The 57,671-nt window shown below is 44.2% G+C and carries 43 protein-coding genes and 8 pseudogenes (1 of these 51 running past the window's edge); 18 read left to right on the top strand and 33 right to left on the bottom strand.

Annotated features, from left to right (window positions below; all coding sequences use genetic code 11):
• The 3 genes and pseudogenes from Xmir_RS15000 to Xmir_RS14990 all read right to left on the bottom strand — a co-directional run.
• Positions 1–1,766 carry the 5' portion of a type VI secretion system Vgr family protein gene (locus Xmir_RS15000; RefSeq protein ID WP_099115019.1) on the bottom strand. The gene continues 235 nt to the left of window position 1, outside the view, so only the first 1,766 of its 2,001 coding nucleotides appear in the window; the start codon lies at positions 1,764–1,766; its stop codon lies off the left edge, out of view.
• A 44-nt stretch (positions 1,767–1,810) separates the two neighbouring features.
• Positions 1,811–3,568, bottom strand: a pseudogene (locus Xmir_RS14995) (type VI secretion system baseplate subunit TssF).
• A gap of 100 nt (positions 3,569–3,668) precedes the next feature.
• Positions 3,669–3,956, bottom strand: a complete 288-nt coding sequence (locus Xmir_RS14990) for a hypothetical protein (protein ID WP_099115018.1) — start codon at positions 3,954–3,956, stop codon at positions 3,669–3,671.
• Positions 3,957–4,630: 674 nt separating this feature from the next.
• Between Xmir_RS14990 and Xmir_RS14985 the strand changes: the two genes are divergently transcribed.
• The gene (locus Xmir_RS14985; protein WP_099115017.1) at positions 4,631–5,500 is read left to right on the top strand and encodes an integrase domain-containing protein; all 870 of its coding nucleotides are present in this window, start codon (positions 4,631–4,633) and stop codon (positions 5,498–5,500) included.
• A gap of 253 nt (positions 5,501–5,753) precedes the next feature.
• Entirely contained in the window at positions 5,754–6,020 is a 267-nt protein-coding gene (locus Xmir_RS14980; RefSeq protein WP_099115016.1) for a helix-turn-helix domain-containing protein, read from the top strand.
• A 633-nt stretch (positions 6,021–6,653) separates the two neighbouring features.
• On the opposite strand, the pseudogene Xmir_RS14975 reads toward Xmir_RS14980, so the two are convergent.
• The 8 genes and pseudogenes from Xmir_RS14975 to Xmir_RS14940 form a co-directional block, all read right to left on the bottom strand.
• A pseudogene (locus Xmir_RS14975) lies at positions 6,654–7,682 on the bottom strand (tyrosine-type recombinase/integrase).
• A 79-nt stretch (positions 7,683–7,761) separates the two neighbouring features.
• The gene (locus tag Xmir_RS14970; protein ID WP_099115015.1) at positions 7,762–8,775 is read right to left on the bottom strand and encodes a TraI domain-containing protein; all 1,014 of its coding nucleotides are present in this window, start codon (positions 8,773–8,775) and stop codon (positions 7,762–7,764) included.
• 163 nt (positions 8,776–8,938) lie between these two features.
• Positions 8,939–9,622: an N-6 DNA methylase gene (locus tag Xmir_RS14965; protein WP_099115014.1), complete on the bottom strand. Its 684-nt coding sequence runs from the start codon at positions 9,620–9,622 to the stop codon at positions 8,939–8,941.
• Positions 9,623–9,724: 102 nt separating this feature from the next.
• On the bottom strand, positions 9,725–10,648 hold the full coding sequence (locus Xmir_RS14960; protein WP_099115013.1) for a DUF1281 domain-containing protein: 924 nt from the start codon (positions 10,646–10,648) through the stop codon (positions 9,725–9,727).
• A gap of 89 nt (positions 10,649–10,737) precedes the next feature.
• The gene (locus Xmir_RS14955) at positions 10,738–11,034 is read right to left on the bottom strand and encodes a TA system toxin CbtA family protein (RefSeq protein WP_099115012.1); all 297 of its coding nucleotides are present in this window, start codon (positions 11,032–11,034) and stop codon (positions 10,738–10,740) included.
• Positions 11,035–11,043: 9 nt separating this feature from the next.
• A complete protein-coding gene (locus Xmir_RS14950; protein ID WP_099115011.1) occupies positions 11,044–11,592 on the bottom strand; it encodes a hypothetical protein in 549 nt (182 codons plus the stop codon).
• Between the two features lie 119 nt (positions 11,593–11,711).
• A complete protein-coding gene (locus Xmir_RS14945) occupies positions 11,712–12,173 on the bottom strand; it encodes an antirestriction protein (protein WP_099115010.1) in 462 nt (153 codons plus the stop codon).
• Positions 12,163–12,600, bottom strand: coding sequence for an antirestriction protein (locus tag Xmir_RS14940; protein ID WP_099115009.1), 438 nt, complete (start codon positions 12,598–12,600; stop codon positions 12,163–12,165). Before Xmir_RS14940 ends, Xmir_RS14945 begins: the two co-directional genes overlap by 11 nt.
• A gap of 1,424 nt (positions 12,601–14,024) precedes the next feature.
• On the opposite strand from Xmir_RS14940, the gene Xmir_RS14935 reads away from it, so the two are divergent.
• The gene (locus Xmir_RS14935) at positions 14,025–15,863 is read left to right on the top strand and encodes a hypothetical protein (RefSeq protein WP_167385996.1); all 1,839 of its coding nucleotides are present in this window, start codon (positions 14,025–14,027) and stop codon (positions 15,861–15,863) included.
• 117 nt (positions 15,864–15,980) lie between these two features.
• A pseudogene (locus Xmir_RS29335) lies at positions 15,981–16,232 on the top strand (IS6 family transposase); the annotation flags it as partial.
• Positions 16,233–16,331: 99 nt separating this feature from the next.
• Here Xmir_RS29335 and Xmir_RS14925 read toward each other — a convergent pair.
• Both Xmir_RS14925 and Xmir_RS14920 read right to left on the bottom strand, forming a co-directional pair.
• Entirely contained in the window at positions 16,332–18,461 is a 2,130-nt protein-coding gene (locus Xmir_RS14925; protein WP_099115007.1) for a phage tailspike protein, read from the bottom strand.
• An 888-nt stretch (positions 18,462–19,349) separates the two neighbouring features.
• Positions 19,350–20,255 (bottom strand): SAM hydrolase/SAM-dependent halogenase family protein, encoded by a 906-nt coding sequence (locus Xmir_RS14920; protein WP_422646020.1) that lies wholly within the window; start codon positions 20,253–20,255, stop codon positions 19,350–19,352.
• Between the two features lie 396 nt (positions 20,256–20,651).
• Between Xmir_RS14920 and Xmir_RS29330 the strand changes: the two are divergent.
• Positions 20,652–20,914: pseudogene (locus Xmir_RS29330) on the top strand (DDE-type integrase/transposase/recombinase); the annotation flags it as partial.
• Positions 20,915–21,269: 355 nt separating this feature from the next.
• Positions 21,270–22,508 (top strand): annotated as a pseudogene (locus Xmir_RS14910) (IS110 family RNA-guided transposase).
• 250 nt (positions 22,509–22,758) lie between these two features.
• On the opposite strand, the gene Xmir_RS14905 reads toward Xmir_RS14910, so the two are convergent.
• From Xmir_RS14905 to Xmir_RS14890, 4 genes are all read right to left on the bottom strand, one after another.
• Entirely contained in the window at positions 22,759–23,460 is a 702-nt protein-coding gene (locus Xmir_RS14905; RefSeq protein ID WP_099115004.1) for a hypothetical protein, read from the bottom strand.
• 8 nt (positions 23,461–23,468) lie between these two features.
• Positions 23,469–24,545 carry a hypothetical protein gene (locus Xmir_RS14900; RefSeq protein WP_099115003.1) on the bottom strand — a complete coding sequence of 359 codons (1,077 nt, stop codon included), beginning with the start codon at positions 24,543–24,545 and terminating at the stop codon, positions 23,469–23,471.
• Positions 24,542–25,609 (bottom strand): PD-(D/E)XK nuclease domain-containing protein, encoded by a 1,068-nt coding sequence (locus tag Xmir_RS14895; RefSeq protein WP_099115002.1) that lies wholly within the window; start codon positions 25,607–25,609, stop codon positions 24,542–24,544. Before Xmir_RS14895 ends, Xmir_RS14900 begins: the two co-directional genes overlap by 4 nt.
• A 234-nt stretch (positions 25,610–25,843) precedes the next feature.
• Entirely contained in the window at positions 25,844–26,311 is a 468-nt protein-coding gene (locus Xmir_RS14890; protein WP_099115001.1) for a tyrosine-type recombinase/integrase, read from the bottom strand.
• 505 nt (positions 26,312–26,816) lie between these two features.
• On the opposite strand from Xmir_RS14890, the gene Xmir_RS14885 reads away from it, so the two are divergent.
• Genes Xmir_RS14885 through Xmir_RS14875 form a run of 3 tightly spaced genes read left to right on the top strand, consistent with a single transcriptional unit; the run spans position 26,817 to position 30,527 of the window.
• A complete protein-coding gene (locus Xmir_RS14885; RefSeq protein WP_099115000.1) occupies positions 26,817–28,214 on the top strand; it encodes a 3'-5' exonuclease in 1,398 nt (465 codons plus the stop codon).
• Entirely contained in the window at positions 28,215–28,883 is a 669-nt protein-coding gene (locus Xmir_RS14880; protein WP_099114999.1) for a DarT ssDNA thymidine ADP-ribosyltransferase family protein, read from the top strand.
• Positions 28,884–28,892: 9 nt separating this feature from the next.
• Positions 28,893–30,527 carry an ADP-ribosylglycohydrolase family protein gene (locus tag Xmir_RS14875; protein WP_099114998.1) on the top strand — a complete coding sequence of 545 codons (1,635 nt, stop codon included), beginning with the start codon at positions 28,893–28,895 and terminating at the stop codon, positions 30,525–30,527.
• Between the two features lie 244 nt (positions 30,528–30,771).
• Here the strand turns inward: Xmir_RS14875 and Xmir_RS14870 are convergent, their stop codons facing one another.
• Both Xmir_RS14870 and Xmir_RS27495 read right to left on the bottom strand, forming a co-directional pair.
• A complete protein-coding gene (locus Xmir_RS14870; RefSeq protein WP_099114997.1) occupies positions 30,772–31,689 on the bottom strand; it encodes an integrase domain-containing protein in 918 nt (305 codons plus the stop codon).
• Positions 31,690–32,147: 458 nt separating this feature from the next.
• Positions 32,148–32,339 carry a hypothetical protein gene (locus tag Xmir_RS27495; protein ID WP_145956908.1) on the bottom strand — a complete coding sequence of 64 codons (192 nt, stop codon included), beginning with the start codon at positions 32,337–32,339 and terminating at the stop codon, positions 32,148–32,150.
• A gap of 264 nt (positions 32,340–32,603) precedes the next feature.
• Here Xmir_RS27495 and Xmir_RS14865 point away from each other — a divergent pair, with 264 nt between their 5' ends.
• Positions 32,604–33,218, top strand: coding sequence for an FMN-binding negative transcriptional regulator (locus tag Xmir_RS14865; RefSeq protein WP_099114996.1), 615 nt, complete (start codon positions 32,604–32,606; stop codon positions 33,216–33,218).
• A gap of 32 nt (positions 33,219–33,250) precedes the next feature.
• On the opposite strand, the gene Xmir_RS14860 is transcribed toward Xmir_RS14865, so the two are convergent.
• From Xmir_RS14860 to Xmir_RS14810, 11 genes and pseudogenes are all read right to left on the bottom strand, one after another.
• Positions 33,251–34,444: an MFS transporter gene (locus Xmir_RS14860; RefSeq protein WP_145956907.1), complete on the bottom strand. Its 1,194-nt coding sequence runs from the start codon at positions 34,442–34,444 to the stop codon at positions 33,251–33,253.
• Between the two features lie 60 nt (positions 34,445–34,504).
• A complete protein-coding gene (locus Xmir_RS14855) occupies positions 34,505–35,980 on the bottom strand; it encodes an aldehyde dehydrogenase family protein (RefSeq protein WP_099114994.1) in 1,476 nt (491 codons plus the stop codon).
• 12 nt (positions 35,981–35,992) lie between these two features.
• Positions 35,993–37,276 (bottom strand): aspartate aminotransferase family protein, encoded by a 1,284-nt coding sequence (locus Xmir_RS14850; RefSeq protein ID WP_099114993.1) that lies wholly within the window; start codon positions 37,274–37,276, stop codon positions 35,993–35,995.
• A 3-nt stretch (positions 37,277–37,279) separates the two neighbouring features.
• Entirely contained in the window at positions 37,280–38,332 is a 1,053-nt protein-coding gene (locus Xmir_RS14845; protein WP_167385995.1) for a thiaminase II/PqqC family protein, read from the bottom strand.
• Positions 38,333–38,345: 13 nt separating this feature from the next.
• Positions 38,346–39,332, bottom strand: a complete 987-nt coding sequence (locus tag Xmir_RS14840; protein WP_099114991.1) for a thiaminase II/PqqC family protein — start codon at positions 39,330–39,332, stop codon at positions 38,346–38,348.
• A 77-nt stretch (positions 39,333–39,409) separates the two neighbouring features.
• Positions 39,410–39,541: a hypothetical protein gene (locus Xmir_RS31145; RefSeq protein WP_279627214.1), complete on the bottom strand. Its 132-nt coding sequence runs from the start codon at positions 39,539–39,541 to the stop codon at positions 39,410–39,412.
• A 1,574-nt stretch (positions 39,542–41,115) separates the two neighbouring features.
• Entirely contained in the window at positions 41,116–42,630 is a 1,515-nt protein-coding gene (locus Xmir_RS14830) for a conjugal transfer protein TraG N-terminal domain-containing protein (protein ID WP_099114990.1), read from the bottom strand.
• Positions 42,627–42,962, bottom strand: coding sequence for a hypothetical protein (locus tag Xmir_RS14825; protein WP_099114989.1), 336 nt, complete (start codon positions 42,960–42,962; stop codon positions 42,627–42,629). Before Xmir_RS14825 ends, Xmir_RS14830 begins: the two co-directional genes overlap by 4 nt.
• On the bottom strand, positions 42,962–44,407 hold the full coding sequence (locus tag Xmir_RS14820; RefSeq protein WP_099114988.1) for an integrating conjugative element protein: 1,446 nt from the start codon (positions 44,405–44,407) through the stop codon (positions 42,962–42,964). The genes Xmir_RS14825 and Xmir_RS14820 overlap by 1 nt, the downstream gene beginning before the upstream one ends.
• Before the next feature lie 13 nt (positions 44,408–44,420).
• Positions 44,421–45,388 (bottom strand): annotated as a pseudogene (locus Xmir_RS14815) (TIGR03756 family integrating conjugative element protein).
• A complete protein-coding gene (locus Xmir_RS14810) occupies positions 45,385–45,783 on the bottom strand; it encodes a TIGR03757 family integrating conjugative element protein (protein ID WP_099114987.1) in 399 nt (132 codons plus the stop codon). Before Xmir_RS14810 ends, Xmir_RS14815 begins: the two are co-directional and overlap by 4 nt.
• Positions 45,784–46,101: 318 nt before the next feature.
• Here Xmir_RS14810 and Xmir_RS14800 point away from each other — a divergent pair, with 318 nt between their 5' ends.
• The 7 genes from Xmir_RS14800 to Xmir_RS23930 all read left to right on the top strand — a co-directional run bounded on the left by Xmir_RS14800 (position 46,102) and on the right by Xmir_RS23930 (position 53,511).
• Positions 46,102–47,874: a type VI secretion system baseplate subunit TssF gene (locus tag Xmir_RS14800; protein ID WP_099114985.1), complete on the top strand. Its 1,773-nt coding sequence runs from the start codon at positions 46,102–46,104 to the stop codon at positions 47,872–47,874.
• 31 nt (positions 47,875–47,905) lie between these two features.
• Positions 47,906–49,717 carry a type VI secretion system tip protein TssI/VgrG gene (gene tssI / locus Xmir_RS29325; protein WP_244170943.1) on the top strand — a complete coding sequence of 604 codons (1,812 nt, stop codon included), beginning with the start codon at positions 47,906–47,908 and terminating at the stop codon, positions 49,715–49,717.
• Positions 49,718–49,728: 11 nt separating this feature from the next.
• A complete protein-coding gene (locus tag Xmir_RS14785) occupies positions 49,729–50,964 on the top strand; it encodes a DUF2169 family type VI secretion system accessory protein (RefSeq protein ID WP_099114984.1) in 1,236 nt (411 codons plus the stop codon).
• The gene (locus tag Xmir_RS14780; protein ID WP_099114983.1) at positions 50,957–51,319 is read left to right on the top strand and encodes a DUF4150 domain-containing protein; all 363 of its coding nucleotides are present in this window, start codon (positions 50,957–50,959) and stop codon (positions 51,317–51,319) included. The genes Xmir_RS14785 and Xmir_RS14780 overlap by 8 nt, the downstream gene beginning before the upstream one ends.
• A 4-nt stretch (positions 51,320–51,323) precedes the next feature.
• Positions 51,324–52,670: a polymorphic toxin type 15 domain-containing protein gene (locus tag Xmir_RS14775; protein WP_099114982.1), complete on the top strand. Its 1,347-nt coding sequence runs from the start codon at positions 51,324–51,326 to the stop codon at positions 52,668–52,670.
• The gene (locus Xmir_RS14770) at positions 52,670–53,305 is read left to right on the top strand and encodes a GAD-like domain-containing protein (RefSeq protein ID WP_099114981.1); all 636 of its coding nucleotides are present in this window, start codon (positions 52,670–52,672) and stop codon (positions 53,303–53,305) included. Before Xmir_RS14775 ends, Xmir_RS14770 begins: the two co-directional genes overlap by 1 nt.
• Before the next feature lie 74 nt (positions 53,306–53,379).
• Entirely contained in the window at positions 53,380–53,511 is a 132-nt protein-coding gene (locus tag Xmir_RS23930; RefSeq protein ID WP_145956906.1) for a GAD-like domain-containing protein, read from the top strand.
• 201 nt (positions 53,512–53,712) lie between these two features.
• Here the strand turns inward: Xmir_RS23930 and Xmir_RS29320 are convergent.
• Both Xmir_RS29320 and Xmir_RS29315 read right to left on the bottom strand, forming a co-directional pair.
• Positions 53,713–53,982, bottom strand: a pseudogene (locus Xmir_RS29320) (IS1 family transposase); the annotation flags it as partial.
• Positions 53,983–54,024: 42 nt separating this feature from the next.
• Positions 54,025–54,216, bottom strand: a pseudogene (locus tag Xmir_RS29315) (hypothetical protein); the annotation flags it as partial.
• A gap of 447 nt (positions 54,217–54,663) precedes the next feature.
• Between Xmir_RS29315 and Xmir_RS14760 the strand changes: the two are divergent.
• A complete protein-coding gene (locus tag Xmir_RS14760) occupies positions 54,664–55,401 on the top strand; it encodes a class I SAM-dependent DNA methyltransferase (RefSeq protein WP_099114979.1) in 738 nt (245 codons plus the stop codon).
• 205 nt (positions 55,402–55,606) lie between these two features.
• Here Xmir_RS14760 and Xmir_RS14755 read toward each other — a convergent pair whose 3' ends face one another.
• Positions 55,607–56,743 carry a PfkB family carbohydrate kinase gene (locus tag Xmir_RS14755; protein ID WP_099114978.1) on the bottom strand — a complete coding sequence of 379 codons (1,137 nt, stop codon included), beginning with the start codon at positions 56,741–56,743 and terminating at the stop codon, positions 55,607–55,609.
• Between the last annotated feature and the right edge of the window lie 928 nt (positions 56,744–57,671).

Genomic DNA, 57,671 nt, shown 5'->3' with positions numbered 1-57,671 from the left:
GCGGCTTCCAGTACGACCTTGCCGCCACTTTTCAGGTGGATTTCCTGCCCGCTGTCAATGACGGTCGCATCGCCGGTCTGGATATGCTGGCTGCCGGCAATCCGGTGTGACACGTCCCCTTCGGTGGTGATTTTGCGCGAACCGGCGACCTGATGATGGTCATCGGCGCGGATATCGTGGTAACGGTTGTTATCGATGCGTTGTTTCTGGTCATGCTTGATATGCCAGTACGCATCATTTTCGATATGCGCGGTCAGGTCTTTCTGGCCGTGGAGATAGATTTCTTCGCTGTCTTTGGCATCCTCAAAGCGCAGTTCGTTAAAGCCTTTGCCTTTGTGGGTCTTGGTTTTAAAGGTAGTGCGGGTTTTCTGCGCCGGTAAATCCAGTGGCGGGCGGTTCAGGCCGTTATAGACACAGCCGGTGACTATCGGACGGTCAATATCCCCATTGAGGTAAGAGATAATCACCTCCTGCCCGATACGCGGTATCGCCATAAAACCAAAGCCGTTACCGTTCCAGCCCTGAGCCACGCGCACCCAGCACGAGGCACCATCATCGGGTTGGTCATAGCGGTTCCAGTGGAAATGGACTTTAATCGCCCCGTCTTTATTAACGAAGATTTCTTCGCCTTCCGGCCCGACCACGATAGCGGTTTCATCGCCATCTGCCAGCGGTTTGTAGTGGAAAGGCGGACGATAATCATCCAGACCGGAAATAAAACTGAATTGGTTGGAGAGTGTGGTGCCTTCACCGGCATCATTTCCCAATGCTTGCGGGCAACGCCCGTGGTGGCTGATACTGACTACCTGCCAGCGAACATTAAGCAGTTTATGGGGATGATTTTTTATCTCGAAGATTTTACCTGGCATCAGTTTGATGCAGTTACTGCTACCGCTGCCGGTCTGTTTCTGGTTGTCCAGTGCTTCCTGCCGGTATTTTAAAAACGGTTTGGCGGCGGCATCTTTCTGGAAGCGCCCGTAACTTTCAAACACGGTGTAAGGGGTCTGGCTGCCGAAGTCACGAAAGCCTTCGCTGCTGTGCATATGGGAGAGATGATAGCGCGGGTTCTCCGGGTTGAAATCTTTGTGCAGGCTGCGCTGCGGACTCATGCCGACGCCTAACCGTACCAGATAAATCGTATCTACCCCGTAGGCGGTTTCCGGCTGAGGCTGGTATTGCAGCGGCAAGCCAGCGGTCATGCCCAGATGGCTGTCACTGAAAAACAGCGTTTCATCCTCAAACCAGAAACTGATACCTTCTTCCGCGGCTAACCGGCTGAAAAATGTATAATCGGATTCGCGTTTCTGGGTCACATATCCCCGGTCCTGATGCACATCGTAGAGCTTCGAATCGGCTTTCACCCGGTGTTTTTTCAGCAGGCTGTTTAAAATAGCCGGCACATTTTGCCGGTGATAAATCCGGCTGTCCTGATTGAGCGTCAAGCGCCAGCAGGCAGGCCGCACGGTGACGGAATAGATTGTCTTATTACCATCGGTGCCCACCCAGTCCGCATGGGAGATGATGCCGGTGATTTTGCGCTGCTCCGTTTCACCATAAAAAACCTGCAACACCGCTTCCTGCATCAGCAGCGAGGCTAAATCAATTTCCGCCTGTGGCTTAAAGGGGTTCGGATTGCCCGTTCTGACCAGTGTCATGTTCAGGGTAAAAAGTTCTGATAATCCCTCTTGCAGGGAAAATTCCCCCACAGCAAAAGTGTCTTCCGGCACACCGGCGATGTGGCAGACAAAGCGTAATCCACTTTTCATGTTAATGTTTTCCTTATGGTTGACGTCATGCGTTCCTTAATCGGTTACATTGCCGGGCGTAACCCATCGACATGCCAGAACTGCCATAGCACCTTGTGACTGTCCGGGGTGAAAATCTCCAGCATGACAAACGAAGATTGGGTGATAAAACAAGCCAGTGCCTGATTGATTAACCGGCAGAAGCGATACATTTCTCCCTGATTACGATAACAATCAGGGTTCAGCGTCAGTGAGAGTAAATGCCCGCGAATGGGGCGCCCCCGCCGCATCCGGTCAGTCAGACTCTCTTCCACCTGTACAATGCCGTCAATGTGTTGCTGGAACTGGCAGCTCAAGGGGCGATGCGTGTCAGCATACGGGTCAAACAACCGGAGAAACTGTTTCAGGCTGTCGGTGGCAAACAGTATCATCGGTGGGCTGGAAAGACAGGAGAGCAGCGGCCAGCCGTTATTTTCCTGTAACAATGGCGGATAATCGGTCACCACCGGAATAATATTCTGCACATCAAGATGGGACGGTGCACTTTCCGGCGTCACGGTAATTACGCCTTGTTCCAGCCTCAGTGCCTGCTCATGGTAGCCGATGAAAGAGCACGAGACAGCAATCTCCGGCAGATTGTTTGCCGGATTGCCGGCCAAATCAAAAAAGCACAGCCGATGTTGGATACTGCCCAGAAAATCAGATTCAGTCTGGAGCTGGTAGTAAAACGTGTCGGGCTGTGCATCGTCATCAAAAAAACGCCCGGCGGGAACAAACTGCTCAATCGGCAGCCAGTGATAAGGCGTGCCACGCTGCTCACTGTCTTCTGGCTGTACCACCACCTGAACCTCCTGCAGCCGGTACAAGCACACCGATCCGCCTAATGGCAGCGGATAGCGGTGATTACCGGCTTCCAACCGGACAGGCGGGATAGCCTGGTTTTCCAGATGTATCGCCGGCACACAACCCAACAAAAATGCCCCCTCGACATCCTCCAGTGGCAATTCACCCCCGAAACGCAAAATCAGCTCAAACGTACCATCGTCATTCAGCGGGACTTTTGCGCAACTGCTGCTGATATCCAGCGTGACAAAGTTATAAAGCGCCGGCAACGCATAATATTCCACCAACGGTTGCAGGCCGGAATAGGGACTTTTGGCGGTGGGCAGCAACGGTTCGTCAAGCAAGCCATGCCAGCCATCAGGAAAACTTTTCATTGTTCGCCGCTCACCCTGTGTGTTCAGACTGATATCACAGATATGTTGATCCAGTCACAGGCTGAGCTGGGCGGCGCGCTTCGTATCGGTGCCAAGGAAAAAAGATAAGGCTCCGCTTTGCCAGAAAGAAGACGCCGAACCGGTTTGGCATAGTGTCAGGATGATTTCACTGTGAGTGCCCGTTTTCCTGACTGCGCGCTCCTGTACAATCAACGGTTCAATATGCAAAGGGCGGCAGGTTTTAAAGTTGATCAACTGCCCGTTAAGGCTGGCAGACACCGATGTACTGATCGGGATCTCGGCAGTGCCCTGATGTTCATCATCCGTAGGCGTAAACTGTACTATCGTCGTCGGTGGAATAGGAGACAGGGCTAACGGCCAGATACGGGAGAGAATGCCGTGAACAATTTCGGGCAAATTATCCTCCAGCTTGTCCCGCAGATTGGCAATCAAAAACGCAAAGGCTTCGAAAACACGGGCAATATCAGGGTCATGAGAGGAAACCAGAAACTCAGCCAGATGCGGCGACTCTTTCGCGATGTGCTCAGCCAGCTCTCGCAGGTAAGCGCGCTCTTTTAGATAAAGCGATTCTTTGTTGTTTTTCATTGAATTTAACTTGTGTTTTATCAATTAGGCTTCGGTATCATGCTGAATCTCAGCGAGATAAAATGCATAGCTGAACAGAAAAGCACATTTATTCTACACATTAATCAATCAAATTAATTAACGAATTAAATCCAGTTTTTGGCTGGTGTTGGCAGAATATAGGGGGATTATCGGAATATGCACGGTAATTCAGGCAAAAATCAGGCTGGCAGGAATAGTTAATGGTTTGACTCCCGCCTGTCTGACCGTTAATATCTTTCTCTACAAAAATGATCCCTCGCCTGTCAGGATCACCTTCGGGTGGCGAATGAAAACTCCCGTAGCCTGCAAGGGAGAGCAAGCATTGCGGTACATCTGCCCACCTTTGGAAGCAGATATTGTCAGACATAAACCCCTTGTCTGGTAATGAAGGTTTCTTAAACTAAAAATACGCCCAAAAGGTGTTTTTATCTTGTCGCCGAAGGGTGTTGAACGTGGGTTCATACACTGACTTTTCAAATCAACATAAATCCTGTTTATCTTCAATGAACAACAGGATGGCTTTTGCGCATCCGTTCATACTTTTATCTATCCCTGTCTGAATTATTCAACAGACAATTTTTCTACCGCTAAACCATTAACGCATGACTACCGTTTGACACTGGATCTGGCGGCGTTTTGCTGTACCCGTTGGTATTTCAACGCTTGCATAGTCTTTGCTGATTGTTCGAAAACTCAAGGCGTCACTTTTTGCGGGTTACCGCTGAAAGTGACGCCGCAGCCAAAGCACAACACAACCTTGACAGATTCAGGCCTGCTTAACCACGCAGTAAATCTGACACTGCATTTTTAGATTGAAAAAGGAGAACTTGACGATATCGAGGCTGGCTTTTTTGCCGGTGGGGATAACCTGTTTATACAGGCGGCAGTACCGCGTACTCAACCGATACCCCGCAATACCTCAACTTGCGTTCACTCTGGCGCACAGATATCGATCAAGGGCAAAGCAGGTTTTTCTGTTTTGCCAGAATGGTCGCGCGCCAGAGATTGCATGTTGTCAGGTATAGGTCGCGGGAGAAGCTAATGAGTCGATTGATTAAGGAATTAAAATTTTTTGCCCGGCAAGGCGGCGGCAGCCATAAGACCTGCCATGATCGCATTCAGATCGCCGAACGTTTTGGCTCGTTGTTATTGAGCCTGAATATTCAGGTTAAAAGCCTTAAGAATTTGAAAGCCAAGCATGTGGAACAGTATGTTGATGCCCGTTTGTCTCAGGGGATTGCCAAGCGAACGGTGCAAAATGAAATGTCCGCACTGCGTAATATCTTCCGCGTGGCAGGTCGGGAGAAGCTGGAAACCTTGCCGCGTTTAAGCAATCAGGCATTGGGATTAAGCGGAACCAGCCGCGCCGGAACAAAACAAGCGATCCCTGATGCCACGTTTCAGGTTGTTTATCAGAAGGCACGTGAACGTGATGCCGGATTTGCCGTCACACTGACACTTGCCCGATTGTTGGGGTTACGTTCTCAGGAAGCGGTGCAATGCAGTGCTTCATTGAAAAGCTGGCGCAAACAGTTAGAGCAACCAGAGCCAAAACTGCATGTTGTTTTTGGTACAAAAGGAGGCCGGCCAAGGCAAACCCGCGTACTGGATATCGCAGCGGTAAAAGAGGCTGTCGAACAGGCCATTGCTATTGCAGAACAACGTGGCGGCAGGCTGATTGATAAACCCGATCTCAAGCAGGCCATGAACTACTGGCGGAAACATACCACAAAGATTGGTTTAACAGGCTGCCATTCTCCCCATAGTTTACGCTATGCATGGGCGCAGGATGCACTGAATTATTACCAACAAAATGGTTTTAGTCGTCAGGAGGCAAGAGCACTGGTTTCAATGGATTTGGGGCATGGTGATGGTCGTGGGCGTTATGTTGAGCGGGTTTATAGCCGTTAAACTTAGTCGTTTAGTTATTGAGTCCGATAAAACAATCAGTTAAAGTATTCGCGCCATTGGCAAATTCTAATGGTCAAGGTTTTGCAGCCTTGCGCACTTATACACTGGTAAGATACTTTACCAGTGTTCTTGCTATTACCTTTTCTATGGTGGTTCAGGCTGGGGAGGCTATGCCTCGCCGGAATAAGTGCCGGTCTGCAAACCCTGTCTGAATCGCCACCATCAATAGTAATTAATGGAAGGGGTAGCAGGAATGAATAACAACGTTAGAAATGACTGGCATCAGGCCGATATCATCGCAGCATTACGTAAACGTGGGACAACCTTAGCGGCGCTCTCCCGTGAGACGGGACTCAGTTCATCAACATTAGCAAACGCACTCAGCAGGCAGTGGCCTAAAGGTGAGTGGATTATTGCGAATTATCTCGGCATCCATCCCTCAGAAATCTGGCCAAGCCGTTATTTTGATAAGCAGGGTCACCTGATTGAACGTAAGGTTCGCAATAAACCACAAGAATAACCCGCTGTAATTTGTGATCGATGTCGTAAAAATGATAATTTTTCATCTCAAGCCCTGAGCGTAAAATGGCAGCCCAATTTGACCATTTTTAACCCTCACGGCTTTTTTGCTTTAAGGTGATTGAAAAACGCACAATTAATGGTATAAATAAGAAAAATCAGTCAGATAGAAAAGAAAAAGTAAGCAAAAAAATCTGGGGGCATTAAAAGGGGCATAAACGGAATGAAAGATAATAGACTTTATAAATTCAACACGTTATAATGCTTTTCGATTCCGCCTCCGGCACCAAATTTCCATGCGGGTTTGTCCTAGGTTGTTAAATTTCCTGACAAAAGCGCAAAAAAGAATCAATCGTTAATTAAATGTTAAACCCTAATCAGCTCAATTTGTACTGTTTAGTTGAAAAGAACATTTAACACAAGATGACAGGGTAGCTGTTTTAACAGTTACCCTTTTCTTGTTTAAGGTAATGATTTCAGTAATTGATTCTGATGTCAAGTCAGGGAAAAACTTTACGGGACAGGGGGATCTAAATTAGCCATTTTTTCATACCATCCCTATTGATGCAGGGCAGTTCACTCACACCTCCACCTCAATCCTGTCTGAGACCTGCCCTGTCTTTTTTACGCCGTTTTATTCATTCTCATCGGCATGCTCATCAACAAAATCAGTATACAACCCCAGTTCCCGCTCCAGCGCTTTGCCCGTCACCTCCATATCAAGATCAATGTATTCCATCGTGGTCGCCACATTACGGTGCCCCAGTAAGCGTTTCACCAGCGGCAGATTACGATCCGGCGATTTCATCAAGGTCGTCGCCAACGTATGACGAAAACGGTGAGGCGAGACCGCAAAATCACACTCTTTGGACAGCCGGCGAAAGAAAGAACGGAGCTGTTGTTTTTCCCGGTCGATATCGTATTGGTAACGGGAAAGCCGGCTTGGGTGCGGGACACTCAACCGGCTGAGATCGAAAATCGGATCGTGGGCTTTCGCACCGGCAGCGATGGCCCTTTCTACTAATTTTACCAGCCGGAGTTTAAGCGGCGGAATAATCGGTATTTCCCATTCACTGTGGTTTTTACTGCCTTCCAGCCCCAGTTCAATATAATTGCTGTCCAGATTAATATCCCGCAGCCGCAGGTGCAGTAACTGGTTCTGACGCATCCCCGTAAAGCGCAATGTCGCCAGCACCGTTGACCAATACCAGGTCGGATACAGGGCACAACGCCCTCCCCGTGGAGTCATCTCGATTCTTTCTTCCTCAGCAAACTTGCCCATCAGCAGATTAATGCGGGTTATCTGCGATTGGCTCAAAATCTTCTTCTTTTTCTTCTCTTTTTTAGCCACGGCGTTGTTAAACGGATTTTCGGTGTGAGGCAGCAGTTTTCGCTCTATGCCGAAATTAAAAATCGCCCGCAGATGAGCCACCTTATTATTCCAGGTATGACTCGACTGCTTTTTTTCCACCAGAAGGTGGCGCCGCCACCGCAGCACATCCCGGTGAATAACCTGTGCCGGTGATGCGGATTATCCCATAAACCGGATAAAACCCCGTGTGACCTTGCGATAACTCCATTCGGTATCCGGTCGCAGGATATGTGAAAAAAAGTACTCTTCTAATAGCTCTTCCCAACTGAGCGTTTCTGCTGTATTCAACATGTTATTTTTTCCTCGGTTCATCCTGCCGTTTCCTGTCCAAAAACAATTTGCGGCAATAAAATACAAATAACCCTTTAAATTATTTACCTTTAAATGATGAATGTGGGTGACTGTCAGTGGCAATACTTTCTTTCTCCCGTCCCGGCTGTTTGGTCAGTTTCGGACCGTGATGATGATTTTTTCCCTGATTTTGTGGTGAAGATTCATCCGGTGACTGAAATAATGACAATAATGTCAGAGTATCGTCAGAGGGAGCGGTGGGCGGTGGGGTTATGTCACTGGCGGGAGTCCGCACTGTCGTTTCCGGCACAGGGTTGTCTTCAGTAGAGAACACGGTCTCCGTCACCGGTTTCACCTGCAAAGGGGAATGGAGCTGTCCGGCCGCATCCTGAAGCAAGGTATCTATCAGCGGAACGCTGGAGGGGCGGCCATTGAGGTGCAACATCAGACAGTGCCAGACCTCCGGTACCGTCACCAGCCACATCATGGCTTTTTCCGGTAACAGACAGGCGGCCAGCAACACTTCCTGCGGAGCCGGCGGTATGTTTTCCGGTGCGCGGAAACGGAAACGAAACGGTTTGTCGGGAATACCGATCCCCGGTTGCCAGACCAGCCTGTCTTCCAGTTCCCCTTCGAGTTGCCGCAACAACGGCAGGTGGTAAAACAACGCCGCCCAGAACACCACCGCCTGCCATAAGACCCCTTGTACTGCCTGCGTTTCCGGTGCCACACCCGGCGGCAGTAAATGCCCCTTCGCTAACCGCACGGCACAGGTGGTAAATTGCAGTGTCAGGTCAGCAAATCCGCCACTGCCTGACCACTTCCCTTCCGGGGCGGCGGGTATCTGCTGAACACTGCCCAGCAGTTGTTTAATCGGGGCGAGATAAAAACGCTGGTACAACCCTTCAGGCAGCGTACTGTTTTGCCATAATTGTTGCAGGCACTGACGGCGCAAGGGGGTTGCCAGCAACGCCTCCACTGATTGTGGCCGGAAATAGTCCCCGTTATCACAAGCCTCGCTCGTTTTTTGCCCTGATGATTTTTTCTGTAATGCTGGCGAACGGGTAAAATGCGATTTAAAACGTGTAAACATCACTTTTCTCCTTGTCAGATTTGGCTCAGTGTCGGTCAATCCCAATCGTAAACAAGGCGAAACTCTTTTTGCGAAAATAAAAATTGTTTGTATGACTTACACTTAAACGTAAAAAAGCGCCCCGAAAGGCGCAGTCGTGAAACAAAGAGGGGGAAAACAGAAATCAGGCCGCGTGTTCATCGTCCTGCAAACGCTGCGACCAGTTGCCCAGATAATGGGCCGGTGTGTAGCGTGTCCGTTGGCTGCCGGGATCATTCAGCACATCACCAATCGTGACCGCTGCCGGAATACCGGTCAGGGAAAGCTGGATATACGCCATCACCGCCGCCAGCGGGTCGATATCAATCGCACAGACCCACATACTGGACAACGGATCATGTCCCTGCTCTCTTAATACCTCTGCGGCTGCCAGCATCATACAGGCCGCACCACAACAAGGTTCGTGGAAGGTGACAAAGGGTTGGGTCTGCAACAAGTCAGACACCTCATTCAACTGCAATTGTGCCATGACTCTGGCCACACTCCAGGGTGTAAAGAATTGCTGAAGTTCCTTATTGCCCAGCTCCAGTTGCATAAACACGCTACCGAGAAAATCACCGGGTTCTTCCGACAATGCCAGCACAGTAATCGAAAAAAGTTTCACGATCCGGTCAATATCTTCCCGTTCATACTTGTTGATGGTTTTCAGATAGAACTGCTCCAGTTCCTCACTGAAACAGTATTTATTGTGAATGGCCACCATTGTACAGTTGCAAAAATCCTGAAAAACCCGATAACGGTTACGGTAACGGGCGGTTTGTTTAAACAGCGAAATAAATGCTTTCTGGTAGTCCGGACAAGAAGCCATGGCGTGTTTTCCTGATAAAAAAGGAAAACACGCCCCGAAAGGGGAACGTGTTTCCCCTTTCGGTTGAAGTCAAGATAAGTTGATGCTGCGTTGAACAAAATGTTACTGCCCAACGGCAATGGCCGGTAAGGCCAGCGTGGTTTCCGCTTTCTCACCGTTGACCAGATACAATGCCGGCCGGTTTTCCCGCCCGGACAGCCCATAACCGCTGTCCACATGCTCGCCCTGGTCATAGCAGTCGTAACCTTTGAGCTGGCCTGACGCTTCGCTGTACCAGTGGCGGATCTCACAGTCAAACACCGTTGACAATTCGCCCATCAATTCTGCCGAGGGCGGTGTCCACGGGGAATCAAACCGCACCGTCAGACTGCTGGCATTGCGGCGCTCCCAGCGGACATGATGGCCAAACGGCCATTCCAGACCGTATTGCTCGCCGTAAAACTGCGCGGTACTGGCAATCCCCTTGAGCAACCCACTGTTGCCGTTAATTTCACAGGCCAGCCGGGTCGGCATCATCATCAGCATATCGCAGGGTTGTGCTGTTTCCGGATACGCATTCAGTTTATCCCAGCACGCGCCAATATCGGGTGTCTCAGACCAGCCCACCATGCCAAACCAGTCGGTATACTGACGGGTCAGAAGACGGGCGATGAGGTCACGCGCGGGTTCCGGCACACTCTCCCAGCGCATCAGGCTGAGACAGGACTGGCGGTACAAATTATCTGTCCGTTTAATATTGTCGCTGCTTAACGGTACATTGTCCTGCAACAGCTTCAGCCACTGTTCAAACGCCAGGTTCTGCGCCGTTGGTGCCGCCGTACCCCGTATCAGTTCCGGATACGGGGTATAGGTTTGCGGTTTGGTGGGTTTCAGTATTCCCGCACAACCCGCCAGAAACAGGCGCAAACTCTGTAATACGGCCTGACGGTAACGGGGCGTTTCTTCCCCACAGACCCACTGCTGCATCACATCAAGACAAACGGATTTGCCGGTGATTTCTAATTGATTGGTGTACCAGTCTGCCATGGTTATGTTCCTCATTGGATTGATAAAAATAAACCGGAGGAACCACGCCATCAGGGCACAGCTCCCCCGATGGGTGATTGAAAAAAGGGTTACGGCCTGTCCTGCCTGAAAAGCGTCTCAGCAATGCCGCTGTCGAAAATCACTTGCAGCTCATCATGAAGACCCAGATACGGTGTACTGCGCGGGACAGCCTGCGCATCCAGCCGGGTTAAATCGTATTTATCCACCAACTCGTTGATGGCTTCAAATGGCAGGACATCCTGGGCTGTCAGTTCAGCCACCGTGTCGGCTTCACACAGTGCGGTATCATTCAGGCTCAGGCCAAAATGCCGTTTCAGCAGCGTACCGGCAATGACCTGCCAGACGGTTAAACGTAAAGGGGCCATCGTAATACCTCACACGTTAAACGCTGACTGTCGTCCGTGCCGGAGAATATCCTGCACTTCCCGGCACTGTTGATAACAGGGCGAAACGACATGCAGCGACAGTAAATGCGCCGCATGCCACAATGCACGGGCGGCCTGCGTATTCTGCCAGCTCTGCTCAAGCACGGCTGACTGACACAACTGTTGCTGTTGCTTTTCCAGCGACAGGCGCTCCGATGCCAGTGTCACCGGCTGTGCCCAGACAATCTCGTCATAAAACCGGCCACCGAGCACTTTTCTGTCCTGTGCGTCATAAATCATGACGGTCAGAGGAAAAAAAATGCCCGTGACCTGCTCAGGTGACATTTCCGGCAGCGGCCAGTCGCCCAGCAGATGGATAACCTTCAGCCGCTGCACCGCTTCTGTTACCGAAGCCGCTTCGTACACCGTCAGGGTTTCCTCCCGCAGTGACTGTGGCATTTGTGGATGTTGCATCAGGCCGGTCACCTGCATGGTAAACAGGTTTTCCCGTAATGCCGGTTCAGTGTTATCCGGCACGGGTAAAAAAATTGGGTTCATCGGTATTTCCTTGATTTGATGTCAAATAAAGAAAACACCTTCCCGGTATCGGGCGGGTGTTTTCGGCTCCCCGGTCAGGCGCTTAAGAAAAGGGTTAACAGCCTCATGAGCTGATAACGTCAGTGATGATGATTGTTGTTATGGATAAGTGAGGAACGGATAACTTCCTCTTTGACCTTCATGGTCATGACCGACCCTATCAGACCGTTTTCCGGATGATGCTGTGCATATTCCCGCAATTCACAGAACCGACGGGCATCTGCATTCGGCTCATTCAGCACCGCAATACGGGCCAGCACGAGGGATGTCACGGCCAGCCCGAAGGCATCAGCCGAAAGCGTGACCGTTAACTGCGTATCCGGCAGGTAAACCGAATAGGTTTCTGCGGCCGTCGGTATCATATAAGTCAGTGATTCAGACACCTGCCGGCTGATCCATTGCTCCGACCGGTAATCGCCACAGAGTTGCGAGGCGGTATTGGCCAGCAGGAAGCTCAGAAACAACCGTTCCAGTGGGGTCTTATCGGGAAATGCGGCAGACATCGCCAGACTGTCCAGCATCATCAGTTCTTTATTTGGCATCACGCTCTCCCTTTAAGCCCAAAGCCGACCGGATACACTGAGCCTGAGGGTGTTGCCGCGCATATTCACGCAGGGCGCAAAACCGTTCTGCGTACCCGTCCAGCTTCATCAGGGCCGTCAGATCCCCCAATACACTCAGGGTCACCATCAGCCCGAAGGCATCGGTGGAGACCTCGCCTTTAAAGTCAGTCGTATCCACATTGACCACAGAGGGATCCGATCGTACCGGCACGATATAGGCGATAGTGTCTGACACTTTCCGGTACTGCCACTGATCACACCGATAATCGTCACAAAGCACAGCAGCGGCTTTAATGAACGTGTGTTCCAGCAGCATCAGTTCCAGCGAACCGGTGTGCGGAAAAATGTCAGCAAAAGGGGATAATTTAGCCGCGGGTGCCGTGGCCGGGGTGGTATTTTGTTGCATGGTATTCTCCTGATAAAACAACGGAAAACACCTGACCCAATGGGAAACGTGTTCCCCGTTGGGTGACTGGCCTGTTGGCCATGATGGATGAGATTAAGAGACCTTCATCGTCATCAGACTGACGATATCTGCTTCCAAAGGTGCGCAGATGTACCACACAGTTGTGTGCTCCCTTGCAGTCTACAGGAGTGTTGTTGTCGCTGCCCGAAGGTGATCCTCACAAGCGACCGGATCATCAATCAGCCTGACTACGCTAATAAACGGAAATCACAAGGTCAATGGGTAATTCATTTCCCGGGACAAAAATAATGTCAGGAATACGATGGGCTTTTGGGTTAGTCGGGAGGCAGTCGATCACTGTCAATTTTCACTTCACGGGGTGACCCGTTATGGTTGTTTGTTCTGACTCACTTATGCCCCATTGTGTGTTGGTGTCGATGGCTGAATTATATCGATAATCTATTTTTACAATACATAAATTATGACCTACACAGAATAGTTATGACAGTCATTACATGAAACGATGACATGTAATTATTGTTACCAATATATGTGGATACTTATTAAAAAATTAGAATTTTCTTAAACGTCGCCTCAGCAGGAAAATAAAAAATAATAGAAAATCCCTAATAATTATGAAAAGTTATATAATCATTATATCATTTTTATTTTACTCACTTAAATGGTGATTGAAGATTAAACATAACGCTTATTCAATCACTTTTAAAATATAATCATTTATTATTGTATGTATATTGATATAGTTTTAATTTAAAGATAACCTTCCCCTGCAAATTTCAATCAACAATTTTCTTAAAAATTAGCATTAACTTCACCCCGAAGTAGTGTGCTAAAAGTCTTAATTATCTATTTTTGTTATTTTTACAACGTAAATAAAATAACTTGAAATATTATCAATCCAGTATGATTTTCAGTATAAAATAATTATAGCTCTTTCAGGAGATAATATAATGGCTATAAAATCCAACCATCTTATTGAAAATAAGATATTTATAGCTTGAGCATGACCTTATTTTTTGTACGGTATGAACTCAGTGAATCTGGCTGATGTATTATCAGAGATAAATTAAATAACAGAAAAAACATTTTAATTAAAATATAGAAATTAAATTCCAATTTTTTAATTGGAATAAAATAGTGTTTTTATATTTTTTTCTGCCTAATAGAGAAATACATCAAATTGACATTGTTTACGATTATGAAAAAACGTAGGAGATACTATGTATAACTATTGTCCACCGGGTATGAACTCAGGTACGTTTAACTGCTGTGCTCCGGGCATGAACCCGGGGTGGATCAGCGATTATATCCAGTCGGTGATTAACCAGAAGATTATCTGTAATGAACTGCAGGCAGGTCTGCTCAACTGTCAGGGCAATGTGTTGGTGCCGGCAACGCGCATCGTGCGTTGTGAAGACTTAAGTACGTTAGTTGAAGAAGCCGTTCAATCAGGACTGATAGCCATACCGGGCATTGACTCTCTATCCTTTGATGGTACGCATATCCGGCTGGTGGATCAGGCGGGCGTGACACATGATATTAATCTGGCCTCTATTGCACCACAGAGTCTGACTAGCAGCTCCCTCAGCGTATCATTGACGATGAAAGACGGCACTGTGCATACGGTAGATCTGACCGCGGCAGTGACGGACACGATAGCGAAAAAGATTCTGACCAATGCGGAGATCACCAAAGACAATACACTGGTAATGACGCTCGGTGATGGCAGTCAGGTCAATGTGGCCCTGAAAACCCTCCTGACGGACGCCCAGTTGATGAGCGGCAGCATCAACAGTGCCGGAGACATTGATTTGGTTCGCGGAGACGGCACGACGGTGACAATCGACGCCAACGCACTGCGTAAGGTGAAGATCGACCGCGACAGCCCTTTTACCGGGAACGGTGATGATGTACCGCTCAATATGGATTTTAGCCGGGTGTGCTGGAAAATCATTGACAGTATCACGATGGACAGCAGTGGGCTACACATCAAGATTGATAACCAGTGTGATGCGATGACACTGCCGATGTCCGATATCCAGCAAGCACTCGCCAATAAAATCAGCATCTGCGTGGGTGATAGTGGCTTTATCACCGGTAACGGCCAGAATGGTTCATGTCTGGATCTCGACCTGCAGAAAATCATGAATGCGCTGGTAGCGAATGCCAATGTGATGAATACGTTGATCAACAGCCTGAACAATAAAATTGCAGTCAGTACCAATGGCACACTAAGCGGCAATGGTACGGTAGCCAGCCCACTTAGTGTTGCCCTGTCACCAGATGATGGCAATCTGCTTTCCCTGCGCTCAAACGGGGTGTATTACGGCCAGCAATCGTCGGCAAATGTGTCCAAACTGTACGTCGATTCCGTAGGCGGCGATGATAAGAACCCGGGCTCGCAGGAGAAGCCGTTAAAAACACTAGCCACCGCCATTTACAAGGTGCGGGAAGATCAGAGTAACAGTATTTATTTGCGCTGTGGCGGTGAATATCTCTGGCCCAGTTTTGCCGTGTCGAACGGAGCAACGCGGAAGATTCTAGCGTATGGTGATCCCTACATTGATGGCAATAAGGTTCCTCAAATAACCCCAGAGCGGCGCTCCTACGTTTGGTGGACGCGAGATGCGATTGTTCGGCCGAAGATTTATGTGCAGGTGGGCTATACTGAAAATATTCAGGTTTTTTCCAACATGGCAGCCTCCCCACAAAATGGGGGAGTATTGGAGTGTACCGGACTGGAATTTATTTGTGAGGGAGTTAATGATCCTGGAACGCCGAATGCTCCAGCGGATTTTGATCCGAAAGCATGGGCACGCTGGAGTACTTACATGGTATACGGTAACAGTTCGGGCAAAGTAAATTTTTACGGCTGTAAATTTCAGGGCAGTTATGCTCCCAAGGCGGCCAAACTCCAGCCGGACAACGTAGACGAAGACTGGTGGGGTATTGTGGGCAAAGATAGTGTGGGAGAAGGAGCGCAGCCCAAATTCACGGCCTGCTCTTACATCAACTTGGTGGTTACGCCGGGACAGAAAAAATATCCGAATATTATTAACGTTCATTCGGGCATAGCACAACTGGATATAAGGCCTTATTACGATAATTTTGGTGACCTGTCGGGCTATGAATATCTGGTACAGAATATGGCCAACGCGGTGGAGATTACCAATGTATTAACAGGTATCGTAGCGGATCAGAACGGCGTGCCCCGTAATCTAACCGCAAATATTGTGATTTAGAAGGACGGGGGTCGGGGCAACACAGTTGCAAGTAGCCGATAGTAGTAGCTAAGACTCTCATTTTTCCCGAAGGAGCAGCGTATGAATCCTTTCCATGGTCGTCATTTTTAGGGTGAGATTATTTTGTCGGCTGCTCTCTGGTATTGTAATTACGGAATAAGCTATCGCTAATTGCAAGAAATGCTCGCCAAACGCGGCGTAAGTGTTGACCACACCACGATTTACCACTGGGTTCAACTCTACGCAGTAAAAATAGAGAAACGTTTACGCTGGTACCGGCACCATTCGACGGATCTGTGTTCGTAGTATCTTGACGGAACCCATGTCAAAGTTTCAGGGAAATGTTTTTACCTGTATAGGGTCATGGATAACTACAAATAACTGTGGCCCTATACCTTCCACTCCGTGGCAATATCAAAATCGTTGACTGATTTTTAAGCTCGCTTTTATCCAATACTAACTATGAACTTATAACCAGGTTAGATAATAAGAGCACTGTGATTCTATAGTTGCAGATATGTTACCGTTACTATCTGTTGCTGTGGCGGTGATTAAATCTCCCACATTATCACTAACCACTCTAGATTTATATGAACCGTTGATTATACATAGAAAAATATCAACATAAGCTATTTGATCAAAGCTAATTACTGTGATTCTGTAAGTATTTATAGGTCTTATACTATTTTCAAGTGTGTTATTGATACCTTGAACTGTAAAATTAACTAATTGCTTATTTATTGTTGAACCACTGGCGATGACTGTACCTGGCTTTTTAAAGAGAGCTTTCTGTTTTACTGTTTCAATATTTATATTTGTAGAACCCGTCTCATTTTTAATATACCTTACATTATCAATCTCTAACTTAACTATATTGTTTGTTGTATATATATTATTTACTTGTACATCATCAAGATACAAACAATCTATTAAAGACACACAACCTTTTAAATTACTATTAAGTTTACTTGATTCTACGGCGTGAATGTTATCTAAAGTTAACTTTGTTATTGTTCCAATATTATCTACTTTATTATTAACGGATATTAAGTTAACAACCTGTTCACCTTTTATGTTTCTAAAAATGAGGTTGTGTATAGAGCCGTAATCACCAACTTGGTTCAACGCACCATTCTCTATTTTGATGAGCGCTGCTCTATTATCATAAATAGATGGTGTTATATTTCTCCAGTACCCTAATTCTGGATCTTTCACAAATGGGCAATCGTACTGACCTGAATTGTTCCCTATCACATCATCAAACACCACCATTACCCTAACATGTTTGAAGCCCAATCCTCCTAGCCTATTATTGTCAGCTTTTACCCTATTGAATGTTAGATATTCTGATGGAGAATCTATTTCATCATGAGCGTCAACGTATAAACCATACCCATTATTTGCATAAAGATTGAGACCGCTAGGTGACGATATTTCAAAACCAGCCCTAAATAATATGCCATGACTTCCGCATCCAACTACAGAAATGTTACTAAGCTCAGATCTAACTCCTTCGTATCCTTCAGGAATACCTGAATCAATGCCTATTTGATTCTTTGCCCGATGATTTCCAAGAACACCGATACCACTGAGCTTAAACTCTTCATCGTATTTCTTTACAAGGATAGAAATGTCTTTATCTGAACAAACTAAACATCCTGTAGCAATTGAAGACATATCAAACCATGTTCTATTTAAGCCTTCGTCATAATTATAAAAATATGTCCAATTAGCTGATTTACTTCCATCAATGAAGTTTGTTTTATCCTCTCTGCGTCCGTAATATGGATCGGCAAATCCTGCCTTTCCTGATTCTGATGTGATATTTAAATTACCAACTTTACACGACTTAGTTACATAGATAGGAGCATCTGGCAATACCATTGCGTAACCGTAGTACTTGCAAAAAAGATAGCATAATTCCCATGCTTCACTGCAATCTGTAGCGTTAACCCCTTTCTCAACTAAATCTGTTTTTGCCCCAAAATTACGAATATCATTCACCGGATACCCGTTTAGCAGACCAACGCATACCCAATTAGTCTGAATATTTTCCTGCTCAGTAACAATGTGTTCCACATCCAGACGATAAGCATAATACTTACCATCCAGTAACAGTGCGTCAAATTTGGATTTTACTACCGAACCTTTCCTAAGATTACCTGCTCGTTTAAAAATTCCTAAACTGTAATCACTGCAAACTAAGCCACCGAACGATGGTCCAACTAATTTACCTCCACCGTTATTTTTCAATTTTTCACTAAACTGATCAGCCTCACACTTAAGTACATTAGGGTAGTAGTGTTGCTGAACTCCATATGAGTCATAAACAGCCATGCTATAGCCTTCTACGGTGACAAATTTAGAAACCTGATCGTTATATACAGGGAAGCCATCCTGATTAATAAGTATCGGCTGTGTTACTGGAATTGTGCTACCGTCCTCATTTTCCAAGTAAACCTGAATCTGGCTATCTGGTATAGCCGGATCGGTATCTATTTTTCCTATGTAAACACTGCCATTAGGATACACATTGAATGAGTGATCTATAGTGTGTAATTTAGATAGAGCTAAAGTAATATTTGTTAATTTTGGCATATATATTATTCCAAATAAAATGGTGACATTCCCACATATTTATTTTTAGTTTTTACAGAAAATACAATGTTATTAATAGATGGTAATTATGAATTATTACCCCCATGTAAAACATATTATTAAAATCCTAATGAACCTAATCAAGTTACCCTAACTAAGTTATTTTTTTAATTAATTGTAGTTGTATAATTTTCTATACATTCATTTTTATCAATGGCCATACAAATTTTATTAATTTCCTACCTGTCATTTTATGTCACCCATCCTATCAAATATTATTCAAGCCTTACTCTTGTATCTCGAAATCCATTTATTGATGTTCACTGGTGGAGAATCGGTAATTGTTAATATAGTTGACTATATGAACGCATCCTACTTGCAAGACAAAAATCATGCTGACAGAGAGAGTCTTGTTTTTATTAATTCAAACTTTCCATCTTTTTTAATCCAAACTATTTGAGTTAAAACAACGCCTTTAACTCATTTTTGTCCAAGTACATATAGGGGTATGATAATCGCCGGGATGTTTCTGCCCCAAAATGTGTTAGACACTACTCCTGTTAAAAAAGTTAAACTGGATGGGGTCACCTAGAAAATCTAATGACTAATTAAAAGAGTTAATAAGAAAGACTCAACTAATTGGCTTTATGGTACATAACCGAAACACAACGTAAGTTTGCACCATAGCAATGCGTTAAGTTAAGTCGGCTATTCGCTCAAAACTGCCCGAGATTCTTTGAGCGGGCAGCATCTGCACAGTGCACTAACCGTTCGCCACGGGAATACCTGCTGCGCCAGACCAGTAATGGGTTAAGTAATCAAAGGTGCATGTAAATATAGTGGAAAACCCAGACCTTATTTAGCATTTTGTGTAGTTGCCAGTTCCCTTTAATCTGAGCACTTTTTTAGGCTGATGCGCCAGTTATCACCAGACTGCACTTGGTGTCTGGCAGCGAAGTTATCCATATTGAGTGCTACCGATACCTGTAGCAGGCTGTTGAGATACACCAAAGGTTGACCTTCAGGAACTTCACCAAAACTGCTGACATATGGGGCTTTGCCTTCATACCGAATCTTATCCCCTTCACTTATTTTAATGCAGACCTTATCCCCTTTGTGGATACCCACCTTACTGACCTGGCTGTCATTGATATTACTCCAGACGTTACCAAACCGTACATCTAGAACTGGAATAGTCCCCTTAAGAGTTCCATCCCTTTCAGCTACACTAGTCTGATAAGGGATCTTTACTACTTTATTTGGTAACAGCGGACCTACCTGTTCATAGCTAATAATACCTGAGGCAAGTCGTGCCCCAGTATATGCGTATACATCACGTCCATGAAAAGTATATGATTTTTCAGAGCCAGGTACACGGTTGAACTTCTCGTCAATCTGACGTACAGATTCAATACCAAAGTGTTCAGCTACCAAGGTCAGTGTTCCGTTATCCGGTGAGACTATGTAATGACCACTCTGTGTCTTGAGAACCACTGAGCGCCTGTCAGTGCCCACTCCCGGATCCACCACGCTTACAAAGACAGTCCCTTTGGGCCAGTATGGTAGTGTCTGGTAAAGGCGATATGAAGCTTCCCAAATATTATAAGGTGGAATTTCATGTGTTAGATCATAAATAGGCTGGCTAGGATTCACCTTGAAAGATATCCCTTTCATAGCCGATACTGCCCCATCTTTTAGGCCGAAATCTGTCTGAAACACCAGGGCTTCATTGGCAACAGTAACCGTACTTACAAGAGCGAGAGAAAGACTCGCAGCCCGGAGAGTAGTTCGAATATCCATAACTGAATCCTTTTCATTTAATAGCGGGAGACGAAATATACAGTTCATAGGGATTTCGGGAGCAATGGAACAGTAAACACCTTTAAGCGTTCAATTTAAATAGCTAAAAATCAAGTAGCCAACTTACATCGTGAATTGTCATTTTTAGTCGGCTCATCTACGATAGCCAAATTACCTATACTCATTTTGGCCAAGCTTGCGGCGAAATCATAATCAAGATTATAACACTCTGTTTTTAATGATATTGGCTACTTTATTTGACCTATTAACTGTTCTTATGGATCCGTTGCCCCGCAAACCCCTTCATACCACACTAACATATTTAACCCTTTCCATAAATTTGTGTAATTGCCTGTTTCGATTATGTTTAACTAATCAATTAAAACACATTACCGCCGGAACAAGCCCGTGGTCAGAAATCGGTGCCGAATGGATAAAACAACATAACAATCAAAGGGCAATAGAGATATCTCTATCGGACTGTCGATTCAGACGGCAATACAGTTAATTTTCTGTTGACTGCTCACCGAGACAAAGCGACGGCCTTACGTTTCCTCAAAAAAGCGATGCGCCAGCATGGTCAACCTGACATGATGACGATGGATAAAAGTGGTGTCAATAAAACGGCAGTGGATTTAGGTAATGAAAGCCGCTGAGATAGAACGACACCACTTAGCCACTGACCATTTTGCTGTTGTGGTAGAACTTCGTTCAGAAGCACTTATTAGGGTTTGCGAAAAATTGAGCATTGAACTGTTGATTGAATAACTTCAATCGGCTTTTAATGAGCGACAGAAGGTAGTATATCGCCATGAATCATATGAGCATGGAGCGCTTACTGGCTCGAAAGAAAAGCGGCGGTCATCAGGTGATTCTCGCTCAATATTCGTAACCAATAAGCACTCTACGCTCGCTAACGAATACTCAGGGCATGCAACAAACTGCTGACTATATTTCTTTCGAAGAGCGTGGAGTGCATACCAATCCCCCGATGAAAAGGAGATAGTGATGACGACGATAAATCAGTTTGCTGCTCATATTGGTCTGGATTGGGCAGATAAAAAGCATGATGCCTGTGTTCAATTTAAAAACGGTGAACACGTATTCCATGTGATTGAACATACACCAGAAGCACTTGATACCTGGCTCAAAGAGTTACACAAACAGGTGAAAGGCAAGATAGCGATAGCCCTTGAACTGAAAAAAGGTCCAGTGGTGTATGCTCTTCAGAAATACCCATTTATCACCGTTTTTCCAGTACACGCTTTGTCTCTGGCCCGCTATCGGCAGACCTTTTGGCCCAGTGGCGCTAAGGATGACCCGCAGGATGCTGAGTTAGTGTTAGAGCTAATGCTACGCTATCCCCAAAAGATAAAAGCCATTGAACCCGACAATGCGGATATCCGATTGCTCCAACAGTTAGTTAAGCAGCGTCGCCAGCTGGTCGAAGACAAACGTCGCTTTGTGAATCGGCTAATCGACATGCTGAAGCAGTATTACCCACAACCCCTGGAGTGGTTCTCACATCGGGACAGCGCACTATTCTGTGAACTGATTATCCATTGGCCCAGCCTGCAACAACTACAACGGGCCAGAAGCGACACCGTTCGTCGTTTTCTGAACGCCAAAAGTGGTCCCGCTGTTGCGCACACAGAGCAGCGCGTAACGAGCATTGCCCATGCCTATTCCCCTCACCACAGATACAAGTGTCATCGAGGCGAATGCACTAATGGCAACAGCACTGGCATCACAAATCAAACTGGTGGGTGATATTATCCGAACCTACAACGAACGAATCGAAGCGTTGTTCGATACCATGCCAGATGCAGACCTATTTAAATCACTCCCCGGTATGGGCCCTGCATGGGCCCACGAATGCTTGCGGCATTGGGCGATAACCGTAACCACTTTAACAATGCAGAAGAAATTCAAAACTACGCAGGCATCGCACCGGTAACTGAACGAAGTAGTCAGAAATCGTGGGTACACTGGCGATGGCGATGTGCCAAGTTCGTCAGGCAAACGTTTGTTGAATGGGCTGCCAAGACAGTTAAATCATCATACTGGGCCAAACTGTATTATCAGGGACAACGTGAAAAAGGAAAATCTCATCAATCCGCGATCCGGGCACTGGCATTTAAATGGATCAGGATAATTTACCGCTGTTGGAAAACCAGGACCTGTTACAACGAAGCCAAATACTTACTGGCACTCAAAGATCGAAATTCGCCTTTGCTTAAAGCATAAAAAGTTTGTCGAATGTCTCAGGGCATGAAGCGGACATATCATATATTTGACATACATACCTGCGGCAACCAATTCTAGATAGATGACAATAAACGGGGAGCAGGAGCAGGTCAACTTCATCTTTAGCGAGCCTGTCATTTACCGTCTGGCGGCTCACGCCACGGTGTTTGGCATAGGCTGATTTATTTATCAGCTTTGGTATATTCTGTAAATCCTTACCACAAACAATAGGGCGGCCTAAGCCGCCAATTCAACCTTCGTTATCTAATAACTGTTGTATGACTAAACCTGTATAGAACGGCACCTGATCAGAACGCCCAACAAGGCTTCCAACCTTTGAAATTTCAAATTCTGACTGATTACCATCAATAAGGCAGTTTATTTTCATTTTGTCGATTTTGAATTTCCTTTCTCTAGTCAATTCATAAAGGTCATCAATCGCATTTTTACGAGATGATACTTCTATTGAAGCTTTCGCGTTATCATTAACGACCAGACTACTAACTTTCACCTTCCTAAGTTTAAGCAAAGAAATTTCCGTCTTTCCTTTCAATGTTTGATGGAATTTATTTAAATCAATATCTATTGAACTTAATCCAATTCTGTAATTCAAATCAGAACTAATTTTATCTGTGAAGTTTTTGATAGATTTTGGAGGGTTATAAATGCATAAAAGGTACAATCTAGTAGATAGTGAAATCAAAGAAAATCTCATAGAAATATATTCAGTAACTACCTGGGTGAATTCATTACCTAGTGGGTCTACTGCCGTGCTCTCTACAGTGTTTTTTTCGGTATAGATAGCACTAATGCTATGCCCATCAACTTCGAATGCAGAATAACCATAGCCTTTATCATCCGAGTATGTGCTTCGACTAAAATAGTCAGCAAGCTCAGACAATGACAATGATGTTCTCAGGCGATTCCACTTCACTCTTTCTTGAACATTCATGCATCACCTCATTCATATTCTTCATTTATATTATCTATGATAGAACGGGCCGTTGATTCAATTAACTGTTTGAAAAAAATTTCCCTACTATCGCCTAAAGGAACAGAGTTTTTATTATATTCACCCGCCCCTTTAAACTTTTTATACCCTCTAGATATGTAAGAAAATCCATTAAAATCTAACGGATCATTAAACTGAGCTTCAAACTCATACATATCAGAATCGCCATCCTTTTCTAAAACCTTCCATCGAATTTTCCAAATATAAAAACCACGTTGATATAGCGACGTTAACTCTTCAGACTTTAGAACGCCCTCACCTTTTAATGATGCTTTACTTATATGTACGCCTGAATCCGTATCGCCGTCCTCTTCCTCAATAACTTTTGGTTTAGGATGGTATACATAAGCATCCGTCACATCATGTAGTGTAAATCCTTCCAGTCCATTAATTAATTTAGTGAAAAACTCTGTTCTTTTTTCTGCGTCATCAATGTTACTCAAATTAATCTCATCGACATCTAAATCAAAATCTTCCTCTGGATTCTCTTCATTGCAAAGTATTTCAATATGTTTTAGGAAAGTTGACTCATATGCTTTAGCTTGATCATTGTCAGGACGTCTGATTGAATACCCTAAATCTTGCTTTTCAATTTCAAAGACTGCTGTTTTCTTCTCAACTTGACAAAAATCACTTTTCCCATAATTCGTGCTTAAATACGTAACATGTATTCTGACAATATTTTTATCAGCGATTATATTGCATAGATCATCTTGGTTTTCCAGTTCTTTTTTTAATTGGTCAGCAGCTTCCAACATTATGTCGCGCGAAATTGTATTTTTAATAAGCACCGACGTACTTTTTTCTCTTCGAAGAAAACCACCAAAAATTGCTGCAATTTTTTGATGCAAATGAAAATCATGAGAGAATTTTGAAAAGTTTTTAGCAAGCTCCTTCTTATCTGTTGCCTTTGAAACCAAAATCCCGCGCTGGAGATACAAATCTCGTAATTCATTAGGTGTTACTCTAGGTTGGCTTAGTGCGTCAAAAAGAGCCTTATCTGTTACACTATGAATATTATTCATTTATCAAGCTCCCATGATCTTACTTCGGTAGAATAAAATTCCTTTTGAATTGGTACTGAATAAATCTCAATTGAGTCAAGGTATTTTTTCATATCTTCGTCATACCCCCAATCCATAGCGAATTTTTGTCTTGCACGAAAGAAATGTGAGACTAAAGAATCATCCTTATCCAAGGATGCAACTCTAATACGTATTTTATTTTTTGCATTTAGAATTTGATAATTGCTCAGCAAGTCAAGGAGATAATAAAACTCCAAATCACTATTTGCCTTTTCATTATAATAAATAACAAATCCTTCAGGATAAATTTCTTTATCTTCTTTTTTTGCTCTATCCCATTCAAGCACAGCCCCATGCTTGAGGATCATGAATGGAGAAGTCAGTGTTTCAATTGTCGCTGGTAAATATTCATCAGCGTTAAGAACTTTATGGTATGTTAGCTGTGGATAAAAGAAACCGTATTCTTCCTTCGGGAATTTTGATTCAGCTATAAGTTCATTCATATCCCCTACAACTGACATCAGATAAGTAATAGTCCGTGGTTCAATAATATGAACTTGTTGCCCTGACGTCAGTTTAATATTATCAAGATTTACGGCTGCGGGCCGTCTTCCCTTAGAAGGTTTGGGTGGATAGAAAAAATCATAGAAATTATGTTTAAAATCATTATCATGATTATAAACAAATAATAACCCCCTAATTTCACTTTGCCCTGGTTGAGTACAATATCGCTCAGACCACACTCCACTGCGCTTCGCGCAATTAATTGTCTTCCCCAGTGAGTTTAGGGAGTTTTCAATCATTTTAGGATTTAGTGATCCCGCCGAATAACTTTTTAAGTCAGTATTCAAATATATTGTTTTATTTAAATAGGGATCTTTATAATGAAATACTACATCAACAGGATGAGTATGAGTCTGCTTTTTATCCTCTGGCTTATGCTCTTCTTCATTGATGCATGGAAAATCCTGATCCGTTGGGCCATGCTGTTGCCATTTGAAACGTACAAGTAATTTCGAGGCAACTAGCTTAGCTAAATCCTCGCGCGGGCCATTTTCAGCCATAAAAGCTCCATTTTTTCATTTGGTTAACCACAAAGTATATAATGGACATAAAGTAGACTTTGCAAGACCTTAATCGCTTTGTTCAGACAACACTCAAATGCGTTTTAAAATTGTTAGTCAGCCTAAACTTATGGTTAAGTATACCCGTCAATTCTGACCAGCTCCTCATTGACTAACACAGTAATATAAGCAGTGCCCTCTCTTGTCAGGGCTGCTTCAGCAGCCCTGACAAGCTCAAACCTCAATTGACTCAGATATCTCCAAAGCATCATCGACTTCAATGCCCAAGTAACGAACTGTACTTTCCAATTTTCTATGACCCAGTAGGAGCTGAATCACCCGGAGATTCTTGGTTTTCTTGTATATCAGGTATGGCTTAGTCCTTCTCATGGAATGTGTGCTGTACAGCGAATCATCGAGACCAAGCTTTTCAATCCATCCATGAAAAATGTGGTTGTATTGCCTGGTTGAGATGTGTTGGGAAGAACCGACCCGGGATTGAAAGAGGTAGTCGGTACTTCGCAGATGAGCCATTTTTATCCAAGCCGCAACTGCTTCTCTGGTACCTTTAGTTAACTCAAACTGGACAGGGCTACCGATCTTCTGTTGCAAAACAGTTGTCCTACTTAAAACAGAACTGCTATAAACAACATCTAACACTTTGAGTTTAACCAGATCGCAGCCACAAAGTTTACTATCCAATTAGGTTTCGCTCAGATCATCAATAATATCAGATCGAGTCTTAGTTGGTAATCACATTGGTACACATGATTTCTATATGAACGCATCCCGTTTACAAGACAAAACTGTCCCATTTCAAGTTAATATTAAATCTGAGATATCTTACCATTTTTATTTGTTGACTTTACTTACCTAATAGAACACCATATTTATGGTTAAATATGTTATGACTTAAATAGTAAATGTCTTATCTGGAAGATTGGAAAGTCACAACGCGTTTTTTATACCCGCCGTATTTCAAGATACATTTATTATCTCCCACTGTTTAGGTTAGGGAATAATAAGCTGCTTTCGTATTGCAAATAGTTACTTGAAGTTTATAGAGTATAACATGTGGTGATTTCTGTATTTAATATAGAAATAGTACAAATCAGGAATAACAACAATATATACTATTTCCAAAAGTTAATTATCTGTTAGATAAGCAAGAAACACTTTTATATGAAAGATAGCATGAGGAGAATTCTTGAAAATTTTATCCAACCATCGAGCTACACGTGAACAATTGCCGATAGTAAGTAGAAACACATTTGGAATTGTAGTTATTAGAGGTGCCGCAGGCAGTGGAAAAACCACAAGTGCTTTACTTCGATTGACTGCAATAGTCAACGCCCTATCATATCGTAGAACGCTTAATAATGATCAAACTCCTATCAAAACGTTAGTTCTTTCATTCAATAGAACATTAGCCGGATATATAGAAGGTCTTATAAACGATAGCATTCAAACTGGCGCGATACCTGTACAAGTTGAAAATGATACTTTTGCTAACTGGGCAAAGGTGCATTTAAATACTGAATTAATACAAGATAAAGAGCAAGCCTCATATTTATTAAATAAATGCACCTCATTAGGCTATGACTTAAATTTCATCCTTGATGAAATAGATTATTTAAGAGGTAGATTTCTTCATTCCGATTTAGATAAGTATTTAACTATAGAAAGAACTGGCCGTGGATTGTCCCCTCAAGTAACTAGATCAACACGCCAGATTCTAATTAATATAGTTCGAGAATATGCACAATATCTTGAAGCAAGAAGATTAGATGATTGGCATACACAATGTGAGAAAATGATCTCAAATAGTTGTTTAGGTTATGACATAATTGTTGTCGATGAAGCGCAAGATTTTTCTGTTAATCAAATTAGGGCAATTCTCAACCACCTCAAGGAAGATTACTATTTAACATTTGTTATCGATACAATACAACGACTATATCCTCGTGGGTTTACTTGGGCTGAGACAGGTTTAGACATGAGGAATGCAACATACTATAGGCTAAAAGAAAACCATAGAAATACAATTGAAATTGCAACTTTTGCTGCTTCTATTACTCAAGGTTTAACTATAGATGACGATGGAAGCGTCAGTGATTTGACACAAGCAACTAGACATGGGCCGAAGCCAATTGTTTGTAAAGGCTTATATTCTCAGCAAGTTAGTTATGCAATTGATTATATTCGTAGGCATGTAGATTTAGAAACTGAATCCGTAGCATTTCTAAAACCTAAAGGCGGGGCTTGGTTCAACGAAATAAAAAAACAATTAACAAATAGCAGACTCTCTTATATAACAATCACAAAGAATAAAGTATGGCCTAGGGGATCAGAAAACATTGCTCTATCAACAATGAATTCGGCTAAGGGCCTTGAATTTGATCACGTTATTATATTAGGTCTGAGCAATACTAATATGCACCACCTCGATGATGAAAATGATGACAAGTTGCAACAATTAAAACGTCTATTAGCAATGGCGATCAGTCGAGCAAGAGATTCCATTGTTATAGGATACAAAGAATCCGAAAAATCAGACTTAGTAAATTATTTCACAAATGGAACTTTTGACGAGGTCAATTTATAAATGACAATTAAACAATTTATTAAAGATAATGGCATAAAAGAAATTCTGCATTTTACATCAGAAAAAGGGCTTACAGGTTGTGCAGGATCAAGAACTGTATTATCACGAAAAGCATTGGATACAGATCAATACTTGAGTTATATTGCGTCTCCTGTAGCAAGTGAACGCCAAGAGGCACAAAAAGTATTTAATAAAGATAAAGACTGGTTAGATTATATAAATCTTTCTATTAGTGAAATTAATACTAGATATTTCAACGCAGCAAAGCGCTGGTTTAGTGGTTCAAATAATAAATGGTGGTGTATAATGTCTTTTAATCCTATTATATTAACCCACCTAGGTGTGTATTTTACAACTACAAACAACATTTATACTTCGGTGATTAGAACACCAGACTTGGCTGGGTTACAAGCAATGTTTGATGAAACAATTATAAGGTGGACAGGTAATAATATCTCTCGAAATGAAAGAGCTAATCATTTAACTACCTGCGAACAAGCTGAAGTCTTATATCCAAACCCACTTGATATGAATTTTCTAAGGTGTGTCTATGTTCAAAATGAAGAACATGCCGCGTCGATACATGGAACACTTAGGACCTTTGGTTTTGACTGTATAAATGTTATTATTTGCCCAGAAAAATTTTCCGGTGTGCCTAACACACTCTAAGAGGGTAAAATGAACTCACTCAGAGAAAAAAAAGTCATAAATTCTGCACTGTGGGCTGCCGCCGGTGATTCTATTGGGTGGATATCAGAGCTTGCTGATGATGAGGGATTAAAACGGAGAATCTCTGACAATTATCTGCAAAAACCAGTAAACTGGAGTAGAAAAATAGGCGGATATTCAGGAGTTAATGTTAACTTGCCAGCTGGTACATATTCTGATGATACTCAACTACGATTAGCTATTTCAAGATGTATAAGAGGAAATGGCGAATTTGATATTGAATCATTCGCTAAGATTGAACTTCCTGTATGGTTATCTTATGCATTAGGTGCGGGAAGAGCAACTAAAGCTGCAGCTACTAACCTTATGCGAAAAGATACTAATTGGTTTTCAAATTTTTATAAAAACAATTACATTGAGTATACAGATTCAGGGGGAAATGGAACAGCCATGAGGATACAACCTCATGTTTGGAGCTGTAAAAATTTAATCGAAAGAAAATATGAAGTTTCTGTCATTAAAGACTCTCTGGTCACTCACGGGCATTTATTATCCGTATGTGGCGCAATACTACATGCAGATGCATTACAATATGCATTACTAAATGGAAAGCCAGCCAGTCCTGTAGAACTCGAGAAAATAATAGATAACTTCTCAGCCATACCAGACATTATAAATAGCGTCTATGAGTTGAAGAATTTCTGGTTGCCAAACTGGGAAAACATTAGCGGAAAGAATTTATATGATGAAGTAGAGCTAATTCGTAAGGAATCTAAAGAGTACTTATCAAATGCTGTAAATACCTTAAAGAAAAAAAGCAAACCATCTGAAAATTATCAGGCTGTAATTGTTGCTCTAAAATGTGATAAAAATGAGAGAAGAGGGACTGCCACTAATACTGCTATTGCTAGCAGTTTGCTATGCCACTTATTTAAGGACTTTTCTCCATACGAGGCAATTATTTCTTGTGTTAATCTTTTGGGCACTGATACTGATTCAATTGCAAGCATGGCAGGTGCAATATTAGGTTGCTACAACGATATTCCTCATTGGGATATACAAGATAGTGACTATATAATAAAAGAGGCTATTAGATTAAATAAAATTTCCGAAGGGAACATTGCGACAAGTTTCATTTATCCTAATATAAATAAATGGCAGGCGCCACAAACACAAAGCGATACCTTGGTAAGAAATTATGAAGGCAATTATTATGTCATAGGGCTTGGCACTGTTAATCCTATTGATAATAATATCTCGAAAACGAAAACACATTCATGGCAGTGGATGAAATTTGACTTTGGACAGTCAATTTTAATTAAGAGTAAAACTGGCAAAGTTAAAATTGTTGAGATTACACAGCTTCGTTCTATAGACGTCACGCAACCCGATAAGCCTGCAAAAAAGGAAAACTCAGTGCAACACACATATAGACCTGAGCAAAATAGTTTTAATTATGATAATAATGAAAGTAATGACTTGGACATTGATGAGATAACAACATCTTTAATCAAAGGTGGTTTTAACGAACAACAACTTGGTCGTTTCTTGATAGAATTTGCAGACAAAAAAGGGCTTGAATCTTGTATAGCATATGCAGCTATTATTGGTAAGGCATTCATATCAAGAAAAAAAAAGCAATAATAGCAAGAAGTTAAGCTCTCTTGCTTTAACTTTGTGTAATCGTACACAAGGTTAAACACTACTCATTGATATTTTTTACTAATCTGAAGCTAGAGAGCGTTAGAGAAGAAACTCTAGCGCATTTCTGTCCAGAAGTGAGTTAGCGATAACATATGAATAATCGTCTAAGATTCAAAGTTGCTTTACTCATATTCCAATGACCAAAGCAGCAGACCGTGTGTGATCCAATACAGCTTATTCGCCCTCAATCGCCCTCAATATTCTGGTAATACACCTGCTTAATATAACGCCCGCGCTCATCGCCATGCCCCAAATCCATCGAGACCAGTGCCTGTGCTTCCTTCTCACTAAAACCCTGCGCTTTGTAATGTTCACCAGATTGCTGAGCAAAATGATAGCGCATACTGTGCGGGGCTTTTTTGCCATGCAGACCGGCACTTCTGACAATATAGCGGTAACGATCTATGGCCTGAATAACCGTCGGTTTATCAATCAGTTTGCCGCTGCGCCCTGCCTGCTCGCATTCGGCGTAGGCAATCGCGTGCTGAAGCGCTCCCCGATCCAGTATCAGCGTCTGTCTGGACCGGCCGCCTTTGGTGCCGAACACCACCCGTACAGAAGTATGCCCATTTTCCAGCGCTTTTTTCCAGGTCGCTAAGGATTTATAAGCTTCCACCGCTTCTTTGGTGCGTAATCCCAACACATATGCCAGTTGCATCACCGCCGCCACGCGCCGGTCTTTTTGCTCAACCTGCTGGAAAACCGCCTGAAACTCCACAGGCGTTAATGCAGTTTTAGTGCCTGTGCGACTCATCCCGACAATACCCAGTGCCCGGTTACTCAGACGAGGGTTATTCGGTGCGGCCAGTTTAGGTTTGCCCGCCTGTCTTAAAACTGTTCGCAGGGCTGACATCTCATTTTGCAGGGTTCGGTGGCAAATTTTGTTGGCTTTACGCTCAGCAATATAGAGCTCAATGTATTTTGCTTTGAGGCTGTCCATTTGTCGAAGCCTGATACCATTGTCTTTCAGAAAGTTAAGGAACTGCCGGGCAATCCGTTCACGATCCGAGACAGTGGCAAAACTTCCGCGCCCTTTTCGGGCATGTGTGATAAATTCTTTTCTGAACCGTTCGATTTTCGAACGTGCCGATTTCTGCGCCATCCCCGCATCTCCTGCTCATTGGCTTCTTTTTTATTCATTTTTAAACAAATCCCTGCGTGTCGGTTCAGGTTCACCCTTCCGTGGTGCGTCAGATAATGTGTAGCAGGGGAAAATTGCGTTGAGTTTTTGCAGGAGTTCGCTACGTGCTGGGCACGGCGGTGAAGTACTCCCCGTTCAGTGCCTGATGTTAGTCAGGATGAACGCCTCATTAATCATGACGTGGTGTGATTTCTCCTTTCTTACTGCATCAGCCTGTTGCAAGGCATGGGGTCAAAAAATAAACGAACAACGGGGTTCAGGATCAGAAAATGCCCGAAATAACGGGTGACTTTGCGTAATTCGTGGATCAAATCAGTCGTAAAGCCAGACCGGACGTGCTCTGGACATTGACGCCGGGCGGCGTCACTTGGTAATCGCTGCGCTTTAACGCAAGTGACGCCGCGTAATTTTCGTGACGTTTATCGTGATGAATACAAAATGCAGGCGAATGTTGTACCGGTTAAAACGGTATCGATTAGCGTGAGACAGGAAAGTTCTGCACTATTGTGTGGTAAGCCGATTTCACTACGAAACCGGGAAACTTTCATCATCAGACGGAGGGTTAGGTGCCCGACGATATCTGCTTCCAAAAGTGTGCAGATGTACCGCATTGCGATGCACTCCCTTGCAGGCTACAGGAGTTTTTTTCGCCGCCCTATAGGTGATCTTTGCAGGCGATAAGATCATTGATAACAATTAAGTACTTTATCGATTGGATCGAGTGGGGTCAAATTTTTGTTTGATGACAGGCTGTGAGGGAATGCGCCATTATTTTCTTGATGAAAATAACTTCACATCGGTTCATAATCTAGGCAGACATGACAAAATGCCCATAATGACTATACCGCTATAACTACTTAATTGGAGCAACGACAATGTATATACCAAAGAAAATGGAAATGACCGATCAAAACAGCGTGTCGGCTTTTATTATCAACAACAGCTTTGGATTATTGATCTCTCCTTCACTAATAGGCACCCATCTTCCTTTTGTTTTTGCCCCCGAAGAAGGAAAGAGGGGGGTGTTATATGGGCACGTGGCCAAAGCTAATCAGCACTGGAAAGAGTTTGATGGCCAGCGAGTATTAGTGGTCTTTACTGGGCCACATGCTTATATTTCACCAACTTGGTATAAAGCACAACATGCTGTTCCCACTTGGAATTATTCAGCAGTACATTGCTATGGAGTAGCAGAAATCCTAGGAAACGAAGAGACAAAATTGGCCATGGAAACCCTAGTCAATACCTTTGAACCTAATCTGATAGAAAACAAAGAACTTATGCCAGACTCTTACCTCAATCAAAGAATGCAAGCGATAGTTGGGTTCAAAATCTGGCTTGACGAAATTCAGGCTAAAGAAAAGCTCGGCCAACATAGAAGTCAAGATGACCAACGAGGTGTTTATACGGTGTTAGAAAACAGTACACAGAGTGACAACGTAAAATTGGCGAATTATATGAAAAAGCGCCATATTGGCACTGGCGATTAAGGTGTTCGCCAATAAGTCTGTGTTATCGTAGACTATTTCACCCTCACCATTGGGCTCAGGTAACACGCAAGCCCTGTACTAATCTGAATCACTGCACAAGCGATAAACAGCAGATCTATCCTTCCCCACGAAATCACATATCCAGAAATAGACAAACCGAAAGGTAAGCCTAATTTAAATATTGTGCCAGTAATACCCATGACTCTTCCTAGATTCTCTGCTTTGACACTTTCTTGACGGTAAGTGTAAACAAGAAGAGCTGTGATTATTTCGAAGAAATTCGCCCAGAAGAAAGCAAAAATCAACATGACAGAATGGTTAAAAAATAGAACCAAAAGATAGCCAACTGCCTGAATGACCATAGTTACAATCAACACTAACCCTAAACCAAATCGGTTTCGTAGGCGAATTACCAATAACGAGCCTAGTATCGCGCCTATTCCACCCGCAGATACCATGTAGCCAATGTTAACAGCGTTCATGGCCAGAGCAGTTTTGGCATAATAGATCGCTTGCAAAGAAAACACTATTGAACAAGTATTTAATACCATGATAGCCAGCGCCATATGATATAGTGGAATATTAGTTTGTAATATCTGCCAGCCTTTAACGATAGACGTTCTTATATTTTCGGTAGTTCCGAGTACCTCTTTTTCGTATGGCATTTTGAACAAATAACACCAAGCAATACACAGAAATAACGCTATCCATAGAAAGGTAATATGGGAGGATGAGAATAAAATAATCACACCCGACAGCAAAGGACCAAGTGCTTGAAACAGGCTATTCAGTGAACTCATACTAGAGATAGCCGCACCTTGCAACTTTTCGGGTAATACATGTTTCAGCATTCCCATTCTGGCGTTAAGGTAGCCAAAGTTAAAAGCCATCATAAAGAAGGCACAAGGGAATAACACCCACAATGGGTTTGAACTAAACTCGATAGCTAACCAGCTAGCCAGCAAACACATAACCTGTCCTGCAATCATCCATTGAGACCAAACTCTACGATCCACTCGATCAATCAAAGCTCCGATCACTGCGGCCAGGAGAATATAAGGTAGAAACTCGGCCGCACGCATCCAGCCCATAATTTCCGATGAACGGGTGATATCGTAGATTAATAACGGTAATGCCAGCTCATAAATTTTTCCCCCTAAATGACAAAACAGCGCCCCTGAAAATAACATCCGAAACTGCTTATGTTTCCATATGGCCTTTTCCAAAACGTTTCTCCGTTACACGGTTTCTGTTTTATATAACCACTAAGACCTAGTTGTCATATGTCATTTCAGAGCACCATATCTGGGCAGTGTATAACTATTAAGGGGCAAACATAGAGTTTGTGTTTGGGTATATTGTTCTAAGCTCCAATACCCGCCTACAGTACCAATACCACTTTGTTTAAAACCACCAAATGGACAACGAATATCCCTGATATACGGTGTATTTATGCCTATATTACCCGCCTGCATTTTGCGGGCAAAAGACAATGCTTTTGAATCGCTTGTACTCCATACCGTTCCTGCAAGGCCAAATTTGGAATCATTAGCTAAAGAGAGAGCATGTTCTTCGTTTTCGGCGATAAAAATTGCTACGACTGGCCCAAAGATCTCTTGTGTAGCCAATGAACTTTGAGGATGCACCCCAGTTAAAACAGCAGGCTCAATGTAAAACCCCCGATAGCAATCCATAGGCACGATCCCACCAGCACACAAACTAGCGCCTTCTTGCTGTGCCTGAGTTATGGCCTTCAGTATGTTTTCTCGGTGACTTGCACTAATCATTGGCCCAATTTCGCTGGTTTCATCAAATGGGTCACCTACACGAATATTCTGAGTTCGCTCAATAAACTGACAGCTAAAAGTTTTGGCGATTGTTTTGTCGACGATGATGCGAGATCCCGCAGTACACACCTGCCCATTGCTGCTGAAAGCAGATACTAATGCGCCGTCTAACGCCGCATCAATATCTGCATCCGCCAACACCACTGTAGGCGATTTCCCCCCTAATTCCAGTAACGAACGCCGCAATGTGCCTGACGAATATCTTAAGACATCTTTTCCAACCTGAGTGCCTCCAACAAAACATAATAAATCAATATCAGTATGTCGAATAAGTGCTTCTCCAGTCGGCTGACCTGCCCCATGTACGATATTGACTACGCCTTCAGGTAGACCGATTTCTGCAACTATTTGACCAAGTAAAGAAACAGTGATAGGCGCCAATTCTGAGGGTTTCAAAACCACAGTGTTACCCACGATCAGCGCAGCAGCTAAGTTAATTGAAGAAACAGATAATGGGCCATTCCATGGTGTCATGATAGCAACGACTCCTACAGGAACATGATGAGTAAAATTAATGTAGAAATCCCCTATTGGAATGGCACTGCCAAAGAAGCGCTTGCCCTCTTCTGCAAAAAAACGAAAGTGCTCTACTGCACGCGGAAGATGACCATGTAAACACATTTTCGATAAGAAACCCGTATCTTCACATTCATACTGAGCAAATAGAGACAAGTTATCTTCTAACGCATCCGCAATCATATGCAGGTACGATGCCCTCTCTTCTACCGTTAGTCGTGGCCATGGCCCCTGCTCATATGCTATTCTGGCCGCACACACGGCGGAATCAACATCAGTAGACGAAGACACGTTAAATTGGGCAATGCGCTCTTCCGTCGACGGATTGGTTGAAAATAATCTATCCCCACTCGTTGCTTTGACATGTCTGCCATTAATAAAATTGACAATATCTATCATGCCCCCTCCCACTCAATCCGCTAAGCCCATTGCTCTGTTTTGGTTTAATAACTTAACAAACGCCATATGGAATTTATCCACCGCATCTTCAAGAATGTCATCCGTGTGGCAAGTACTGAGCCAACCATGAGACTTATGTATATCAATGCCATGCTGGGTAAGGAGTATTTTTAGTTCGTCATAAACAGCCGCATTTTTTTGCGTTATCCAAAACGCATCTTCAGAAGGAGAAATATCTACTCCTTCTTTTTGCGCACCAATCAATATGTGAAAGATCGATGATTGATGAAACAGTTGTACATCAATACCAACCTGCTTAGCCTTTTCATTTACCGCATTCACAAACATCATTGTATTTTTATTCAGTGTCTCTTGAACAACGCTATCAGCCACAAGTGCCAAAGTGGCCAAACCAGCACTGGCGGATAATGGGTTACCGTTGAACGTCCCCGTATGAAGCACTTTAGTATTATGCCCAGCGTCAAAACAGGACATAACCATCTGAGAACCCGCTATCGCGCCACCGGGTAATCCACCACATAGCACTTTAGATAATGTGGTCATATCCGGCATGACAGAAGATAACTGTTGTACGCCACCCGGTGCATAGCGAAACCCACTCATCACCTCATCAAAAATGAGCAGGGTATCGTAACACTGAGTAATATTTCGTAACTCCTGCAAATACTGTCTATTGTATGGAAGAGTACCACTGCTACCTCCCCCCGGTTCTAAGATAACTGCTGCCGTTTTTCCTTCCACTAAAGACGCTTCCACGGCTTCCAGATCGAACGGTGGGGCTAATTGCAGGTAATTGGCCGAATCTGGATGCGAGCCAGTTGGCCACCCATCGACAACACCTGAAAGTGCTTCATCATGCCAACCATGGAAATGTCCATCAATTCGCATGATATAAGGTTTGCCGGTATAGGCTCGAGCCAAGCGCAATGCCAGTAGTGTGGCTTCGGTACCCGATGCACAGAACCTGACCAGTTCAGCACTGGGCACCATTTGAATTATTTTTTCAGCCCATTCCACCAACAAAGTGTGATTACCGGAAAGATGTGTGCCACTATTTAACTGAGTAGCAATTGCCTGAATCACGGCAGGGTGATTATGCCCCAGAATTAACGCACCATGTCCCATCCAAAAATCTGTGTATTGCCGATTACTGGTATCCCACTTATAAGCACCATTAGCATGTTTAAATACTACAGGATATGCGGAAGTCCAACTATCATGAGTTGTTCCCCCCGCAATGGCACGTTTTGCACGCAGTTCCCAATCTTGCATCATTGATTACTCCTTGTTCTCAGATAACAGGAAGTCAATGAGTTGTGGTGCACGCCTCGGTAATTGGGAATTTTCTTTTCCATAACATTCGAATAGGTACTCGTAATAGAGAATGAAATAATTAACGAGTTGGCGAATAGTGACAAATGTACGCTTTACCTCACGATGAGAAATAATCTCATCATTTGCATAAAGGTTTTCAAAAATAGAAACTTGATGGTCTAACCGAGCATCAATCAAAGCATGTTTAAGAAAAGAGCCAAACATGCCTTGGGCAAAAGGATATAACTCAATCAACTGAGAATAGTATTCATTCAAACCAGTTTTGCTAAAACTCTTGCCGTCAGACTGCATTAATGAGAATACTGCGGTGTATACTAAAGAGCTTTCCATTGCCACTTCATTAAGATAATTGATCAGTGCCCGTGTACTGGGTAGCGGAAGGGATTTTTTCACCAGCGTTGCAGGTAAACCATCCTTCATTAGCCCCTGTAGGAAAATTTCCCCATGACCTGCTTCTTCAGCATAATGAGCTGCTATTTTCTGGCGAACACCAATCGATTCGCGGCAATATGCAACGCCAGCAGCCATATATTCATTGGCAGCATCTACATAGTGATAAAATTCAATACCCCAACCTAAAATTTGCCTTTTAGAGCAAGTACCATTGTGCACTTTCTCCCAAAATATTTGGTTATTAATATGTTGCCGCCAAAAAACTACTTCTTGTTTCACTAACTCAACTAATTGATAACCAGTAAGCGATCCTTTATTCTCATTATTTATATCAATTAGCACAGATTCACCACACAGATAATCCAGTAGGCTGATAATATCTTCTGATGCAAGGCATGTTTTCTGTGAAATTATATCAACGGTATTGGTACCATTGAGAAAGCTGAAAACTCCTTGGATCATTTCCGCACTTTTGCCAGAGAAGGTATAATCATTACTGGGTACGCTAAGAATAGCTTCGTGACCTTTTACCATTAAAGTAGCTTGAGGAAGGCATTTAGGTAATGAATCTGGAGTTAATATTCTACCCATTTGATTTGTCATAATAACTCCTGACTTAACGATAACGAGAAGGGTTAATGATCTCATTGAAAGATATGTTTCTATAGTGGGCTTGAATATCATGCGTCCACAATTTTAATGTTTCGACCAATATCTCTGCTGACTTGATAGCATCATTAGCTCGCTCTTTTTCCAATGTTGAGATGCAAGCACAGGCTTTCTCCAACCAATCATTATGCCCGTACTCCTCATCCAAATAGGCATGTTCAATTAAAGGCTGGACTATCCCTTTATTTTCTTTATCGTAATATTGGATAAGCGAGTTATAAAACACCATACCCTCTTTACGATCTCCACCTGTAGATTCAAGAAATGCCGAACATGTGGCATAAGAGATAACATCTCTACGACCACATTCACGCATATGATTAATAATAGCGATTGTGCTCGGCAGTGGCTGGTGATTCAAAACTTGTTTTTTAGTAAAACCTAATCGTTTGAGTGCTTTCATAAAAAACATATGGTGGTTATATTCTTCAATAAAATGCTGAGAAAAAAGAACCCGAATTTGTTTATTTTCGTTAGCAGCCGCAGTGACTAATGAGAGACGTTTAGTAGCCCCCTCAATAAAATAGAAATTTTCCAACAGCCACCCAGCGAAAGCTGATCTAGATAATTTCCCAGTAGTGAGCTCATACCAAAAATCAAGAGTAAATACATCCTTTTTCCATTTAGGGAAAATTTCTCGACACATTTTTGCAAAATTCTGAGGTTCGACCGTGTTATTTGACGGTAAGCTTTCCATCTTTACTACATTTTCATCAATTAGATGAATTAATAAATCGTGAATTTCTTTTTCATCGTAATGATATTTTTCAGACAAAGTACTGAGCGTATTATTTCCATCCATATCTAACAGCAAATTTTTAAGCTGCTGTGGATTTTCGGTTTCAATAGTGATATCTACATCATTAGTAACTATTTTTATTGCCGTTGGTTGTTCGTTAAGTGCAGAAAAATACCTTAGGTATGGACAGCCCATGAACCCTCTCCTCAACTTTTATGTCAAAATATAAAGGCTGCCACCAACAACAACAGCCTTTATATTTACTTTAAGAATTACTTGACCAGAGCGCCCAGAGCACGACGTTCTTCCTGGTTGGATTTTTTCTTAACATTAAGTGAAAACTTTTGTGTTTGTTTTTTGGAATCAACAGATTCAACGTTTTTATTATTCTTAATATTTTGCATAATATTTTCCTATTTATATCAATTAAATTAAATTAAAATATCAATGAAACATATCATTAACATTTAAGTTACAAAAATAGATCATCAAAACACCAGAGTCAATATCATATTGACAAAAAGTTAGGAACTGTTGATGTTTTATGTTCGTCACTTATTCTGCCCCTTGATACCTTGCTTTTTCCTGCCAATCCTTTGATGTCCGCTTCACCTGTAGCCTTTGTGCCGGTATTATTCACTCTCATTTACGGCATTCTCATCTACGCTGTGAACTAGCAAGCGTTTTATATTATTGTATTGCGGCAAGTTATGTCCAAAAATGCTTGTTTGGCGTTTTCTCTGAAAATGCAGTGATGCGTAGGCGCTTACGATTAACCTATGGCATAATGAAATCAGGCTCATTATTTAATGCAGAAATACCGCTTGCAGTTTAATTACTGAGACGGTATCTGGGCTGGGCTGCTCTCACATAAAGAATAAGGTGTACTCCGAAAATTCAATTCCGAAGCATGACGCTATTTTCTTATTCTTTTATTTCTAATGGGGTTTTACATTTAATTCCAGTTAACTCTGACAAATCCACATCGTTTCCTGTTGTGTAAAAGATTACTTTACGCCTTTGACTAAACAGGTGCTGGCCGTGCACACATGTCATTAACATTGTTCGGGTTTTTAATGGCTTTTAATGTCCTGACCGCATATTTACCACACCGGCATCTGACGACATAAATGAAATTATTTTTTCCACCACTCCGTTGAGACCAAGGGAGGGCACCTAACACGGTAAAAAAGCCATATTCATAGCCTTGAACCTGTCTGAGTATGTTGATTAAATTAGGCCCCCTTTTACTTAAACATAAATCATACGTCGTTCTGTAAGGAATAAAATAGTCAGTGTGTTTTTTATTATTCCTGCTCTTACCCTTTTCATTAGTACCGTTCATCAAATTTTTAATCCATTTCGCCGAACATGAAATACGTTCTAACTTAACCATTTTCGTTGTTAATTCAATAGCAAAAAAACCAACCTTCACATTTAAATTAAATCAGTCAAATCGACTTTTCTCATTGTGATACATTAAAAATGATGAAAGCACATATTCCGAAAAATACGCAGAATATGGACATAACCTGAAATTTTATCGGATTATTTAAATAAGACATCTCATCAGATAAGATTTTTGACTAACGGTTTTTACGCACTGTTTATTGATATAATAAGTAGCGAAGCCTTAAGGGTTGCAACCCTTAAGGCTTCTATATTAAATATCGTCTACTACCCTAAAGAGGATATCCGATATAAACAATGACATTATAACGCTTTATATATAAGTCACATTGACTTAAAGGGCACTTAATCATTTTCTTTTTTGCGATGCAGATCATCAGTGTTGTGTGAATGATGTGAATATAAGACCTAAATTCAGAGAAGAGTAAATTAAAACATTAACGCGACAATATGAATTATTTAAATTATCAAAACCATTATCGATAGAATTAAATAAAGGAAAATATTAAATTCAAACTAAATCTAAGGGATAGCGTCCTATCCCCTAAATTTTAAGCACTTAATTTGACTACTTTCCTTTGGACAACACTTTCTGCATTACCATCTGCCCGAACATCCCGGCTGACTGCCTGACCTGTCCCACCCCCTGGCTCATCATGCCTGCCATATCGCCCATTCGAACACCGGCCCACGCCAATGCGCCCAGCCAAACCATCGGCAGCACAATAAACAGTGTGCTTATCACCAATCCCATGATTAAATCGTCTGAGGTATTCTGAATACCCGCCAGATTAAACAGGCTGTGGGTTTCTGAGCCGTACAGGGCTTCCAGTAAATGACTGTCCAACCAACGGGCGATTTCCCACCAGAACGTCAGGAAATTCAAGGCGAAAATGACAAAAGTCAGCGTGAATACAGTTTTAAATTCATACCCCGCAAACAACAAAATCAGGGGTATCAGGATATACAAGGCCATCAGGATCACCACCTGCATCATCGGCAGCGCCTGGCGTACCGCGTCAAACATGGGCATGCCGAGTAATCCGCCTAACAAGGCACCTGCCGAAGCGCCCACCCGATTGCCCGCATCCAACAACGAGGGATCGGCATTGCCACCATACCCGGCATACACATACCCTGCCTGTGAAACCGTCAGGTTCACCGGGCTGACCAGACGGCGGATCACCGCTTCCTGATATTCCCGCGTGTTTTTGCCCAGTATTTTCAAGGTCGCCGACAGACGCAGCCACAAGCCCGGATCGGCTTGTGCCAGTACCCGGTCTTTCAGTCCGGTTTTGGTGGCTGACCACCAGACTTTGCAGGTCGGATATCCACCCTGCCCAGTATAAGGCCTCCCATTGTCCCGGCTCGCCTGCCACAGAAAGTCAGCTCTGGGGGTACGGGATTGCAGAGTATTGTAATCACCGGCTAAAAACGTGCGACTGCCCAGCCAGTCAATATCACTCAGGGTAGCCGGATCGGTGGTTTTCCCCTGATCGCGTTGTTTCCACTGATAGAGCGCCAGCGCATAGCAATCATGGGTAAAATCCTGCAACTCCGCCGCCAGTGCCGGGTTGCTGATGCGGGTATGCTGTACTTCAAAACGCAGTTGCCGTAAATCCGGCCGGCAGGGAACAGAGGCCACTGCTGCCTGCGTTACCCCCTTGGACAACCGGTGTACCACCGCCCACCAGAGGGGTACAGCTGCCGTCTGATTATTCAGGCTGGACATCACCGGCGCATAACCACTGCTGTCCGGGGCTTTCGGTGTCCAGGTGCCACAACTTTTGGCACGGGACGGGTCGTACTGAAGGGTCGTCAGGCTAACATTGACCAGCGGCACACAACACACCACCATCACGAAAAAAGCGCAGTACAGGGTGTTTTCAATCCGGGCAAGCGACTGTAATCCACCATTGCCCTCTTCTTCGCCACCTTCACGCACTTTCAGCCAAATGGCTATTGCCTTTATCACTAAAGGCAGGGTAAACAGCCCGGTGGCAATCAGTATTTGCCACAGGCCATTGTTGACCACCCAGCCGAGTAAGGTCAGAAAATATTCCAGGTAGCTGTTGGTGGTCATCTTGTTCCCTCAACATAGCCTGACAGGGCATATTCACCCAGCAGAATAAACAGCAGGCTGACCACCATCATCCTTATCAGCGTTGCGTGGTGTTCCGCCTGATGTTTTACCCTTTGCCAGATTTTCCAGCTGCCCCAGCCCAGTACGGCATACAGGCCTGACCGCCAGACCAGCCAGAATCCCCCGGTTGCCGTTACCCAGTGGTGAAGCCGGGTGATATTTTTTGCCTGATACAGCCCTGTCCAGCCTGTTACTACAGTGATAATCACCACGAAAGCGATAATCAGTGATAACGTAACCCCTTTTCTGAATATGGAATGCTTCTCTGCCATCACCGACCTGACCTGTGCTCACGGTTGGGGACTTCAAGCTGATAAAACCGGGCATCGGTGCTGTCCGGCACCTGTTTTTGCGGATGCGTTTTAATGCGCCGGGTGTCCCGCTCAATAATGGTCAGGATGGCATTGCGGGCCAGTTCGCGTTTCAGCTGCATTTCATTCTTCAGGGCATTAATTTCCCGGTCCAGTGCAGCAATCCGACGTTCGCCTTCCGCCAGTGCTTCCGATTGTGCCGCCGCATTGGGTTCGGACATGCCGGTGATAAGCATCCGCCGCATCAGTAACGCCGTCTCTGTGATTTCGGCCATCGCCAGTTCGCCCGCCAAACGCGCCGTCAGGGCAGCCTTATCCGGGTCACGTTGCAACGCCTGAATGACACCCTGAGTCACCGTCAGACTGCCGGTTTTCAGTTTCGCCAGAGTGGCCATCGTCGGTTTTTCCGTACCGCTGACCAGTTTTACCAGCTGTTCCGTATTGGTTTGGGTATGTGCTTCCAGCATCGGGGCAAACCCCGTCCCCGCTACCGTCGTGCCCGGCTGGTGTTTCTCCCCACCACTGGTGCATTCTGCCGCCTGGGCACAGGTGCGGATTGCCCGGTCGCCCAGCACGCTGACCACCGCTTCGGCCGCTTCACGTGCCGTGCTGAATTTGCGGCAGGCACTGCCCGCACAATTTTGGGTGCTGACCGGCGCCAGACTCAGCACCGGCAGCTGATTCATCATATTAAAGCCGGCACTGGCTAAATCCCGGGTCGGGCGAATGGCATTCTGCCCCTTCCCGCCCTGCCGTTGGCCGCCAATCCACGGATGGCCACTGGCACCGGTCGCTTTGCTGCCGGCGTTATTGGCACGCACGGCATCGCCATTCCCCCCGTTAACCAGACTTTTGTATTCCTGCAAAGCCGCCGACTGGGACCATTTGTTATTTTGGGCAAAATCCATCATTTTGTTGGCCATGGCCTGACAGTTGAACTGGGCTTTGTCGAAGGCCACGTTGGCCTGCAAAACGCCGTTAGTCAGCATGTCATACAGCCCCGGATTGGCCCGCTGGATAATCATCGCCGGCAGACTAGCCACGGCACCGGTAGCCCCCTGAATCACATCACTCATCAGGTTCTTAAACCCGGCCGTGATACCGTTCAACTGATTACTGATGGTGGTTTTCAGGTCAAAATTGCCGCACATCAGATCCGAGCGCCAGCCCAGCTCTAACCCACCGAGTGTGGCTGAACCGCTGCGGCTGGCGGGTTCAGAAATCACCGAACCGCCACCCAGGGTATAGAACAACGTATCTGAGATGGCACCACTGGCCTCCGCCCCATAACCCAGTGTGCTTCGGTTCACCTGCGGTAAGGAGAGGGACAGCCCCGCTGCATTAGCCTGTGCAGAAGCGATGGTCAGCCCACTGACTATCAGCAATAACGCGTTTATTTTCGTCATCCTTCGTCCTTATTCAGATATCGGTGCTGCCGAGAAAATGTTGTCCCCAGCGCTGACAACAGCTATAGGGTTGCCACAGGGCATAGGCCTGATTGCCGTTGTTTGCAACCGTATGTTCACCATCAGGAAACACGGCGCAGGACTGACTTAACGTGGGTGATAACCGCTGCCACTGGTGGTTTTTTGTGCCGGTATTTTCGGTGACCGGTTCCGGTGGCCAGTAACCGTCTGTACGTGTGCCTTTCAGTGTCTGATAAACATGGGGTTGCCCGACCCGGGTGATGATATCCGCGACCCGCTGTGTGACCACAGCCGCAGCCTTGTCGTCGTCGGTCTGATTGACAAACCCTGAGTGCGGATAAAGATTACCCCACATATTGCCGGCCATCCGGCTGCCCAGTTCCCGCTGACCGGGAATAAGGGCTTCCGGATAGAACGTTCCGGCAGACCGGTGCGCCATACCATGGTATCCAACGTGCTGAGAAAATAAGGCATCAGCGGTGTGGCCGCGCTGCGGCACGAATAACCGGGGATTTGCCCGCCTATCAGGTTGGTCGCCGGATGCCCGATGGCATCAGCATATTTGAAACGCAGGCTGGTACGGCGCTGTCCTGAAATCTGACTATTGTGATTACCCCCGTCTGCGGTCAGGTGAGATAACGCCCCAGTGACCGTATTTTCCAGCCCACCGGATAATTGACTGACCTGCGCCATTTCTGACCACGGATTGCCGCCGGGCGCGTGATAGGTGGACACCACCGCTTCGGGAAGGTAATGGGTAACTTTGACAGAGGTTTTTACCGTGCAGCCATGCCAGGAGCAGAACAGCCAGTAACAGATGCCGCTAACCCGCCACTGAATACAGGCTGGCGAGAGGCTGCTTGCCACAATCTGGGTGGTGTTGAGGGAGGCTTGTGCAACCGGAGCAAACGCCGCTATCAAGGCAATGACAACAGGGAAAGTAAGACGTTGCATACTCATGGCCGATTCTGCTCCCTGAGTGCATTCGCTTTTGCCACATCTGCCGTACCATACACGACATCCCGATCATCAAATACCACAGCCGGATACTTACGCACACCTAATTGCCAGGCATCAACAACAGCACGGTAAGCGTTGATCAGTTGTTGTTCCTGCTGGAGCCATTGGGAAAATTGCAGCATCGCTTGTGCCTGCATCGTGGCTTGTTGAGGGTCGGCGGAAAGTTGAGAGAAGATTTTTTTCTGGTGTTGTTCAGCCGCATCCAGCCAGACGATATGTGTCTCCGGGGAAAAATTGACAGGAGAATGCTGGCTGTCCGTATAAATCCCCGTTTTTGCATTGGCGGCTGAGATGGCCCCCCATCCTAACCAGAATAATGTATACCACTTTCTCATCGCTACCTTTCCGCCGCCAAAAATAAGTGAAAAGCGTGCGGAAAAAACAAAGAAAAGTCAGTAAACAATTCTTTTTTGCGAAATGTAAAAAAGCGGACCTTGATACTTTCGCTGCTGTCGCCCGGTTTCCCTTCAGAGGCGGGCAGACACAACAATTCAGACTTCTCCCAAATCCAGAGAAAACACAATTTCATTAAATAAATTAACTAAATATCCATGTACAATAAACCACCACAACCTATAGCGCATTCATTTTATATAAGCTTTATCCACAAAATGCCGATCAATTATTAAACGGTATATTAGAGATAACAATCAATGAAAAACGACAAGGAATCGCTGTACCTGCAAGAGCTGGCCTACCTGCGTGAACGGGCAAAGATGATGGCGGCTGAGTTTCCGCATCTGGAACCTTTTCTGAGCACCCCTCATGATCCGGATATTGAACGCCTGTTTGAAGGTTTTTCATTATTAACCTCCAATCTGCGCAGCACCATTGAAGACAGCTTTCCGCAAGTCACCCATGAAATGTTAGACCGCATTTGGCCTCATACCCTGCGCCCTGTGCCACCGACAACGATTATTCAATTCACACCCCATCAGGACGTTCATCAGGGTGCGGTGGATATCCCTCAGGGCGCTCCGATAACCACGGCTGAGGGGGAACAAACTCTACGCTTTCGCACCTGTCGTCCCCTGCATATTGAGCCGTTCATCGTTCTGAATAAGCAGATCCAAAAAACACGGGAATACAGCGAGATCAGGTTGACATTGCGCCAAACAGGCGCGGTTTCAGACCGTTGGCAGGTGGGATTACTGCAATTTTTTCTGGGAACAGATCGTGAGCGGGCGGCTCAGCTGAGTCTGTGGCTGGAACGGCATCTTGATGATATTTACCTGCGCACGCAACACGAAGAAAAAAGACTCCGGTACGCCCGGTTGCACGGCTGTGATGCGAATTTTCATCATAGTGTCCTCCCCACCGGCCATAATCATTTTGACCGTCTGCAACGGATGACGGAATACTATTGCCTGCCTCATGTTTTTGATTTTTTGACCTTTGATGCGCTGGATTACCGCGAGTTGCCGTTAAACCGCAACGGGTCATTTGAACTGGCCTTCAGGCTGGAAGGCGAGCTGCCGCTGGAGACAGTGGGTGATGCATTCCAGTTAGGCTGTGTGCCCGCTGTACATCTGGAAACGATGGTCAGCCCGCCGATCCCACTAGAGGAAAATCACGCGCGTTATACCATTCCCTTATCAGAAACTGAGCGGTTATTCCGGTTGCAGGGTATTCAAACGGCCAGACAACCCAGCGGGAAACAATCTCATGCTAAAACCGCTCATTTCCAGCCGGTGACTCAGTTCTGCGAGAAAAGTGGCTGGCTGCGTGATGAAGGGCAACCCGATAATTTTTATTTCCAGCCACAGCTTTCAATTGATCTGCTTGGGCGTATCCAGAACCAGATACATTTTCTGGGGGCGGACGGAAAAGATGCCACCAAACTGCCGCTCCAACCGGTTTGTGCACATTTCATCGGCTATCATACGCAGGCCATGACATTGGGACCCGGAGCTGTCACCGAATCCCAGGAATCTGTGCCTTCTCATCTGCGTGCCTGCAATATCACCCCCGTGTCACCGGATTTTCCACCCATGGTGATGGGAAAATCAGACTGGGCGCTGGTTGATAAGCTCAACCACACGCCGTTTCTGCTTTTCAATACCGCGTCCCTGAAAAATTTTCTGCGTTTATATGATTGTTATACCGGACAGGATCGCGCGCTCAGCCGCCGGATGCAGCAACATATTGACGGGATTGTCCATCTGGACGCCCGGTTTGACAGCCGTCTTGACTATGGTCCAGGGAGACTGGGGGGTGTTATTAATGGTAACACCCTGCATTTGCGCCTGAATCCTGCTTGTTATGAAAATGACGGCATCATGTACCAGTTCTGCCGGGTGATCAGCCAACTGCTGGCGAGCTTTGTTGTACGGGATAACTTCATCATGCTGGAAATTTATCGGCAGGATGAACAGACGGCGTTATGGGCATTTCCGCAGCAGCTCGGGCTGCGCCGTGAAATGTAATGAGATGAAACCGAAAATTAAGGAAACAATAATGCTAAAAAGTGGATTACGTTTTGTTTGCCGGATAGGGGGATTACCCGAAAATACGTTTTCAGTAGCCGATTTTACCCTGCGGGAAGGGCTTTCCGAGTTGTTTACCCTGAACCTGACGCTGGTTCAGTCCTTGCCCGGCAATCCCTTTATACCGAAGCCGGAAATCGATTTAACCGCGCTGCTGATGCAGGAAGCGATACTGCAAATCTTCCACGGTGTCATGGAGCAACGCAAAATCACCGGGATCATTTCCCACGCTGACTGGTGCGGCACTGATGGTAACAAGATCCTGTATACCTTTACGGTGCGCCCGTCCCTATGGCGACTTACACTCAATCAGGACAGCCATATTTATCACCGGCAAAGTGTGCCGGATATCATGAAGCTGTTGCTGAAAAAACATCACGTTCAGGCAGATTCAAAACTGGAAGATGCCCATCAAAGCCGAGAATACATCACCCAAAAGCGGGAATCCGATTATGCTTTTTTTTGCCGGTTAGCCGCTGAAGAGGGGATCAGCTTCTGGTTTGAAGATGAAACACTGTTTTTCAGTGACAGCCATCTGGCGATGGCGGCTGATCTGACGCTCAGCTACAACGCACAGCCGGAAACGGCGCACGGAATTGATACGGTTTATCAGGTTCGTTTGGGTGTGGGGATGACGCCCCTGCGCACAATCAACAAAGACTTCAATCCCGAACGCCCGTTTTATGCGCTCTCCCATCTGGAAAGCAATCCGGACTATCAGGCATTCGGCACACTGACACCGTATACGATATACGAAAGTTATGGCCGTTTTCAGCAGGATGCCGAAGCCAAACCGTTCGTTAAGTACCGCCACGAAGCCCTGAAAAACCAGATGCAAAGCGGCAACGGGCAAAGTAACTGCATCAAACTGATGCCGGGGCAAATTTTCAACATTGCCGCTCATCCCCATGCTCCACTCAATACCTGCTGGCAGATTGTCGGGATCAGCCATCAGGGTCGCTGCCCGCAGGCACTGGGTGACAGTGGCGGCGAGGGCACCACACTCAGCAATGATTTCAGTTTTATTGATGGCTATGCCGATTACCGCCCACCATTTCATTACAAGCCACTGGCGGATGGTGATGAAAGTGCCACCGTTGTCGGGCCGGAAGGCGAAGAAATCTTCGTCAACAAAGACGGCGCGATTAAAGTTCACTTTCACTGGAACCGTTATGACAAAGCCGATGATGGGGCGTCCTGCTGGGTGCGGGTCGCTCAGGGCTGGAATGGCAACGGTTTTGGCTTTATGGCTATCCCGCGAATCGGGCAGGAAGTGATTGTTTCTTACCTTAACGGCGATATTGACCGGCCGATAGTCACCGGCAGTGTCTATAACGGGGTAAACCGTCCGCCACTGGATTTACCCGCAGCGAAGACCCGCACCACCTTTAAAACCAAAACCCACAAAGGTGAAGGCTTCAACGAACTGCGCTTTGAGGATGCCAAAGGCAGCGAAGAAGTGTTTATTCATGCCCAAAAAGACATGAATACCAAAGTGCTCAACAACCGCGAAACCCATGTGCTGGCCAACCACAGTGAAACCGTCGAAAAAAACCAGACCATCAATGTCTTCAAGCACAAGGAAGAGGACGTCGGGATCACTCATACCCATACCGTCGGAGAATCCCTAGCTATTACAGTCGGTGATGTGATTGAACTGCGTTGCGGCAGCAGCTGCCTGCGGATGGATAAGTTCGGCAATTTCACTATCCAGGGCACCAAATTCCTGTTTGACGCCGCCGATGCTATCCAAATCAGTGCGCAAGACATTGACCTGAACTAAGGAGCCAAACGATGGAATTCAAAAACCTGACCCCTTTTTCCGTCATCAATTACAAAATGCTGGATAACGAAGACGAGGAATATCATGTTGTTGCCATGAAAATCGTTTATCAGCTCCAGCCTGTTGGTTTGGGACATTATCAGCCTGTATTGGCAGCCCCTTATGGCGAACTGACGGTACAGGATACCTTTTCCGGTGAAATGAACCAGTCATCGGTTTTGCAGGAAAGTGATTTAGCACCACTGAAATTCAAATGTGATGTGATTGTCAATGGTGTCGCTTATGCACCGGATGGGAAAGCCTGTGAAAAAATGCCTGTCCGGTTACAGGTCACCACGTGTGATGGGCAAACGCTGATCGATAAAACCCTGCATGTCTGGGGAGCGCGTGAGTTTCAGCGTTCTTCACAAGGCGAATGGCAACTGACCCCGCCCCAAAAATTCACGACGTTACCGGTGGATTACCGTCATGCCTTTGGTGGGGAGTGCAAAGTGTATGAAAAGGATGACATTGCCGCATCCGTGCCCGAAGAAGCCCGCCTGACCGACACCCAGCGGAAACAGCACCCGGAAAAAGAAAATTCCCCCATTGCCCATGCGACGTGGGAATACAATCCACTGGGGACGGGGTTTATCACACCGTGGTATGCGAAAGCAAAAGATCTTTCCCATTACCCTGCACCGCGCATTGAACACCCTGATGCGCCAATCACAGCGGAACATATCACACAGTGGCTGAACCAGCCGCCTTCCATCTTGGAAAAGGCCTGCCAGCCAGCGGGGTTGGGCATTATCGGGCGTGCCTGGCTGTCCCGCCGCACACTGGCAGGCACCTATGATGAACAGTGGCTGAAAGAGCGCCATCCTTATCTCCCCGAGGATTTTAGTTTTCGTTACTGGAATAACGCGCCGGACGACCAGCAAATTGACTTTCCTGACCCTGATATCCGTATCAGTCTGTTTAACCTGACTCGTGACGGTGAGCTGCATGTACAGTTGCCGGGGCACCGGCCGCTAGTCCTGTTGAGAATGCTCAGTGGTGAAATGCTCCCGGAGCGGATGTACGCCGATACCGTCATTATCGACAGCGAAGCACTCACGCTTTCCATGACTTACCGTTACCACATTGAAGCCGTATCGCCTCTTCGGGTAATGGAAGCCCGTTTTGAAATAGACCCGGATGCGCCGCTGATAAGATTTGCATCACCTGACGACACAGACAACAGGGAGATACACATTTATGGCTGATAACTACATTGCCCGGACAGGCACCCAGTGGATGGTCATCGGCATTTTACCGGATGTCTGCAAAACGCCGATTGGCGCTTCCACGCCCCCGATCCCTTACCCCGTGATAGCCAAACTGGCCGACAGTTCAGTACCGATAAAATCCGTGCGCGCCAATGGCAAACCCATTGTGGTTTTTGCGCAGTCGTTTGTTCCCCAGACGCTGGGCGATCAACCCGGTGTGGCGAATGGCGTCAAAAGCGGCACGGTGGGTGGCAAATGCCATCCCAAAGAACAGGAGCATTCAAAAAGTGTGCGAGTCGGCAATAAATTGCTGTTGCGCCACGGTGACAAATTCTGGATGAACGGAGCGTAGGGACATGGCGAAAATCAAGAAAACCCCGCCTAAACCAGCCAGTGATGAGCCATTATGGAAGAAACGGGTGCATGACGATGCCCCTACCGGTGAGGGTAATACATTAGGGGAAATCACCGGACAACCGCCGAAATCGACTGAAGTACCGAAGGAAGCCAACCCTGTTATCAAACCGACTACCCAAGATGAAGGCGGTTTCCTGAATGGTCTGGCTAAGGTAGGCAATGCTGTGGTAGACGCCGGGAAAGCGGTAGGTAACGCAGCGGTCGGCGTGGCAACAGGCGTCGGGAAAAATCTGGCCAATACGGCCATTGATGTTGGAGAACTCGCCTGGAAAGGTATTCAATATGCGGCTGCGTCAGAAATGGAACACTCAGCAATGATGCAGGGTGCCTGGGGTAATGAGGCGGATTCGAAGCAGCTACTTGATGCCGCCAACGCTGTCAGAGAAAACGCGAGTAACACCAATTGGGAACGGTATACAATGGAGGGGTCGGCAGAAGAATTTGGGGATTTCATTGCTGACTTTAACCCTAAAGGCGCAATAAAGGGAGGGATTAAAGCTATCGCTAAAGGCGGATCAAAGGTGATGTCGATGATCGCCGACAAAGAAAAAAAAGGGATTGCGCGAAGTAACTCCCGAGCGAAACGACGAGAGACCAGAGCTGCTGAAAGAGATAAAAAAACACCTCCAAAAGATCCAGAAGAACTTAAAAAGGAGCTAAAAGAGAAAAAAGGAGGTAAGGTAAAAGGGGTTAAGAGGACTGAGGTACCATGTTTTGATCCTCATGATAATGACACGTATAAATCACTCAAAACTGATAAGGAGCGGAAAGCGTTTTTAAAAGAATATGCAGATCAGTTACGTCGGCAGAAAGATGGTATTAATAATATGTCAGCTGACGAATTTAAAATTGCCAGAGACGCTTATAATAATCAGGCGGCAAAGAACAAAGCTGCAAATAAGAAAGGAGGAGGACGCCACAATAAAGCTGCCTCTGCTCAACGTAAATTTAATAGAAACATGAAAGAAGATATAAAAGGGAAGATATATCAGAGTCTAAGAAAGCGAGGAAAGTCAGCAGCAGAGGCTAAAAAAGAATCTAAAAAGAGAGCTGACGAGGTAATGAGAGGGCTAGCTGCATTACATGAACCAGATATGTCAGCGGGTAGCTACTTTGATTTTGACCCGAAAAGAGCAGGTAACCGCAACATCAATGGAGCTATTGGTGGTAGTTGGCCGTCACGCCTAAAAACTTTGGATGATGCCGCTCAACATGCAATTAACAGTGGTCTCGGTGATGCTAAGATGAATGTACAATTAGAATTGTGTAGAGGGAAGAAAAAATAATGCGTGATGAAGATTTTGAATGTTTTATTGAAGAAATGGGAGAAGCAACTCAGCATAGAGCTGTGCCAACCCAAGCAATGGAAAAATGGAAAGGGAGATTACCCGATCAACTATTACATTATTGGAAAACTGAAGGTTGGAACAGTTATCACAATGGGCTATTTAGCATTGTAAATCCTGATGACTATGAAGGCATTGTTGATATGTGGTTAGAAGATACCCCGTTTGAATCTACAGATTCCTATCATGCCATCGCCAGAAGTGGCTTTGGAAAACTTTATCTCTGTGGTGAAACAACAGGAATTAATCTAACAATTCACTGTGCTCTTAATAGTATTCTTTATTCTAAGGATCATGCATATAAGAAAGAGAAAAAAGATTTAAATAATGAAATCTCTTATTTTTTTGGAGCAAAATCCATCGACGATTTTGATTTTGAAGATGATGATGATATCGGGATTTTTTCTCGTGCAGTGAAAGTACATGGCCCATTACATGAAAACGAGATATTTGGTTTTGAGCCTGCTCTAATTTTGGGTGGAGACATTATGCTTGAAAATGTCAGGAAATTAGATATGCATATTCATCTAGATATTCTAAGACAATTTTCCGATCCTGAAATTGATGAAATTTAATATTATTTATCAAAAAAACTTAACTAAGTGGCTGTAAAAGCTGCCACTTAGTTTTCTTATATCAGATATAAATAATGCGCGACGAAGATTTTATTGAAAAAATGGAAGAAACGACTCAGCATAGAGCCGTTTCTACTGAAGCAATAGAAAAATGGCAAAGAAAATTGCCGATCCGATTATTACATTATTGGCCAACAGAAAGTTAGAATAGTTATCAGGATGGATTATTTAGTATTGTAGATCCTGATTACTATGAAGATGTAGTCAATATAGCTGGAAGATACGTCATTTGAGTCAATGGAGTCTTATCATGGTCATTGCAAAAAGTGGTTTTGTGAACTTTACCTTTGTGAACAAGAAACCGGTAGAAATTTATCAATATCACGTGTTTTAAATACTATTTTCTGTCATGAATCTAAAACGTTATAATGATGTTTTTCAATATATGCGGCAATGAGTTTTTCGTGAATTTCTATCGAATGTGAATAACAAATAGTTTTTCTTGCCAACCGCTTAATATGAATACGCAAATTGAAATTTTGCTGTTCTATGCGCTGGGTAAAAATTTTTCCCACCAAATACTTTCCTAGCTCCACTTCTCTGACATAACTTCCCCAACCATCAGTTGTGATGAAGTGGATGTGAAAAAAAGCCAATAAGTCGTGCAGAGATAAGCACTTAATCAGCCGATCATACGCATGAAGTGCTAACTGTGTTCTATTGTTCCGCTTGTTGCTAAATAACTTCCTGATCACTGTGCTTTGCTGGGTAGCCTGACGGCTGGGTAAACAAATGATGTGCTGAATCTGATCCCATTCCTGTTCGCTCAACTTACGCTTGATGAGTTTTTTCAGTTTGATATCCACATCAGCGCTTACATTAGCCTCAAATTGTTTGTTTAAACCGGGCATAACACAGTGAAAACTCATAGTTAAACATATCCAGTGTGCCGAATAGTTCACGGTGGTACAAAATAGAAAATATTACATTTTCTCACCAGATAACTCCATTCGAGCCTGTTCGGGGAAATGCTCCTTGACAGCGACTTAACTGGGTAGTTAGAAGTTATCTGCTGATTTCTGGCTGAAAAAATAGGTTCTCCAACAGAGACCTTCCTATTTTTATACTCAGTTTTCATCACAGACAGGGGATTCTCTGCTTAAAATTGGACAATGTTCTTGAATATAGCAATATCTGATTATTCTTGATTTAATTCAAACAGATTGTTTATCGTGGAAAATTACTCTTGTTACAAAAATAATTATATCTAATTATGTCATGATATTTTATCTTTTTATAATAGTACCCTCATTAGATATTTTTTATGTGAATATACATTTTTATCAGGAGTTATAATAATGGAAGAGCAAGCAAGCTATGATTCTATTGGCGAACATTATGAAAAATTCTCCAATACAGTCGCTCAACGGCAGTCTGAGCTTCGGGATATACTCAACATGGTTGGTGATATACAGGGAAAATCAGTCCTGGATTTAGCTTGCGGATATGGTTATTTTGGCCGGGAATTACACCGTCGCGGAGCTTCAAAAGTGGTCGGCGTTGATATCTCTGAGAAAATGATTGAACTCGCCAAAGCAAAATCTAAATTGTATGGTGATGACATTGAGTTTTGCGTACAAAACGTATGTGAAATGAAATTACATGAAAAATTTGATATTGTCATTGCTGCTTTTTTATTCCACTATTCAGAATCAACCGGGGAGCTTGAGGCCATGTTTCAAGCAGCGGCTAACCACCTCAGTCCCTCGGGTAAACTCGTCGCTTACATGACATCACCTGATTATCGATTAGAAAATGGAAACTGTGATAATTATGGTTTCAAAATTTTAAGCGAAAAGCCCTGGCAAAATGGTTTCCGTTATCAGGCAGAATTTCTGACAACCCCGCCGAGTCCTTTCACATTTTATCGCTGGAGCCGTGAAAGCTACGAAAATGCTATTAATAAAGCGGGACTCCGTCGTTTTAGCTGGCAAAAACCCACTGTCTTAGAAAACGACTTAAAACGTTACCCTCAGGGTTTTTGGGATATTTATTTACAGAATTGTATTCATACCGGACTTATTTGTCAGTTTTAGTTTAGCTGTCCATTATCTCCGCATTTGTGGTTATATTTCGTTTCATCAAATATAAACTCTTCCTGTTTTTTTCAATTAGTGAATAATGTCTGTTATACGGAAGGCATTAAAAAAATTGCCGGGTTTTAGCCCGGCTTTAGCCAAATATCCTAAAATCTTTTATTTTTATTATGTCGGTGGTGTGAGTCATGTTATTTCACAATTGTTATTGACTATATGGATCTAATACCAGCAACTTTTCAACATCGAAGGGTGACAGGGTTAATGAATAAGTCAATTCAGTAGACAGCACAAGAGCGGCACAACGTTGTGCAAAATGTACACTTTCCTGAAAATCCATACCTGCTAACGTACAATGAACTAATCCCGCCATCATTGCATCACCAGAGCCTGTGGTATTGACAACATCAACAGGGAATGCCGGGGAGTGGCCTGATACATACCCCAGCTCACTGTAATACACACCTTCAGCCCCCAGACTTAAAATTACCCGCTGAACGCCTTGTTCATGAAACCATGATGTTACCAACTGTGCCTCTTTTATTGAGTTAATTTTAATACCACTGATCTTTTCTGCTTCCAGCCGGTTGGGTCTGATAGTATGAATATATGATAACCAGTTACGTACAATACCCGCCTTATATGATGAGACAGGGTTAACAAATATGGGCACATTACCGGAGTTTTTAAATAACCACTCCAGGGCATCTTCTGTCAAATTACAGTCGATAATCAGTATTCCTGCTCTCTCAATAAGCAATTTAGATTTATTGAGTAGCTCAGGCGTAAGTTTTTTCAAAATATCCATATCACTCACGGAGGTGTGTGGTTCACCATTCTTATCAACGATTGAATGATAAATTGAGGTTCTTGCATCCGTTAGTTTATGAGAATGGCTAAGATCAACACCGGCTAACCGGGTTTCTCTAAACAGTCTTTTTCCATATGAATCATCACCAAAAACAGAAATTAAATAACTATCATTCTTTAATGCGGCAATGTTATGCGCAACATTTCGGGCAACACCACCTAACGTATATTTTGTTTTCCCTGGGTTGGAATCTTTCTTTAATAATTCAGTCGAAGCGAAGCTGGTAATATCCATATTGGAAGCACCTACTGTTACAGCATAATTTCCACTGGAAAAAATGTAGCCCTTACCCCTTATATGTCCCTTTTTTTGTAAATTCAGGATATGTCCTGCAACGCTTGAACGGCTAATCCCAATAATATCAGCGATTTCTTGTTGGGCGAGAAAAGGATTTTTTCTGAGAAGTTGTAATATTCTAAATTCCAGATTATCCATTTTTCTCATATCACGCCCTTTATTGTTTTTAAACATAGTTGTTTTTATTCCATTGATGAATGACAGTAAAGCAGATTTCTATACATTGTTCTTGTAATGAGAAAGCGATCGTAAACTTGATGATACATTATTTATTGTTAAAAATGTGACTTTACTCTTAAATTTTGTACTGAAAAATAACCCATTAACGGGATTTTAAAATACTTAGCACGAAAACAATATTTTATTCTGATTTTTTTTCATGAAAAACAGTTAATTACATCACAACTGTATTATTTTAAGCATTAATTTTTTCTTATGCCTTAAGTTAACCACTCAAATGAAATGATAATTTCAAATTACATCTAAATGTGATAATTAACACATTTTCACGCATATTAAATAGAGCCCAACAATTTTGTTGTGGTGCAATATTTTATATTTAATGATATTTTTTATTATGCCATTAATTTTATTGGTTATGTCGTTATCATGAATCCTTTTAATTACTAATGTGTTACCCCTATAAGTAAAATATCTATCTTGATCATAATAACAAATATTAACTTATCATTATCTAACGTATTCATCAGCGAGGATGAATAACTCGTTAAGCACACCCCATCAATCGGTCGATATCTATCAGAGATGAAAAAATGTGATGAACGGAACCAGATTAATTGAGAAAGTCTGCTGGTCGGAATGGTTCGACATTTTAAGCGATAAGAATTTTCTTGGAGAAAGATGAATCTGGATCACCATTGGATATGATGCCGTATCCAAGAAAACGTGTTCAAAATGGAGAAAAAATGACAGAATTCCAAGTGACTGCTCAAACAGCCACTCATTCCTCTTAATAACAGGTAAAATAATGGAACGCTACTCAATGCCATTACTTACCACACGCAAATGCCGTCATCGCCCAGGCATTTCGCACCCACAGGTCAGCCCCTGCCCAAAATGCCCATTTTGCCTGATGTTCTGC

Source organism: Xenorhabdus miraniensis (assembly GCF_002632615.1).
The sequence above is the reverse complement of the archived record's forward strand: the minus strand, read 5'-3'. Positions and strand labels throughout refer to the sequence as shown.

Bases quoted from the DNA above. Each gene is read 5' to 3' on its own strand.
- Xmir_RS14810 (WP_099114987.1), bottom strand. From the start codon at position 45,783: ATGAGAAAGTGGTATACATTATTCTGGTTAGGATGGGGGGCCATCTCA.
- Xmir_RS14900 (WP_099115003.1), bottom strand. From the start codon at position 24,545: ATGAATAATATTCATAGTGTAACAGATAAGGCTCTTTTTGACGCACTA.
- Xmir_RS14755 (WP_099114978.1), bottom strand. From the start codon at position 56,743: ATGTTTAAAAACAATAAAGGGCGTGATATGAGAAAAATGGATAATCTG.
- Xmir_RS14980 (WP_099115016.1), top strand. From the start codon at position 5,754: ATGAATAACAACGTTAGAAATGACTGGCATCAGGCCGATATCATCGCA.
- Xmir_RS14950 (WP_099115011.1), bottom strand. From the start codon at position 11,592: ATGAACCCAATTTTTTTACCCGTGCCGGATAACACTGAACCGGCATTA.
- Xmir_RS14880 (WP_099114999.1), top strand. From the start codon at position 28,215: ATGACAATTAAACAATTTATTAAAGATAATGGCATAAAAGAAATTCTG.
- tssI (WP_244170943.1), top strand. From the start codon at position 47,906: ATGCTAAAAAGTGGATTACGTTTTGTTTGCCGGATAGGGGGATTACCC.
- Xmir_RS14875 (WP_099114998.1), top strand. From the start codon at position 28,893: ATGAACTCACTCAGAGAAAAAAAAGTCATAAATTCTGCACTGTGGGCT.
- Xmir_RS14925 (WP_099115007.1), bottom strand. From the start codon at position 18,461: ATGCCAAAATTAACAAATATTACTTTAGCTCTATCTAAATTACACACT.
- Xmir_RS14965 (WP_099115014.1), bottom strand. From the start codon at position 9,622: ATGGCTTCTTGTCCGGACTACCAGAAAGCATTTATTTCGCTGTTTAAA.
- Xmir_RS14990 (WP_099115018.1), bottom strand. From the start codon at position 3,956: ATGTCTGACAATATCTGCTTCCAAAGGTGGGCAGATGTACCGCAATGC.
- Xmir_RS14895 (WP_099115002.1), bottom strand. From the start codon at position 25,609: ATGGCTGAAAATGGCCCGCGCGAGGATTTAGCTAAGCTAGTTGCCTCG.
- Xmir_RS14830 (WP_099114990.1), bottom strand. From the start codon at position 42,630: ATGACCACCAACAGCTACCTGGAATATTTTCTGACCTTACTCGGCTGG.
- Xmir_RS14985 (WP_099115017.1), top strand. From the start codon at position 4,631: ATGAGTCGATTGATTAAGGAATTAAAATTTTTTGCCCGGCAAGGCGGC.
- Xmir_RS14940 (WP_099115009.1), bottom strand. From the start codon at position 12,600: ATGCAACAAAATACCACCCCGGCCACGGCACCCGCGGCTAAATTATCC.
- Xmir_RS27495 (WP_145956908.1), bottom strand. From the start codon at position 32,339: ATGCGGTACATCTGCACACTTTTGGAAGCAGATATCGTCGGGCACCTA.
- Xmir_RS14905 (WP_099115004.1), bottom strand. From the start codon at position 23,460: ATGAATGTTCAAGAAAGAGTGAAGTGGAATCGCCTGAGAACATCATTG.
- Xmir_RS14760 (WP_099114979.1), top strand. From the start codon at position 54,664: ATGGAAGAGCAAGCAAGCTATGATTCTATTGGCGAACATTATGAAAAA.
- Xmir_RS14970 (WP_099115015.1), bottom strand. From the start codon at position 8,775: ATGTTTACACGTTTTAAATCGCATTTTACCCGTTCGCCAGCATTACAG.
- Xmir_RS14825 (WP_099114989.1), bottom strand. From the start codon at position 42,962: ATGGCAGAGAAGCATTCCATATTCAGAAAAGGGGTTACGTTATCACTG.
- Xmir_RS14840 (WP_099114991.1), bottom strand. From the start codon at position 39,332: ATGGGCTGTCCATACCTAAGGTATTTTTCTGCACTTAACGAACAACCA.
- Xmir_RS14770 (WP_099114981.1), top strand. From the start codon at position 52,670: ATGCGTGATGAAGATTTTGAATGTTTTATTGAAGAAATGGGAGAAGCA.
- Xmir_RS14960 (WP_099115013.1), bottom strand. From the start codon at position 10,648: ATGGCAGACTGGTACACCAATCAATTAGAAATCACCGGCAAATCCGTT.
- Xmir_RS14855 (WP_099114994.1), bottom strand. From the start codon at position 35,980: ATGATAGATATTGTCAATTTTATTAATGGCAGACATGTCAAAGCAACG.
- Xmir_RS14780 (WP_099114983.1), top strand. From the start codon at position 50,957: ATGGCTGATAACTACATTGCCCGGACAGGCACCCAGTGGATGGTCATC.
- Xmir_RS14850 (WP_099114993.1), bottom strand. From the start codon at position 37,276: ATGATGCAAGATTGGGAACTGCGTGCAAAACGTGCCATTGCGGGGGGA.
- Xmir_RS23930 (WP_145956906.1), top strand. From the start codon at position 53,380: ATGCGCGACGAAGATTTTATTGAAAAAATGGAAGAAACGACTCAGCAT.
- Xmir_RS14865 (WP_099114996.1), top strand. From the start codon at position 32,604: ATGTATATACCAAAGAAAATGGAAATGACCGATCAAAACAGCGTGTCG.
- Xmir_RS31145 (WP_279627214.1), bottom strand. From the start codon at position 39,541: ATGCAAAATATTAAGAATAATAAAAACGTTGAATCTGTTGATTCCAAA.
- Xmir_RS14775 (WP_099114982.1), top strand. From the start codon at position 51,324: ATGGCGAAAATCAAGAAAACCCCGCCTAAACCAGCCAGTGATGAGCCA.
- Xmir_RS14800 (WP_099114985.1), top strand. From the start codon at position 46,102: ATGAAAAACGACAAGGAATCGCTGTACCTGCAAGAGCTGGCCTACCTG.
- Xmir_RS14870 (WP_099114997.1), bottom strand. From the start codon at position 31,689: ATGGCGCAGAAATCGGCACGTTCGAAAATCGAACGGTTCAGAAAAGAA.
- Xmir_RS14785 (WP_099114984.1), top strand. From the start codon at position 49,729: ATGGAATTCAAAAACCTGACCCCTTTTTCCGTCATCAATTACAAAATG.
- Xmir_RS14955 (WP_099115012.1), bottom strand. From the start codon at position 11,034: ATGGCCCCTTTACGTTTAACCGTCTGGCAGGTCATTGCCGGTACGCTG.
- Xmir_RS14845 (WP_167385995.1), bottom strand. From the start codon at position 38,332: ATGACAAATCAAATGGGTAGAATATTAACTCCAGATTCATTACCTAAA.
- Xmir_RS14820 (WP_099114988.1), bottom strand. From the start codon at position 44,407: ATGACGAAAATAAACGCGTTATTGCTGATAGTCAGTGGGCTGACCATC.
- Xmir_RS14945 (WP_099115010.1), bottom strand. From the start codon at position 12,173: ATGCCAAATAAAGAACTGATGATGCTGGACAGTCTGGCGATGTCTGCC.